The following is a 57,671-nucleotide window of genomic DNA, read 5'->3' on the forward strand; positions in this document are numbered from 1 at the left end:
GAAAATACTTCAACGAGAAGCCGGATATACGGACGCAAACCATTTTAGTCAAAACAGCATGTTTACTCTTGCAATAATGGGGGAGACCATATACAGGCCCTAGTTATGTGAGATTAAAAGGTAAGGCTCTGGTGGTTTTCAGAGCCTTTTTTATTTACATATAGAAACCGTCAAAAGCTAGTTTTAATTTTATCGCTTGTTTGTTGCTTTCTATTGCTTACTCGTTTTCAACTGACACTGAAAAAGCAATGGGGGCCATCTGCTTTTTAAAGTCTTCCAGTGCATCTAAAGGTAGCTCAACATTTATTACCACACTGCTTCCATAGTTACAGTTTGCAATTTTACCTTGAGCTTGCTCTACCAAGTGACGTACAAACTGCTCGTGTTTGAAATCGATGTCTACGCTAAGCGGTTCCAGCTTTATCTCTTGTCTTACCTCAAGAGCATCTATGGCTTGCTGTGCTGCAGCCGAGTAAGCCCTTACCAATCCCCCCGCACCTAATTTAATCCCGCCAAAATACCGCGTGACAATAATCATGATGTCGCCGATATCTTTGTGCTGGAGTACATTTAATATGGGTTTACCGGCAGTGCCGCTAGGCTCGCCGTCATCAGCCATCGCCGCGCTACTTGGCGAGTTAGGGTTGCCAAAAACATAAGCCCAGCAATGGTGTCTGGCGTCGGGATACCGTTGTTTCACACTATCTAAAAGCGCCATTGCACTTTCACGAGAATTTGCAAAGCCGGCACAAGCAATGAATTTGCTTTTCTTAATTTCGTACAGGGTTTCAACCTGTTTAGCTGGAACGGGATAAGTCATCAGCGCATTGTAAGCTAAGACAATTTTTTATTTAAGCCAAATAAGGTAAGCAGTGTGTTTTATCGCTCAATAAAACGAAATTTTAGACGACGATAGGCTCAGATAGAACGCAGTGGTCAAAAATACTACTATTTGGCGAATTATCTTGAAAGGTCGTATTTCGTTTACCGTTCTAGCGGGTGCTTATTTCTGGATTTGTAGTTAAGTATTTGAATTTAAATGACTTTATAAAGTTGGCGCAGTGATTGTAATAGTGAATATGAGTGTGGCCAAGGCGTAACGCCACAACAACGTAACTTCGTCCCAATAAGGAAATCATGCTATGAAATCACGTATTACTGCTATCGCTATTGTTGCTCTTACCTCTGTATTCACCGGAAGTGCTTTAGCTTCTGTAGAATTTAAGCCTACCGACGATTCGGTCACCTCTAACCTTTGCGTTGCTGCCGCTACCGGGAACAAGTGGAAGCTACATGAACAAATTAAAGAATCTGCGCTAGATAAAAAGTACGTAGCACAGGACATGACGTGTAACGGGCTATCGGTCGCTGCGTTTGTTGATCAATATGGCAAGAACGGGGATAGCATCAAGAAGTACCTGAATATTCAACAGCAGCAGATTGCTAGCGTGGTGCACGCAAAATAACCACCACAATTAAACGGTGCTAGGCTTGTACGTGTGCGTACGCGAAAAATCGTTTGTGTGAAAAAGCGGATTTAAAAAGGGCTGTTGATGATACAACAGCCCTTTTTACTAATTTAACATGACTGCTAGCGTAGAATACCTGATACAGTTTCAGATACATTCAATGCGCCTTTTTGAATTTCATCAATAATGCTTTGCACTTGCGCAATCTGTTGACTATTTTGGTCAACACTGTCTTTAACGCCTGCCATTTTCTTCGTGGATTTGTCAGCAAGCTTTCTGTTCTCCGCCACTACACTTTCAATTTCCACAGTCGAATCGCTGGTGCGTTGCGCTAGCTGCCTCACTTCATCTGCTACTACAGCAAATCCTCTACCTTGATCGCCTGCACGTGCAGCTTCAATAGCGGCATTTAGTGCTAAAAGGTTGGTTTGCTCAGCAATGCCACTAATCGTTGTCACAATGGTTTCAATTTTTAGCGATTGCTCACTCAGTTCGTGCATAAGTTGATTGGTTTGCTCAACTTCTAACATGGCTGTATTGAAAATCTCAACGCTTCGTTGAAGTGACGAGGCACCTTCATGGGCAATTTGAGACGTCTCTTCTGCCGTTGATACTGCGAGTTCCGCCGCCTGTGCGATTGCATTCTTTTCGTTAATTGCATCGGTAATGTTAGATGCAAATTTAATAACTTTTACTACTCGGCCCGAAGCATCAAACACGGGGTTGTACGTTGCTTCCAACCACAATGCGTTACCGTGTGAATCTACTCGCTCAAACTGGCCTGAAGAGAAATTACCGCGGGCAAGGCTATCCCAAAAATTAGGATTTTCTTGATAAAACTTATCGCGACAGAACATGCGATGGTGTTTACCTTGAATGTCGGCCAAACTGTATTTCACTGTTGCAGTAAAATTCTCATTTGCCGTGATAATTGTTCCATCAGGATGAAACTCAATTACCGCCATTGACTTGTTTAGTGCGTCAGTCACTGCTTTACTGGAAAAATAGGCATTTTCATGTTCAGTGATATCGTGGTAAATAGCATGAATTTCTGTAACACCATGCTTATTCACCGCTACGTAGCTTGCCTTAAGCCACTTCGTTTCACCTAACGCCGATTTTCTTGCAACCGTGTCGCTAAAGCTGCCGCCATTGAGCAAGTGCTGCCAAAACGATTTGTACTGTGACTCAGGTTCAACACCTTCAACGCGCATTGCCGCATGGGAAAACGATGTTGCGGTTGAATTTGGGTAATCCAAAATGGAAAGTAATATGGGAGAGGCAAATGTGCACTGTCCATCAGTGCTATAGATGGCATAGGCCATTGTGTTTTTGAACGCATCCAGCGTACCAAGCAAGCCTTGGCTCTCGTCCCTAAGAGCCGAAATGTCACTATTGTATCGAGAACTTGATACGAACATAACGTCTCCGAAAATTACAAGTATAATTAAGAATTAGTGCAGTCTATGTTAACTATATCTAACATTTATGTCGTTTAGACATTAGGCGAAGCCTAGGTTGAAGGCATTATCAATTAGGCTTAATTTATCTATAAGTGTTTGTTTTTATTGTTACAGTACGGTAACTATTTCCATCTAACAAGTAACATTCGAACTAATAAGACCACTCGATGCCATTAGAACGCTTTATCCCATTTCGCAAGCATGATGTTAGTAGATTGTGTGAAAATGTAATTGTGCAAGAGAGGACTCTTTTTCGTACGTTCTCAACGTTGCTCGTTAATCGCATTCACTATCAATATCATGAGCAACTTGAAGGTCTGAAAGATAGCTATAACGACTTTGATCCAAACAAAGACACCCGCGATCTTACACCTTCAAGTGAAGCTACGAGAAAGCAAAGCCAAAAGGCATTTTCGAATGCGTTCGCCAATCTATTAAACGCAGCCAATTTTGAAAAAGTCACAAACGAAGATTTAGAAGCAGCATTAAACGAAGAGTCGCTGTTTAAAGTGCGCCTTGCGGTAAGCTTCGATGACTTTGAAGATGTGGTGTTTTATCGACGGGGCGAGTCGGTAAAAACTGAAACGCTGCGTACTTTTTTCGGGTTGCGAAAAAAGCAGGTGTCATTTACCAACTATGACAAAGTGGCCGTTTATATCACTTTTAAAGATGAAGCCTACTTCAAAGAGAAAGGGCAAACGCCAGCCACCTTTAAACCTGGTTCCACCATAGTAAAGCTTTTCCAAAACGTACCTAAAGCAGACTTGGAGATGCTGTTTCCCAATAGCGAAGTCAAAATGCGTCCGCTAGATAAATTGATTATTAGTGCATCGGCAGCAATAGGCGGCACCGTGGTACTAGTGACTAAGTTAGGCGCGTCGTTACTTCTCATGGCATCTTTTCTGGCCTTTTGGCTTGGCTTTAAAGACAATGAAGTCGAATTGACTAAGCAAAGCCTAATCACTTTTGGTATTGGCATGGGTGTATTCGGCAGCTTTATCTTTAAGGAATGGACAAAGTTTAAAAACAGAAAAATCAGGTTTATGAAAGCCTTGTCTGACAACCTCTATTTTAAAAATTTAGACAATAATGCAGGCGTGTTTCATACGTTAATTGATGCAGCAGAGGAAGAGGACTGCAAAGAAGCTTTGTTGGCTTATACATTTTTACTGAAATGTAGTGAAGTGTCTGTAGAAGGTGGTGCTGCATTCTGCGCGGTGCGTGCAGAGCGCGAGATTGCCGCTGGTGGAATGTCATTAGCAACCCTCGATAGTGTAATAGAAAGTTACTTTTCAGAGGAGCTTGATTGTGCGCTCGATTTCGACGTTACTGACGCTATTAATAAGCTGGTGGACATGGAACTAGTCGAACAATACGGCGATATTTTTGTGGCGCGGGCGCTTAGCGATGCTGTGAAGATACTTGATGACTACTGGGATAATATTTATCAGTCTGTTTGATTGCCCCTTTAATATCGATAATAGTACGCCAAGGAATGAAAAGCCTAAGCGAAGCTTTCAAGCCTTATTGCTACTCATTACGCACGTGAATAGCGGAAGGTAAGCGCTGACAGTTTGAGTACTTATCCACTAAAATAACCTTCGTGTTGTGCTTGTTTAACTGTGTCTAAAAAGGCTTTTATTCTTAGCGATTGATGGGGGCGCTGTGGGTGCACAACAAACAGCTGACTGCTGCTTTTTATTGAAGGCACACTCGGTGTCGCCCCCGGCTTAATTTCTTCAAAAAGTGCGACCAATTCACCCGCCTTACTATGCTTTTTCGCCACATAGCTTGGCAGTCTTGCAATACCGCGGCCTTCCAGCACATGCTGAATGAGCGCTAGATTATCATTAAGTTTTAACCAGCCTTTAACCGCTGTACGCTTACCGTTTATGAGCCAGTTATCTTGGTCTGGGCCGCAAAAGCACTGGTGCGCATCTAAGTCGCTCAACACTTTGGGTGTGCCGGTTTGCTTAAGGTATTGCGGTGCTGCAACTATGGTGTGGCTATAAGTAAATAATGGCTTGGCCACCATATCTTGCGGCGGGTTGTTAGTAGAGCGAAACGCCAAGTCGAAATGACCTCGGTTTAAATCGTGCCTTTGATAGCTGGTATCTAAATGGAACGAAACATCAGGATGCTGCTGCGAGAAGGAAAAACACAGTTCGCTTAACAAGTAGTGCGCAAACATATTCGGCGCCGTAATGGCGATTATTCCTTCCAGTTGCGTTTGCTCACGTACTAAATTTTGCTCTAGCTCTACCACGCTGCGATTAATCTTCTGTGTATCGGCGTACACTTGTTTACCTTCGTTGGTAAGACTTACTTGGCGTGTTGAGCGCTGCAGCAACTTTACGCCTAACGCAAGTTCAAGCTCCCTTATTTGCTCCGACAGGTAGCCCCTCGAAATCTGCATTTTCTCTGCCGCAGCACCAAAGCTTAAGGTTTCTGCTACCGCACTAAACAGCATCAATCGCTCGACTTTTTTATGTGGTTTCATTGGCTTGTTACTTTTTATACAAGATTACATCGGAGATAAATATTCACAACATGCTCGAAAAACTGCGTCTCGAGCAATGTCACATCAGAAAATGTAGAGTTAGTGATTATATATGGAATACAGCTATTCGCTATAAAGAATAATGATTTCGCTATTGTGCGCTGAAAGGTGGTCACTGCAAGCGTAAACTTGCGCTATCCGAAAGGCCTTTATTAATTCTCTTTTTCGCGAGCGGTGCATATGAAAAACCTTCCTCTAAATCAGTACATTTCACACGCCAGTCAGCTGGTTTACGGCTGTATGGCTATTGGTGGAGAGTGGGACTTTAACCCATTAACCAAAGATCAAACCCAGCATGCGTTTGCGGCGGTCGATGCTGCGCTAGAAGCCGGTATTACCGTTTTCGATCATGCTGATATATACCGAATGGGTAAAGCAGAACAAGCATTTGGTGAAGTGTTAAAAGCACGCCCTAACTTACGGGAAGAGATAGTGCTTCAGTCTAAATGTGGGATTCGTTTTGAAGATGAACACGGGCCCAAACGTTACGATTTTTCGAAAGACTGGATTGTCACTTCTGTTGAAAACACGCTTTCGCGATTAAATACGGAATATCTCGACCTGCTTTTGCTGCACCGCCCAGACCCATTGATGGAAGAAGAGGAGGTTGCCGCTGCATTTGATGCCTTATTTGATAGCGGTAAGGTTAAGCACTTTGGCCTGTCGAATATGAGCGGCGTACAAATGCAGCATCTTAATCACTATATTAATCAGCCGCTTATTGCGAATCAGGTTGAGATGAGTCTTACTAACTTAGGCTTTGTGGATGAAGGTATTTATGTCGGTAACCCAGATGGACAGCATGTGAACTTTACAGCGGGTACACTTCAATACGCAAAGCAAAACAACATTCAAATGCAGTCGTGGGGGCCAGCAAGCCAGGGTAAATATACCGGAGCACCCGCCACGCTAACTGCGCAAGAAGAAGCGACTAAAAAACTCGTTGCGACCTTAGCGCAAAAATATGATGTAGCGACCGACGCAATCGTGTTGGCTTGGTTAATGCGCCACCCCAGCAACATTCAGCCAATTGTTGGTTCGGCAAACCCCAAGCGTATTAAAGCAAGTGCAGAAGCCGTTACAGTGACGCTTACTCGGGAAGACTGGTACGCATTGTACGTAAGTGCAAAAGGGGTGGAGTTACCATGATGGGTTCTATTTCTTTAGCGCAAGCTCAATCAATGATTACAGATAGCATTCATTGGGCGCAAGAAAACAATCAACACATTGCCGTTGCTGTTGTAGACAGTGTGGGTGAGCTCATCGCGTTCTCTCGTATGGCTCAACACAGACAAACCATTGTCATAAAACCACAAAATCTCTATAGTTGCTGTACGGTGCGTTGATCAACATCGACACTCCATAGCAGCAGCGCCATTGCGCCGAATGCGTTTCTCTATCTCCAATGCAACAAGCCTGGTTCACTTCTACATGAAAATATTGCATACATCTGACTGGCACTTAGGTCAGAGTTTTTTTACGAAAAGTCGCAAAAACGAACACGCCGCTTTCCTTAAATGGCTTCTTCAACAAGTAGAAGTGCATCAAATAGATGCGATTATTGTCGCGGGTGATGTGTTTGACACGGGCACGCCGCCTAGCTACGCCAGAGAGCTCTACCATGCGTTTATCGGTGAACTTCAGGGGATGCAGTGTACATTGGTGGTGCTGGGGGGAAATCACGATTCAGTATCGGTATTGAACGAAAGTAAGGCGCTACTGAAATACTTAAATAGCCACGTAATTGCCAGTACATACGGCGAATTGAGTGAACAAGTCATTACGCTTAACGATCGCAAGGGGCTGCCCAGTGCTGTACTGTGTGCCGTACCCTTTATTCGCCCACGTGATGTGCTTGTCAGTGAGGCAGGGCAAAGCGGCACCGAAAAGCGTCAAGCGCTTGGCGATGCGATAAAGCAGCATTATGGGGCGCTTTATAATGAAGCCTTGTCACTGCGCGCTTCAATTGAAGAAAAACAAGGAGAGGAGGGCAGTAAAAATAGCGCTGCTATTCCTATTATTGCTACAGGGCACTTAACCGCTTTAGGCGTGAGTCAGTCAGAAAGTGTACGCGATATCTACATTGGCACCCTTGAAGGCTTTGACGCCAAAGGGTTTCCGCCCGCCGATTACATTGCACTTGGGCATATTCACAGGCCACAAAAAGTGGCTAAAACCGAACACATTCGCTACTCAGGCTCGCCGATACCGCTAAGTTTTGACGAGCTGACTACACAAAAACAAGTGGTGCTAGTCGCGTTTGAATGTGAAAGCACAACGCCAACTATCTCAACGCTTCCGGTACCGCGCTTTCAGGCCATGGAAGTAATAAAAGGCGACTTAAAAGCGATTGAGGCGGCCATTAATAATAGCGATGCCATCGCGTTAGCTTCTCAAACAGATGATGCCGTTAGCGAAGTGGATAAAGCCCTTAGCGACGTTAATAAACCCCTTAGCGAGTTTAATAAAGCCATTAGCGAAATGAATAAAACCGTTAGCGCAACGGATAACACCATTAGTCCTCAAGGCCCAGTGTGGTTATGCATTGAAGTTGAAACAGAAGACTATCTGACTGATCTACAGCAGCGTATTCAGGGCTTGTTAGAAGGGAAAAACGCTGAGATTTTACAGTTGAAACGCAAGCGTAAGCGCACAGTAAATAGCTTAACGGAAAAGCAAAACGTCCAGCTTAGCGAACTATCGGTAAACGATGTATTTGAAGCGCGTTTGGCACTGGAGAGCATAGAAGATAATCCAACAAGTGAGTCGGCACAGAGCGGGTCGGTACCAACTGAGTCGGCAAAAGAACTCCTGCTAGATAACGACCAAACCACCGGAGCAATGCAAGAAGCCGGTTCAGAGAAAAGCGCTTCACGCTTAAACCGGATAAGGCAGTTATTCAATGAAGCAGTAGAGCAAGTGCACACCAATGATGAAGATGCTGAAGTACCAGTAGAGACCTCATTGGCAAACACGACAGACAACAAAGGCGAGTAATACTATGAGAATATTGACCCTACGCCTTAAAAATCTAAACGCCTTAAAAGGGGAGTGGAAGATAGATTTCACCCAGTCGCCGTTTATCGACAATGGCCTGTTTGCTATAACTGGCCCAACAGGGGCAGGTAAAACCACGCTACTTGATGCCATTTGTTTAGCGCTTTATCACCAAACCCCTCGCTTGGGGCCAATTTCAACGTCTAACAACGACATCATGACCCGCGGCACGGCGGAGTGTTTGGCGGAGGTTGAGTTTGATATTAAGGGGAAAGCATACCGTGCGTTTTGGAGTATGCGTCGGGCTAGAGGGAAAGTTGACGGTAACCTACAAAGTGCCGATGTTGAGCTGGCCGAAGTTGAAAGCGGCAAGGTATTGGCTACCCAGGTTAGGCCGAAAAGTGAAGAGATTGAAAAACTGACCGGCCTTAATTTTGCCCGCTTCACCAAGTCTATGATGTTGTCGCAAGGGGATTTTGCTGCGTTTTTAAATGCTAACGAGGCCGACCGAGCCGAGTTGCTTGAAGAGTTAACTGGCACTGAAATTTACGGGCAAATATCACAGGCAGTACATCAGCAATTTAGTGACGCTAAACAAAAGAAAAAAGAGTTTGCGATAAAGCTGGAAGGCGTAACCTTGCTTAGCGACGAGCAAATCACCCAGCTTGAAGAAGAGCAAGCACAAACCAAGAGCCAAGTCGCAACGTCTAACCAAACACTTGTTCAGTTACAAAATCAACAGCAGTGGCAACAAGCGTTTAACGCCAATGAGCTAACCATAAAAGAAGCCAGTGAAGCGCAGCAGAGCGCGAATAACGCCATCAATGAGGCGAAACATCAACTTGATCTTTTAACCCAAAGTGAGCCAGCTGAAAAGCTTCGCCTGCCATTCTTGCAAAGAAATGGGCTTCAGCAAGACGTAACTCGTTATAAAGAAAAGCTCGATGAGAAGGCGGCTCAGCTTCCCGATTTAAAGACGCAAAAGGCACAACGTAGTTCAGAAGTAACCCATGCCGAACAAGGGTTAGTTCTTACAAAGCAACAAAGCAGTGAGCTTGAAAAGCGCATAAATGAGCAGGTAGTTCCGCTAGATAACCAAATAGCGCAGCTCACTACTGAACAGCAAAGAGCAAGCGAAAACGCGGCACGTTTAAGGCAGTCAATAAACGCGTTAACGCTAAAGCGCACAGAAATCGAAAACGCTTCGGCAGATAACAAGACCAAGCTTGTTGAACTGGAAACCTACTTACATGAACATCACTCACTTAGCGGCATAGCGGAATTTATAAGTGGCTGGAGTGAAACGGCGCGCTATATTGAACATGATAAAAAGCAGTTAGAAACACTGACACAAAGCGTAAATAATCATCGTCAGGCGCTTTCATCCCTAGATGACGCTATCGCAGAAACAAATGAGTCGTTAAGCGCGTTAACGCAGACCTTCGATGACAAAAACGCGCAAGTAGCCAAGTGCGAAAAGGCACTTCAGGCCGAGCTATCTGACAAACCAAGTGATACTAATAGTGCTAATGCAACCAGCAAAGCAAGCCTTCAGCAAGAGCGCGATACCAAGCTCCATCATTGGGATAACGTGTTACAGATAGGGCATATTCAACAGCAATATTTGGCACTAGAGCAAGACAGAGTATCGCTGAGTGCGCAGAGAGAAGATTTAGCGAAGCAACTAGCACAGCAGCAATCTGACCGCCAAGCCTTGGTTGATGCTTACAAGCAAACTCGTAGTAATTTAAAAGACGTAGAGGCGCTGATCGCCCTGGATGCTGAAGTGGCGCACCTGCGCGCACAGTTAAAAAGTGGCGAACCGTGCCCTGTTTGTGGGGCTAACGAACACACCACGTCTAGCGTTGTTATTGATGTACCTGAAACTATCCAAAAGCGAGATAGCTTAAAGCAGCAGTTAGATGATATTGAGCAGCAAGGGGCGCAGGCAAAAGAAAGTGTTACGCACACTGAATTCACTCTTGTTCAGGTTAATAAGCAGCTAGAGCAGGCAAGCGGGCAACGAGATACGCTGCTAGAAAAGTGGCAGCAGATTTCAAGCGTACTTAGCGCTGATATATCGAGCTTTGAAAAGGTCGACATTAATACATCGCAAAGTGTCGCTCAATTTACCCAGCAGTTTAAAACTCGTCTTGATGATATTAGTGCCCAATTAACGCGTTTAGAAGAGTGCGAGCAAGCTCTAAATGCTGCATTGCAGGCTAAAAATGAAGGGCAACAGTTGCTACAAGCCAAACAGTCAGAACTTGCAGTTTCTCTGCAGCAGCGCGAAACCTTGGAAAAGCAATTTACCGAACGTAGTGCGGAGTTAGAGAATAAAACAAAAGAGGTTAACGATGGTATTTTAGCGCTCAGCGAGACTATGACGGCGCACGGTGCTGATATTCACAACCTGTCTATTGATGGAATTGCCACGTGGTTAAATGAAAAAGCCGAAGCGCTAAAAACTTATAAACACAATCATCAGCTACACGCCAAACTTAAAGATGAGTTGCAAGGGGTAAGTAGCACCTTGCTTGTGGTCAGTCGTGATATCGAAAGCGCTGAGAATCAGCTAAAGGATGTATCTGAAGAGCTTGTGCAGCTAGATAATAGTTTAAAGGCGCTGCGAGACTCGCGCACAACCGTATTTCCTGAAGGCAATATTCCTGAAACAAGGAATAAGGCAAGCGCTGCCCAAGAAATGGCTGAGCGAAACGTAAATGAATGCAAATCTCGCCTACAACAAACGGGCACTATATTGTCTCGTTTAGAGGCCGAAATTGCCCAGCTTAATGAGCAAATGCGCGAAAAAGAGCAATTACTTACAGAGGCAACAGAGCATTTTAACCGTCAGTTGGCGAGCAGCCCATTTGACGATGAGCAAGCGTTTAGTAATGCGCTTTTAGACGAAGATACCCGCAACACCTTGCTTGAACTGCAAAAGCGATTAGCTCAGCAAAAACAACAAGCGGACTTAAAGCTAGAAAACGCGCTAGCTACCGAACAATCGCTAAAAGCCCATGCTAATGCAGCACAGTGGCAGAGCGAGTTAGAAGAGCACGGTGCACAGTGGCTCGATTCGAAAATTACTCAGCAAGCTCAGCAGCGTGACACGCTGTTATCGTCTTTAGGGCAAATTGAACAGCAGCTAAGCGCTAACAATCAAGCCCGCGAAAGGCAGCAGCAGCTTGTGGATGAGATGGCCGCGTTTGAGGCCTATTACGATGATATTACTTACCTGCACTCGTTAATTGGTTCGGCCAGCGGCGACAAATTCAGACGTTTTGCCCAAGGACTTACTTTGGACAACTTGGTGCAGCTTGCAAATCAGCAGCTTGATAAATTACACGGTCGCTATCAGCTAATTCGAAAAGAAAATGAAGGGTTGGGTTTAAGTGTACTAGACACCTGGCAAGGTGACGTAGTGCGAGATACTAAAACCTTGTCTGGCGGAGAAAGTTTCTTAGTGAGCCTTGCGCTGGCGTTAGCTTTATCTGACCTGGTCAGTCACAAAACCAGTATCGATTCGCTGTTTTTGGATGAAGGCTTTGGCACCCTGGATGCTGAAACCTTAGATGTGGCGCTTGATGCCCTAGATAACTTAAATGCCAGCGGAAAAATGATTGGAGTGATAAGCCATATAGAAGCCATGAAGGAGCGTATTCCTACTCAGATTAAAGTGATTAAACGCAACGGTGTGGGCTTAAGTGCACTGGAAAAACCTTATGCGGTAGGGTGAACTCACCGCTTAGGAATTAGTAGCTAAAACGTTTACTTACAAGTATATGCGCGGTAAATGCTCGCAAGATCATGTTTTTATGGTACTTTATCGTTATTAAAAGTAGATATGGACATCATATTTAGTGAAACGATTTGCGATATTCCCTCTTTTGGCCTCTTTCTGTTCGTTTGGTAGTACCTTTCAGTGTGAAAGTGAGTTTGCATGGCTAAAAAGCACGTTTGAAAACAACGATGCCGGTTTTCAATATACCGTAGAGAATAAAGGGCTGGACCTTTATTCCGCCCACAATAGTGCGATTTTGGCGCGAGTACAAAGAGCGAAAAGCGAAGCGCAATGCCACACAGTGCTTAGCGACTGGCTTACATTTTTTCGCAAGGGGCATGTTGGTCTTGCGCTAAATACGAATGGCTCAGATGAAGCGGTACGCGAATCGGTAGTGCATGATTTCGACTTATCGGCATTTAAACAACATTTGAAAAGCCAACGTGACGAAACTCTTGAGGGTATTTGGCAATTCTCAAGCTATACGGTTGCGTTAAAAAAAGAAGGTAATGTCCATAAAGCTTATATCGTTGAAAGTACCAACCCTTCATGGAAGGCGGGACAAGTAAAGTTCATCGTTAACGACCCTGCGGACAACAATACTGCAAAAGTGACGTTTTTTATGGGCGATCACTCCGCCCGACAAATCGATACCATGACACTCTTGGGTAACAATGAAGTGGTGTTGGGCAATAGCTTTATCGTTATGTCGCGAGAGGAACCGCGACAAGAATCGTCGCCTGAAATAACACGCTATGTTCGCCTGCTTAGTACAAAGGCTCCGCTATTCGAAAAAATTTCAGAGAACACAGTATTAGTTCGCATACCGGCTTTCGATCATGCCTTCAAAAAAGACATCGACGCGGTTATCGCTAAGCACCTGGATACGATTTTAAAAACTGAAAACCTCATTATCGACATCCGAGGAAACGGTGGTGGTAGTGACGTAAGCTATGCGTCTTTGCTCCCTATTTTATACACCAACCCTATTCGCACTGTAGGCATGGAATACTTATCTACCGAGCTTAACAACTCTAGAATGCTTGGCTTTTTGCAAAACCCTCATTTTAGTGAAGAAGAAAAGCAGTGGGCCAAAGACGGGTACGACATTCTTCAGCAACATATCGGCAGCTACATCAATATTGAAGAAGACGTAACGGTGGAGACATTCGATAAAATTGAACCCTTGCCGAAGAGTATTGGCGTACTTGTTGATTCAAGTAATGGCAGCACCGCTGAGCAGTTCTTACTGGCGGCTAAACAAAGCAAAAAAGTAAAGTTGTTTGGGCAAACCACCGCAGGTGTACTCGATATTTCTAACATGTATCAAACTGATTCGCCGAGCGGTACTTTTACTTTGTACTACAGCCTGACTAAAAGTTTACGCATTCCGCATATGGCCATTGATGGGGTAGGCATTCAGCCAGACTATTATATTGATGGAGAACTTCCTCTTTACCAGTGGACGTCTTATACGCAAAAGATACTTGAAGGCATGTAAACCCTTATAAACGGCAAGCATACGGTTATTTGCGAGTAACTAAGACCAAACTGGTTCATTTGTCTGGGGTTTTCCATTATGGTGCGTCGTCAAAATAATAATGGACCAGCATTTATGGATTCAACGTCACGCCCGAGCCTGTTTCAGCGCTACATGAATGGCAGTTTGGTACTGCAAATTATCATTGGTATCGTATGTGGTATTGCGATAGCGAGTTTTTCACCTTCAGCTGCTCAATCAGCAGGGCTATTGGGTAACTTATTTGTAAAAGCCCTAAAAGCAATTGCTCCTTTATTGGTTTTTGTTTTGGTCATGGCATCCATTGCCAACCATAAGCAGAACGAGCAAACCTTTATCAAACCCGTGCTTGTGCTTTATTTGTTGGGCACACTACTGGCCGCGCTCACCGCCGTGTTGGCAAGCTTTGCTTTTCCTACAAGCTTAAGCTTAGTGACTTCAGAAGTTAGCCAAGCTGCGCCGAAAGGTGTATCGGAAGTCCTTACTACTTTGCTTTATAACATGGTAGATAATCCTGTAAACGCATTAGTAAATGGAAATTACATTGGTATTCTCACGTGGGCTGTAGGTCTAGGTTTAGGTCTACGTCATGCTAGCGAGGCAACAAAAGCGCTACTACAAAATATGGCAGATAGCGTAACAACCGTGGTGGGTTTTGTTATTAAACTCGCGCCCTTCGGTATTTTCGGCTTGGTAGCTAATACCATTGCTACAACGGGCTTTGAAGCATTGCTTGGCTACTCTCATTTATTAACGGTACTGATTGGCGCGATGCTATTTATCGCACTAGTGACCAACCCCTTATTAGTATTTCTGGCAACCAAAAAGAACCCTTATCCTTTGGTGTTCAAATGCCTGAAAGAAAGCGGTATTACGGCATTCTTCACCCGTAGTTCGGCGGCGAATATTCCGGTAAACATGGCGCTGTGTAAACGCTTAAAGCTTGATGAAGACACCTATTCGGTATCTATTCCGTTAGGCGCCACAATTAATATGGCTGGGGCTGCAATCACAATAACCGTGTTGACACTAGCTGCGGTTAATACCTTGGGAATTGCTGTAGATTTCCCTACTGCTGTATTGTTAAGCGTTATCGCTGCGGTATCAGCATGTGGAAGTTCAGGTGTTGCAGGTGGTTCGCTACTGCTTATTCCGCTTGCCTGTAGCCTGTTTAATATACCCAATGAAGTGGCTATGCAGGTGGTTGCGGTGGGCTTTATTGTTGGCGTACTGCAAGACTCTGCTGAAACAGCATTAAATAGCTCCACCGATGTCTTGTTTACCGCCGCTGCGTGTGAAAGGGCAGGCGGCAAGTAAACATAAAAGAGTCAAACGTTAAAGCGTTAACTCGTTAAGTGTGCGAGCTTATTGCATCTACTGCTTCAAAAATTAGCCGTGCAGCCAGCTTTGCTGTGCGGCTATCAATATCGTAATTGGGGTTCATTTCCGCAACGTCACACAGTTTCCATTGATACCCATAAGTACTTTGGTGCTGTGCTAAAAAGTGCAGCGTGTTGATAACAAGTGTGGGAGAAATTCCCAATGCACTGGGCGCGCTAACGCCAGGTGCTTGTGCTGCTGGAAATGCATCTAAACATACAGTGACGTAAAGCTCATCGATGTCTTTTAGCATTGGAGATAGTAGCTCATCTATTCGCTGCATACACAGTGATTCATCATTTAACGCCACATCGGTTAAATAGCGCGTGTTGGACGTATTGGCAAAGTTAAACAGCGCTGGTGTATTGGCTGCTTTCGATACGCCCAAACAAGCGTAATGAAACGGTGTATCGTGTAGCTGGCAGTGATCATACACTTGCCTGAACGGCGTACCTGAACTGGTGTTTGGTGAAGGCTTTCTTAAATCAAAATGGGCGTCGAAATTAATAATACCAATGCGGGACGTTTTCGACTTAGCATTGAAAACCCCTTGATAGCTACTCCATGCAATTTCATGTCCCCCTCCCAGCCCAATGACCAATCCATTATTTTGCTTGAGCGCATAACAAATGGCGTCGGCATATTGGGTTTGTGCCTGGGCTAAGTTCTCTTTAGCGGTAACATTCCCTAAATCAACCAATGCTGTGCTTGGCCAGTGCCAGGGCAAGTTTGCCAGTGCCTGGCGAATCGCATTTGGACCAGCAGAGGCACCTACACGGCCTTTGTTAAATGCCACACCCAAATCACTCTCAAAACCAACAAGGGTAACGGAGTTGGCTAATGAATTATCTTCGCCCACTTCAAGTTCGTTAACTTTTTGATGCCAACGTAGGCCCTCAATGCCATCTTCACTGTCTATTCTGCCTTGCCACTTAAACATGTTTACCTTCCTTAAACACCGCAATGGGGCGGTGGCCATTAATACAATAGGCGAGCTCAGCGGGCGTTTCGATATCCCACAGTGTTAAGTCAGCAAGCTTACCTGCTACAATAACACCTCGGTCGTGCAGCCCGAGTGCGCTAGCCGCGTGTGCAGTGGCGCCGCGTAGCGCTTCTTCTGGCGTAAGTTGAAACAGCACACACCCCATATTTATCGCGGTAAGGATTGAGGCTAACGGCGAACTACCTGGATTAAAGTCAGTGGCTAAGGCCATGGGCACATTGTGCGCCCTTAGAGCATCTACCGGCGGCTTTTGAACTTCACTTAGGTAATAAAATGCGCCCGGTAAAAGCACGGCAACCGTGCTACTTTGGGCAAGTAAGGGAATATCGCTGTCAGCTAAGTATTCGATGTGGTCTACCGACAGTGCGCCGTATTTAGCCGCTAAAACAGCACCTTTACTGTCGCTAAGCTGCTCTACATGAGCTTTAATGGGTAAGCCGTGCTGCTGTGCGCAGCTAAACACTCGTTCTGTTTGTGAAGTTGAAAAGCCAATAGTTTCACAAAATACATCAACGGCGTCAGCTAAGTTTTGCGAAGCAATGTGAGGAAGTGCCTCGTTGCAAATGAAATCGATATATCCTTCTGAGTCGTCAGCAAATTCATTGGGCAGGGCGTGAGCGCCTAAATAGGTAGTTTTAATACTCACAGGAAGATGCTGCTCAAGGGATTTAGCCACGCGTAACATGCGCACTTCAGTGTCTAAATCCAGCCCGTAACCTGATTTGACTTCAATGGTGGTAACACCTTCTTCGCACAATCGCTTTGCGCGTTTTATCGCAGTGTGAAGCAGGGTGTTTTCGTCAGAGCGTCGAGTTTTTTCAACCGTTCCTTTAATACCACCGCCGCGCTGCGCAATGTCTACATAACTTGCGCCTTGCAATCGCATTTCGAATTCTTCGGCGCGATTGCCGCCATACACTAGATGCGTATGACAATCGATGAAGCCAGGCAATAGCCACGGGTGTTTGGGCGTTGAACCTTCATTTTGGGGAATTAGGGTAGTGGCATCTATTGCGCTTTTGGCCTGCTCAAACACGTCGTCTAGTGAGTCATCGCAAGGAAGTAACGCAGCAATTTTGCCGTCTTTTATGGCAATGGCGTGTGGCGGTAATTCGCCATAGGACAACTCGTTGTCTTGCATAGACGCAATGCGAACATTGTAAATAAGCGTGTCGTACTGATAACCCATAACGTGCTCCACTCTAAGCCACCTCTTGTCTGGTTTTTCGTTTGATTGGTCGTCTAGTTCTTTGTCTGGCTTTTCCAGAATCTTTACTGAAACGCAGTGTAAATTTTCGAGTTCAGTGTACTTGTGCATACTTGTATATACAAGTATGCTGTTAGCATATTATTAACAATTTAGTTGTGAATGGCCACGATATGCAACCTCGGTACAGAGTAATTAAGACAGCAATTTTGGATGCCATCGAAAGTGGTGAGATGAAGCCGGGTAGCCAAGTGCCTTCAGAAAACCAACTTGCCCAGCAGCACGGTGTAAGCCGAATGACTGCGCGAAGAGCGTTAAGTGAAATGGTGGACGAGGGCATTTTAATGCGCAGCCAGGGGATAGGCACGTTTGTGTCAGATAGTCGCCCTATGAGCTCAATGCTTGAGATCAAAAGCATTCGCGATGAAATAGAGCAGCGGGGGCATAGATACACTAACGAGATATTGGTGTTGGAAACCTCGCCAGCCAGTGATGTTATTGCTCAACGACTGGGTATCGATGTGGGAGAGCCAGTATTTCATAGCATTATCGTACACTGCGAGAACAATCTACCCGTGCAGTATGAAGACAGGTGGGTTAACCCAGCGTGGATTAACGACTATTTAGATAAAGATTTTAAAGCTCAAACTGCAAACTTTTATTTGAATCAGGTCGCGCCCCTTTCACAAGCCGACCATAGCGTAGAAGCTGTGATTGTTGAAAAAGATATTGCACAAGCACTATTGATTAAGCCTAAAGAGCCGTGCCTGAAGATTACTCGACGAACCTTCTCTCGAGTGCCCAGCGCAATAACGAGTGATGAGAGCAATATTGGCGAGTCGTCAACGGCGAATGCCCAGTTAGGGAATGGCTTAAAGGCTACGTCAGATACATCCGTGAATAATAGTCCAAAAGCGAGTTCAAGCGCAGTGGTTAGCCACGCGGTGCTGTATCACCCAGGCAGTCGATACCGCTTGGGAGGACACTTGGAGTTCTAAGTGTCATCGCGCCAAAGGCGCTAGCAATTCACTATTTTCTAAAAAGATGACACTTCCTAATAAAAAACAAATCGGCAAACGTAAGAATATGCCTAGGAGAAGTTTATGAAACGCCTCGACCCTACAAGAGAAATACGTGCCCCAAGAGGCAGTACGCTAAATGCGAAGAGCTGGCAAACTGAAGCGCCGCTTCGCATGTTAATGAATAACCTGGATCCAGACGTTGCGGAGCATCCGCAAAACCTGGTGGTTTACGGCGGTATTGGGCGTGCGGCCCGTGACTGGGCGTCTTACGACAAAATTGTAGAAGTACTCAAGCGTTTAAATACTGATGAGACGTTGCTGGTTCAATCAGGCAAACCTGTTGGGGTATTTCCCACTCACGAAAATGCACCTCGTGTGTTAATTGCTAACTCTAACCTTGTACCGCATTGGGCAAATTGGGAGCACTTTAACGCTCTGGATAAAGAAGGTTTGATGATGTACGGGCAAATGACCGCAGGGTCATGGATATACATAGGCTCGCAAGGCATTGTCCAGGGGACTTATGAAACGTTTGTGAGCGTGGCCAAAACGCATTTTGAAGGAAGCGCTGAAGGACGCTGGATTTTGACTGGTGGCTTGGGCGGTATGGGCGGAGCGCAGCCTTTAGCTGCAACCATGGCTGGCTTTTCAATGGTAGCTGTGGAGGTGGATGAAACTCGCATAGATTTCAGAATTCGCACGGGCTATTTGGACAAAAAAGCGCATTCGTTAGAAGAAGCCATGCAACTCCTAGAAGAAGCCAAAGAAGCTGGGAAGCCTGTATCAATTGGCCTATTAGGCAATGCTGCTGAAGTCTTTCCCGATATGCTAGCGAACGGGATTATTCCCGATGTTGTAACCGATCAAACCAGTGCGCACGATCCGCTGAATGGCTATCTACCAGTGGGGTGGACACTAGATCAGGCTGAGGCGCAGCGTAAAAAAGACGAAGCGGGTGTTGTGAAAAGTGCTAAACAGTCGATGGCGCTGCAAGTTAAAGCAATGCTTGGTTTCCAACAAGCTGGCGCTGCTACTCTTGATTATGGCAACAACATTAGACAAATGGCGCTAGAAGAGGGTATTGAGCATGCGTTCGATTTCCCAGGTTTCGTTCCTGCCTATATACGACCGCTTTTTTGTCAGGGCATAGGGCCTTTTAGATGGGCTGCGCTGTCGGGCGATCCGGAAGATATCTATAAAACGGACGCGAAAGTTAAAGAGCTTATACCCGACAACCCCCATCTACATAACTGGCTAGATATGGCTAAAGAACGCATTCAATTCCAAGGCCTGCCCGCACGTATTTGCTGGGTGGGACTGGGTGAAAGACAAAAGCTGGGGCTTGCCTTTAATGAAATGGTTCGCAGTGGCGAGCTAAGCGCACCGGTGGTGATAGGACGGGATCATCTCGACTCTGGATCGGTAGCATCACCCAATAGAGAAACAGAGGCCATGCTCGATGGTTCAGATGCCGTATCAGACTGGCCGTTACTAAACGCCCTATTAAACACAGCGGGTGGCGCTACCTGGGTAAGCCTTCACCATGGCGGAGGTGTAGGAATGGGCTTTAGCCAACACTCGGGTGTAGTGATTGTTTGTGACGGTACGGACGAAGCGGCTGAGCGTATTGCTCGGGTGCTTCATAACGACCCTGCCACGGGCGTAATGCGTCATGCAGATGCAGGCTACGACATTGCAATAGACTGTGCTGCCAAGCACAACTTGGATCTTCCCATGGTCAATAGCGCGGCTAATAAACGAATCCCCGATGGAACAGGCACTCATTCAAGCTCGAACAAAAGCTTTGGCGGGGAGAAATAGTCATGTCGCATTCGTCTTTTTTTACTGAAAACGATGGTGTTAAGCAACTTAATCTTGTGCCAGGTACATTGACGTTGGATCAGTTACGGGAAGTACATCGAGGCCACGTTCATTTATCGTTAGATGAAAGTGCAGTACCCGCTATAAACGCCGCCGAGCAAGTAGTGCTGAATGTCATTAAAGAAAACCGGACTGTCTATGGCATCAATACCGGCTTTGGTTTATTGGCTAACACCCGTATTAATGTTGACGAGTTAGAGCTATTACAGCGCAGTATTGTGTTATCGCACGCGGCCGGTACAGGCGACTTTATGCAAGAAGATACTGTGCGCCTGCTCATGCTGTTAAAAATTAACTCATTGGCCCGTGGTTATTCTGGCATTCGCCTCAGCGTAATAGAAGCGCTCATTACCTTGTTTAATGCACAGATTTATCCCGCCATTCCTGAAAAAGGCTCGGTAGGCGCCAGCGGCGACTTAGCACCTTTAGCACACATGAGTGTGGTGCTGTTAGGGGAAGGGGAAGCTTTTTATAAAGGAGAGAGAATCAGTGCAGCCCAAGCCCTTGAAATAGCCGGCATGCAACCAATTGCGCTGGCACCCAAAGAAGGCTTAGCACTGTTAAACGGCACGCAAGCCTCGACAGCGTTTGCACTTCAGGGGTTGTTTTATACTGAAAATGCGCTTCATAGTGCTATTGGTATTGGTGCGCTTACTGTTGAGGCCGCGTTAGGTTCCCGCGTGCCGTTCGACGCGCGGATCCACGAAGTACGTGGCCACAAAAGCCAGAGCGATGTGGCGACTGCGTTTAGAACATTGCTAGACACCTCAGAGATTGGCCATTCACATCAACGGTGTGAAAAAGTACAAGACCCATACTCTCTGCGTTGCCAGCCACAGGTGATGGGAGCGTGTTTACAGCAAATGCGCTATGCCCAAGAGATTTTGGTGGTTGAAGCTAATGGAGTAAGCGACAACCCGTTGGTTTTTGTTGAAAATAATGATGACGCTGATACGCCAACTGGCGATATTCTATCTGGCGGAAACTTTCATGCGGAAACCGTGGCAATGGCGGCAGATATGCTGGCTATTGCACTATCTGAAATTGGCGCACTGTCGGAGCGTAGAATGTCGCTAATGATTGATACGCATTTAAGTGGTTTGCCACCGTTCCTAGTTGAAAATGGAGGGGTAAACTCGGGCTTCATGATTGCGCAGGTTACCTGTGCGGCGCTTGCTAGTGAAAATAAAACCCTGGCGCACCCCGCATCTATCGATTCGTTGCCTACGTCTGCGAACCAAGAAGACCACGTGTCTATGGCTACCTTCGCCGCGAGGCGTTTACGAGATATTTTCGATAACGTGGCAGGTATATTGGCCATTGAGTGGTTAGCGGCCTGCCAAGGGTTAGATTTTAGGAAGCCGTTTAAAACCAGCGAAAAGCTCCAAGTGTTGATGCAGCTACTAAGAGACCAAGTGCCGTTTTACGACAAAGACCGTTATTTTGCGCCAGACATTGAAAAGGCAAAGCAACTTATTAAGCAGCACGACCTTATGGATAAGACACAGTTAAACCTGTTAGGCTAAAATGATCACAGGCTCGGTATTTCGAGTAAACAAATAAAGATCATAAATAGAGTAGAGGTAGGAATGATATGAAAACAAATGGACGTTGGTTAAGTTCAAACGAGGCTCGTACTTCTATGAAAGGCACTTTCAAGAGCGGCACTTTTGTGAAAAGGACCGTGCTGGGGTTACTCGCCGCGTCGGTGTTTACGTTGGCAGGCTGTAGCGACAGCGAAGTGGGCGATGTGTCTCTTGGTCTTTTCACCACAAAAGACATTAAAATTGATGCACTTCAAGACCCCATAGTGACAGGTGTAACCTGCCATATTTCAAGTATTGAAGCGAACCTTGATTTGTCGGATCCATCAGACAGTTCAATCGCGTGCAGACAAACCGGCCCTATTACGGCTGAGATGTTAAACGCAATTGATAAGTCAGATTCAGGGGAAGTAATATTCAAAAAATCGAAGAGCGTGTTTTTCAAGAACATGAAGCTTCGAAGAATTTATGATGCCGACTCAAAAACACTGATTTACTTGTCTTACAGTACCAAAGAGACATCTGGCAGCTATAAACATAGTTTGTCTACGGTACCACTGTGGGAAACGCTAGCGTTTAAAAAGCCCGCGTAGACGCTAAAGCTTGCGCAGATGCTAAATCAAGAAAACGAAAATGCCCTCGAATGAGAGGGCATTTTTATGCTTTGTGCCAGCGTTCGTTACACTTAGTTCCCACCTTTATTGCGCACATTATGTTTAGCAGTAAAGCTTCGCTCTTTTGTGCTCCAGCATATCACTCACCCAAACCTTTAGAAAAAGCGAGTATAAACCAGCATGGCGTTAAGCGCGGTATCATCGTCTGTCAGCGGGCTATCGCTGATGCTATCGTCAAAGAAAGTTGCGCCAACGTCTAAACGGGTCATGCCGCCCAGAAACTGACGGGTCGAGATGGCAACGCGTACTTCCGTATTGAGCGCGCTATCGCCGTTATATGCACTTCGGAACGCTGTGGCTTCTTCAGGGCGTACGCCGTAGTAATAGTCGACGTAATTGCTGTCTTGGTAGTTTACGCCTATAGACGGCTCGATCATGAAGTTATTTATTCTAAACCTTTTCCCGATACGGGCGGACGCTTGGTAGCCATCAAACTTCCCTAGAATATCGGCATTGGTTGACAATGAATAAACCCAGCTACCCGTGTTGTAGTTAAGCCCAACTCCGGCCGCGTAGCTAAAATCTCTGTCGTCCATACCTGTAAATACAGCGCTGTCATCTTCTTCATAACCTGCAAATATCGGGACAAGCTGAGCGTCAAGAGTAAAGCCACTTTCGCGAAAAAGTTCATAGCCAATAAATGGTCCGTAAACGCGTAATTTTTCACCGGTGTAGCCGATAATAGGAATAGGAACAACGCGATTATCAAAGTCGGTATATACATCTTGCGATGCTGCGACGCCAAACCCCCACATCCAACCCTGAGGTTGTTGAGCGCCAGCTTGTTGTGCAAAAGCGGGAGTAGAACTAACACCTACGCAAGCTAGAGGTATTGCGCCAATAACGGTTTTTAAATTCATAGGTAAATTTCCTTTTTAATCAAGATACTGCTCTGCTGTGTTCTTCGATCATATTCGCTTGTGCCTATTGAGCTAAGCTGTACGTTTTGTTAGCTGTTTACCCTACATAAAATTCATTACAGACTAATGTTAGGGTTTTGAGCAAAAGTGAAAGGCTGCTTTACTGGCAAGAAAGCAAGTTATTCTGTGAAATCGGTGTGGTAAAGTGCATACAACAAGTTGTATTGAATAGTTTAGAGAAGCAGGTAACCCGTGAGTTACAAATATGTAGTGGGTATTGACGGTGGTGGCACCCGGTGCCGTGCATTGTTGCAAGATATTGATGGCAATACATTAGGTGAAGGGGCGGCAGGCCCTGCAAATATAATGACCAACTTCGAACAAGCAATGGGGTCGGTAATAGACGCAACGTTAGACGCAATAGACAGTGCTGCGTTGCCGATTACATGCGAAGAAGTGTTGCTAGCTGCTGGATTGGCAGGGGCGAATATTCCGCAAGCAAAGCAGTCTTTTTTGGCGTTAGACAACCCATTTGCCGATACCGTGGTAATAAGTGATTTACACGCCGCTTGTTTGGGCGCGCACGATAATCAGTCTGGAGCCCTTATTATTTGCGGTACTGGTTCAGCGGCAACCCGTTACGACAAGGGTGTATTTACTGACAAAGGTGGTTACGGCCTGCAAGTTGGCGATGATGCAAGTGGTGCGTGGTTGGGCTTATCAGCTATAAAGCATGTACTGCTTTCTTATGACGGCGTAGAGCCCGTTAGTGAACTAAAGAACCGAGTTTGTGAACACCTTAATTTAGCGTCACCTCAGCAATTAGTGACCTTGATGGCAAATTACAACGCTGCAGATTTTGGTGACATTGCCCCAGTGGTTATACAGGCTTATCGAGACCAGTGTGCCGCCGCGACCTCTCTTATTCGAAAGGGAGCAAATTATCTCAATCAGTTGGGTGAAGCATTGATTAATCAGGCTTCTACATTGCCGCTATGTTTAGTTGGTGGCCTTGCTGATGTTTACACGCCTTTACTTTCGCCTTCTATCTCTTCTAATTTAACAGCGCCGCTAAAAAGTGCTGAATATGGCGCTATCAGCTTTGCCAAAAGAGTAAAAAGCGAATGATAGAATCAATTACTGTCGAGCAGGTTTTAACGCCAAAAGGTTGGCTTGAAAACCAAACCATTACTGCTGATAGCGGCAAGATAGTCAGTATTAGCGATGCGACCTCAGCAGAGCTCAGTAGTATTTACAACGGAAAGCTCATTCCCGGTTATTTCGACACGCAAGTGAACGGCGGTGGTGGTGTGCTTTTTAACCATAGCCCTTCTGCCGCTATAGTAGAAACCATGGCGCTGGCTCATCTGCGTTTCGGCACAACCTCCATGTTGCCAACTATCATTACCGACAATGCATCTACAATGGCTCAGGCGGCCGATGCCATTGCGGAAGTAATGGCGGGCGGCCCAGAGTGCATTAAAGCGTTAATAAAAGGGATTCACTTTGAGGGGCCCTTTTTGAGCAAAGCAAAAAAGGGCGTGCACGAAGCACAATTTATAAGAACGCCTTCTGACGCAGAGCTTGCAACCTTATGTCGCAAAGATATTGGTAAAGTCTTACTTACTGTCGCACCAGAAACGGTGAGTACTAGCTTCATAAAAGAAATGGTTGCTGAAGGAGTTACGGTTGCAATTGGGCACACCAATGCCAGCTATGAGCAAGTTCAGGCGGCTATCGACGCGGGAGCTACAGGCTTTACGCATTTGTACAACGCTATGTCTGCATTAACCTCCCGGGAGCCAGGGGCCGTTGGTGCCGCGTTGCTTAATGACACCGTATATTGTGGTTTTATTATCGATCATCATCACTTACACCGCAAAAGTGCTGAGTTGGCATTAAACGTAAAAACTGCCAACCGCGCCATGTTGGTTACCGATGCCATGGCGCATGTGGGCAGTGATATTGAGCGTCTTCACTTTTTTAATACCGAGATCGTTAGGCATGGCGATAAACTTACTACGCCAGATGGCAAAACACTGGCTGGTTCGTGCTTAGATATGCATAGTGCAGTTTTGAATACGCACAATGATTGCGGTGTAACGTTAGAAGATGCGAGCAAAATGGCGAGTGCCACGCCGGCTCAATTTATGGGGCTAGAGAGTGACATAGGCAGCATTACCGAAGGTCAGCGCGCAGACTTTTTACTGCTTAATTCCGCCAATGCACTGACCCACGTTTTCAGTAATATGAGAATGGTCTTTTAGGTAGAAATTTAGTATTAACTTAAATGGCTTTGAAATAAGGAAGTGTTATGAAGTTTGTGACAAAGTTTACTGTTCTGTTAGCCGTATTAATGTTGGCTGCAGGGTGTGTTACGCAACGAGGTATGGATTCTGGCGAAAGCGATCCTTCTCAACCTAATAGCGAGGAAGCCACGCCAACTGAAAGCACAGAGCAAGAAGATGTGGTTCAAGATGGCGACAGCGTAAATGATGGAACCACGAAAGGCGAGTCGACTAAAGAGCCAGTTAGCAAGCCAGTTGCTCCACCAAAACAAAAAGTTGGCGTATTGGTTAGCGCTAAAAAGTTTCCCACTCACACGCATATCGGTACCACTAAATTTAACAATTTTACGAAAGAATATAGCTACGACTGGCAATTGAACAACACGCTGTATAACACATTCAAAAAAGCCATTGAGCAAAACAGTCGTTTCACTGCGGTGGATATCTCTTCTATGGTTGACGATGCAGGCGCCCTAGATTTTGTGATGGGTGAAGGAAATAACGGGGCGTTCAATGACAAACAAAACACGTTAAGAAAATCGTTGTTAGACAAAGGCATTGCCACTGTGATTATCGTTGAAGAAGCGCCGACGGTGGCTATTACCGAGTGCGGCACTTATGGATGTTCAGAGCATCAAAGCAAAGGGTTCGGACTGTTTACGCGTAGTTTTTTGGGTACCGATCACTATATTGCTTCGGCAAGCTTTAACGTTAGTATTGAGCGTTTAGACAAGCCAGTTGATATCTTAACGCTGCCAGTGTTTACCGAATTTCAAGACGATGCGCTAAAAAATGAGCGTGTTGAAGATTTCACACCGCCAGATAACTTTGATGAAATAACGGAACAAGAGTTAGCGCCAATTAAAAATACGATTGTTAACTACTTTGACCGCTTAGCGACAGCGGTTGGCAAGTATTTATCTGGTCAGTAAGCTTTTAATATACTGAAACAAAAAACGGGCACTTAAATAAGTGCCCGTTTTGTTATGTGGCTCACTTCATCTAATAATGAAGGCATCGATATATAATTACGCGTTTTCTTTATGCGCCAAAAACTCTTCGTAGTTTCCATCGAAGTGATTCAGTTTCTTGTCTTTAATTTCGATGATTTGCGTCGCCAGTGACGAAACGAATTCACGGTCGTGACTAACAAAAATAACAGTGCCATCAAACTTGTATAGCGCATTGTTCAAGGCTTCAATCGACTCCATGTCCATGTGGTTAGTGGGTTCATCCATTACTAAAACGTTGATGTCTTGAAGCATTAGCTTTCCGAACAGCAAACGGTTTTTCTCACCACCAGAACATACCTGCACGCGTTTGTTGAAGTCGTCAGACGTAAATAGCAAACGTCCTAACATACCTTTTATTTGCAGGTCATCGTGTTTGGGGCTGCGCCATTGGCTCATCCACTCAAACATAGTGATATCTTCGGCAAAGTATTTAGCGTTATCCTGCGGAATGTAACCAATCGCAGCGTTTTCAGCCCACTTATAGCTACCTGCGGTAGGTTCAATGTCATTAACCAAACACTTCAAAAGCGTGGTTTTGCCGGCCCCATTCTCACCAATAATCGCCAGGCGCTGACCTGCTTCTAATAGTAAGTTAGCGTTGTCGAATAGCGGAAGATCTGGGTAGCTATGGCCTAGCTCTTCAAGAGTAATAGCAAGTCGGTGAAGTTTCTTATGTTGGTTAAACACAATATAAGGCTTACGACGGCTTGACGCTTTTACCTCAGCTAATTCAATTTTCTCAAGACGGCGGGCACGCGAGGTGGCTTGTTTCGCTTTCGATGCGTTGGCAGAGAATCGCGCTACGAAGCTCTGTAGCTCTTCAATTTCCGCTGACTTCTTAGCATTCTCTGCATGAAGCTGTTCTTGAACGAGCATGGCAGCTTGAATGTAGTCGTCGTAGTTACCCGGATAAACGCGCAGTTCACCGTAGTCGATATCGGCCATGTGCGTGCATACAGAGTTTAGGAAGTGTCTGTCGTGCGAAATAATAAGCATGGTCGATTTACGTTTGTTCAGCTCTTCAGCTAGCCAACTGATGGTGTAGATATCCAAGTTGTTGGTTGGTTCGTCTAGAAGCAGAATGTCTGGCTCGGCAAATAACGCCTGCGCCAAAAGCACACGTACTTTTTTACCGGGCGCGACTTCTTTCATAAGACCAAAATGATAGCTTTCGTCGATGCCTGCAGAGTTTAAGATATCGCCAGCGCGTGCTTCGGCGGTGTAACCATCCATCTCGGCGAATTGGGTTTCCAAGTCCGCCACGCGCATGCCATCTTCTTCGCTCATTTCAGCCTTGCTGTAAATGGCGTCGCGCTCTTGTTTAACTTCCCATAATTCACGGTCACCCATGATAACGGTATCGACTACACTAAACTCTTCAAACGCAAACTGGTCCTGACTCAAGATACCTAGCTTTGTGCCTGGCGCCATAGAAACGTTGCCCGACGATGGAGTAAGTTTACCGCTTAGAATTTTCATAAAGGTAGACTTGCCACAACCGTTTGCGCCAATTAGGCCGTATCGGTTGCCGTTGCCGAATTTTGCGGAAATATTTTCAAATAATGGCTTAGAGCCAAACTGCATTGTGATATTTGCGGTGGTAATCAAAACAGGTATCCAGGGGTAAAACGATGAGAAGAGATAGTAGTGAAAGCGGTTGTCACTTCACTAATATATAAAAGCGCGCGCACTATAAGGAATTGAGGGCTACATGTCGAGGGAATTTTGAACAGTTTTTGCGCTGATACGCATTTCACCCAAACGCTAAAGAAAGTATTAACCCCGATACGGTCTTTTATAGCGTGTTTTTGTCAAAAATTGCACCTCAAACTTAACTCCGTATGGTATGAGGCGTGAAATAGGCGTTTCGAAACACCCGCTCATTCCACAGAGTGCCCCTTATGGTTTGTTGCTCTTTTTATATTAGTGGCAAGCAAATAATTCCAGCATAAAGAAAATATTACATAAAAGTCAGCGCGCGGTGATGCATCAATGCAGAATTAACGAACAAAGCTTTGAACAGCATTTTTCGTACAAAGGTCACTTAAATCGTTATTTTAAAGAGAAAAAATGAAACCTTGTCTATTATGAAAAAAAGCATTTTTAGTTGGTCTTAATCTTGCTGTGCTTATCTACTGAAAATAAACCGCAGAGCGCAAATGCGTCTGCTGAATCAGTGCGAAGTTTTATTTCACTCTAGTTTATCGTGAGTTAGGTAACGCAAAAGAAGAATAAAACTGGGCATTTTAAAGAGGGAAACATCATGAAATTGTTGAAAAAAATTGCGATTGGTTGCTTTTCGGCAACGGTTTTAATGTCAGGCAGCGTGCATGCAGAAGCAATTAGCTCAGATTCCGTAATGCAAACTCAAGCCGCTCACTACAATAAGCAGCAGCTAATTGACATGGTTAATCGTGCAGATGTGCAGAGTAAATTGGTTAGCTTAGGTGTAGATAGCAACCAAGCTATCGCCAGAATCAACGGCATGACCGACAGCGAAATTGCCCAATTAAATGATGAAATTAATCAAGCGCCAGCGGGTGGTGTTGTGGGCGCAGTGCTTACCGTACTTGCTATTATCGCAATTTTGGACCTGATTGGTGTAACTGACGTTTACCCATTTATTCGTCCAGTGAACAGCTAATTGGATGATCAATTCAGTTAAAAAGGCCTGCGCGTTAGCAGGTCTTTCGCTTCTATTTTTGCTTTCAGGCTGCCAGTCCACACCTCAAGCTGACAAGCTGCGGCAAGAGGGACTTGCCTCTTTACCTGAATCTCACACTATTCAATCTGTTCCGTTTTTTCCCCAAGAACAGTTTTATTGCGGGCCTACCACACTATCTGAAGTGTTTGGTTACTATGGTGAAAGCACCTCTCCAAATGACATTGCGCCTAAGTTATTCATTCCCAGTAAAGAAGGGAGTTTACAACTAGAAATGGTGAGCGCTACCCGACAATTTGGTTTTTTGCCATATTCTGACCGAGGGACTTTATCGTCAATTGTGTCGTTAGTTAAAGACGATATCCCAGTGATTGTTTTTCAAAATTTGTCCATCCAGTTGTTACCCCAATGGCACTACGCTGTTGTTATTGGGTTCGATAGTGATAAGGGAACGGTTACTTTACATACCGGCCTTACGCCTAATCACGAAATGTCGCTTGAGCTTTTTGAAAGAACGTGGGGAAGAGGAAATTACTGGTATTTGGCACCAGTTCCTCCTAATGTAACCTCGCCTGAGATGACACCGTTTACTTATGTAAGTGCGGCTTACGACATGCTTAAAGTGGGAGATAAAGCGCGTTCATTGGCGTTTTTGGAAACCGCGTCGCATACATGGCCAACTTACTGGTTAAGTTATTTCCTGATTGCCAATTATTACTTAGAGCAAAACGACATCCAAGCCGTGGCTTGGTTTAAGAAAGGCTATGAAGTGGGGCAGAACCAACATGTTTATGTTCACAACTACGTATTAGCTTTGCGCGAAAACAACATGCCCGAGAAGGCAAATACAATTCTAAAACAGGGGCTTGAACGCTTTCCCGATAACGAAGCGCTGTCAACATTGGCTGAAAAATAAACCTAAACTTTAAGAGTATTCGCATTTACGAAAACTTATCGTCTACTATTAACCTAGGAAGTAATTGTGAAAGTAGGCTATGCCAAAAATACTGAGCTCATCAACAATTTCGCACGAGAACGGAGTAGTCACCACTCGACTCTATGGCGCGTTTAATGAAAAAAGTGCGGAAGACTACAGCGATCGTCTTTTTAAACTAGTCATAGGACTGAATCAACGACCCTTTTCCCTTCTGGCAGATATTAGCCAAGTTGAAGGAGCAACTCCTGAGGCCTTCGACATACTCAAGCGTATTATAAAACGGCTCCCTGATATGGGATTAATCGCGAAAGCTTATGTTTATAAAGGACCTGTTATACGCGGAATAATGTTTCAGAGGATCCCCGAGCTCAAAAGTATGGATTATCTTTTTTTCACAGATATTGACGAAGCTTCTTCGTGGTTGTCTCGCGAATATGAACGCAAACTATCTCTGCTCTCTGATTCCTAATTAGCCTGTAATAAGTTAATAGCACAGTTAACTCTAGTGGGCAATTACCTATGTGGATTGGTATAACTGGTGCACCTTTTGCCTCTTCTTTCACGTACTAAGGTGTAGCTAAAATAAAAAGTGCCTACTCATATATGCAGGAGCCCCGTCAGCCGTGGACAGCACTCAACTTCTTGAAAACCAGCAGGCAATAGCAATAGCCGGATTAGTAGGCGTTGTTATTGTGCTCTTCATTGTTAAACGACTTATTTTGGTGCGTTTGAAAGCTAAAGCGCGCTCAGAAAACAGCAGTATGTCTGATATCTATCGCGTGCTTGTATTGTCGTTAAATGCTCCACTTAATTTGCTTATCTGGGTGATTTTCCTGCTGTTGGTTAAAAGTATTGTTTCAGTATTTCAGATAGAAGATGAAGGGGCGATTAAAGCGCTAACCATTGTTATCGAAGCTGGCCTCATCATTACTTTGTTTCTCTTCTTCGAGCGTTTTGTCACTTACTCGTTAAGTCGTTATCGCGACCAGTCAACCATAGTTAAAAATACCAGCGCAATTGCCGGTGGAGCAGTTAGAGCGCTTTTCGCTGTATTAGCAATTTTGATTATATTAAGCACCATGGGGGTGTCGGTAACACCCATTGTTGCATCGTTAGGCATTACTTCGCTCGCAGTAGCACTAGCGCTACAGCCAACGCTTGAAAACTTCTTCTCGGGTATTCAGTTGGTAATGGATAAGCCCATTCGTATAGGCGACTTCATAGAGCTGGATTCCGGAGAACAAGGTTTTGTAGAGAAAATAGGATGGCGCTCCACGTGGGTTAGAATGCTACCTAACAACATCGTGATCATGCCTAACAGTAAGTTGTCTAATTCAAAGTTGATTAACTACTACTACCCTGAACGCGAACTGTCGGTGCCTGTTGAAGTTGGCGTGCATTATAGCTCTGATTTAGAGCATGTTGAAAACGTATGTTTAGAGGTTGCCAATACTATTCTAGAGCAGCACGAGTTTGGTGTTGAAACTTATCAACCTTTTGTTCTGTTTCACACTTTCGACAATTCTAGTATCAACTTAACAGTGATGCTGAGAACCCGTGAATACTTTAACCGCTTCTTCATAAAGAGCGCCTTTATAAAAATGCTTAAAAAGCGTTTTGATGAAGAAGGGATTGTCATTCCATTTCCAATTACTGCGCTTAACCTAGAGCAGGAAGGTGCAGCTAGCCTGCCGGCAGCGCACGAACACATTAAGCCAAGAGACTAAATAGACTGGTTTGCGTAGCTCAATAAAAAAGCCACGTTGTGTAACGTGGCTTTGTTGCAAGTACGTTAACCCTTCAAAGGGGTTAGAAGGTGTAACGTGCAGATACGCCTAGTAGGTCAACATCATCAGCTATAACGTAAGTTGCGCCGAAAGAGAATTGTGATGTAAAGAAATAGTCTGCGCCAATTTCAAAAGCTGTTTCGTCGTCTTCAATGTCGATATAGCGGATAGCACCGCGAAGCTCAAATTGCTCTGACAGCATTGAACGAATACCGGCAGTAATGCCATAGCCATTGTCGTCAGCTTCAGCAGAAGCGAAGCTTGAATCTAGATCAATATCTACATACTCATACGTCAACTCACCAAAAAAGTCAGTTGTTGTAGTTAAACCATAGCGGTAACCAACCCCTGCAGAGATATAGTCAAGTTCACCGTCAACACCATATTTGTCTTCACTCAACTGACCATAACGACCTGTCAGGTATACATTTTCGTTAAGTGATTTGAAGCCTTGAATTTGAAAACCGGTAGGCTCGAAGTCGCCTGCGTCTTCAATATCTGCTTGTACGTATCCAGCTTTAACGAAGTCATATGAAGGCGAAGCTGCGAAAGCATTTAAAGAAAGCGCGCCAAAGATACTGGCGAGAATAGTACGTTTCATTGTTTCTAATATCCTTTTAACAATAATTACTCCCAACCACTTCGGGAGCCTCATCATTATGGGGATGGATTTTAGAAATCAAATGGGCAACACGACTCGATTTTCACTATTCAACACCTTAAATGATGTACGTTTTATCAATACAACGGCATTGCCGTACAAGAGCTTAATTAATTCCTCTTCAGTGTTGTACAGATGAGGATACTTGCAACGCTTAAGCCGCAAGAGGACAAACAAAAAGAAATGATAGGTTCTAGGGTAATTAAGGTCACCGCGTAAGCGCCTATTGCTGCCCCTGTTAGGTGAAAAAAGCCGGTTAGCGCCGCTAAAAAACCTGCGGATTTATCAGAGTAGCCAAGCATGATAGTTACGCTGCAGGGCATTGCGATGCCAATAAAAAAGAAGGTGATATAGCAATAAGTCAAAATACCCATTAACCCTTTTATTGCGAAGGGGGAAATAAGTAACCAAAAAAGCACTGAAAGCACAGCGATAAACAAGCTTGAATACTTGAATTTAAACAATGGTGAAACAGAGGCTAGCCGAATATTGATTATGCTTCCCACCACAAAAGACAGCGTGGCTAGAAGCGAATATATCGAGAACACAGTTTTGGTGAGTCCGAATTGCTGCATTATCATTGACGGCGAGATGGTAATGAAGCTAAACACAATGCCATAAAGTAGTCCGCTGGCCATACCCACTGAGACGATTTTCATCATTGTGTTTTTAATAAGCGCTAAAGTATCGCTAAAGACGTTCTCTGAGGTTGTCGGCATATACTGTTTGAGGGTGGTGGAAACTGAAAGCAGTAAAAGTAAGGCGAATACTCCCATTACTAGTACAAAATAAAAGATAGATAAAACGCCGAAGGACTCGCCAATTAGTGTACCTACTAGTGGCGCTATTGCTGGCGCGATAGCGAATGCAATGTTGATAAATGAAAGTGAAACATTCAGCTGCTTTTTGCTAAATATCTGACGTGACAGTCCGCGCGATACTGAAACGCCAACCCCACCGCCTAAGCCTTGAATGACTCTTCCTACAAGAAAGGTATTTTCTTCGGTGGCAAGTGCCACCATAAGCGTACCGGCGATGAATACTAAGACTCCGTACAGTAGAAACTTTTGTTTGTTTAGGTAGTCGCAGGCGACACCAGACACTAACTGAGAAAGTGAGAACGCGATAAGAAAGACGGCCACGCTTTTTTCAATTATTCCCACATAGCTGTCGTATATAGCAGCCAAATCAAAAAAGAAGGGGCTATAAATACTGGTAGAGAGTTGGCCGAGAATAGACAAAATGGTGAAGGTTACCGTCAGCGAATAAAACGTATGGCGTGACATGGTGTGCTTCATCTAAGGGGAACCAAACTATGGGTAAAGAGACAGTGCAGTTAGGCTACAGATTTGGTGTTACAGTTTTAATAAAGACGCTTTTTTTAAGTTTGAGAAAACTGATAACGTGATGATATAAGCGAGTGGTGATTGGTAACTCTAGAAAAAATGGTGGCCCCACCCTGACTTGAACAGGGGGCAGCTTTAATAGCATAAAAGAGATAAAACAATAGAGGGAGTTTCTGACTCCCTCGAATATCAGCGAGTTTGTAGTAGCTCAGCCTGCTTCACTACTGAATTCTGAGATTCTACAGCTCTATCAATAACACGGCTATATACCTTTTTCTTTTTAGACGAGTCGGCGTTGCGAACGAACTCAGACAGGCTGGAGTTGTACTTTGTTGTCTGGCCGTTTTTTAATCTGGCAAACATCATTATTCTCCCATTTTATTGCCCAATTAATGAGCGGGCAGCGATTGCATCAGGGTAGTAAGCGTCTCGCGAGTAAATTTATGCTTAACATGATTTTCTACAGCCTGAATGTTGGCGTGGTACATACGAGTGCCCCCTCGTTGTCCTTTAACGATAGATCTATTTTTATCTGACCACCAAATTGCTGCTTTAGTTACCAAATAAGGATTGTATGATGAAACTCGAATTGATTCTTACCAGTTCTGAACTAAACTTGACTGTAGTAGTATAAAGTAGGATTTTATCCTTACTGAATTTCATCTATTGGAGGTAAATTATGGCAATGGTAAAGAAAAGTATCACAGTAACGGATCAACAAGAACAATGGATGCAAGCTCAACTAGCAACTGGTAATTATGCTAGTGACAGTGAATTATTGCGAGATTTGATCAGAAAAGAGCAAGTACGAGCAGCCGAGATTGAAGCTATTCGTTTGAAGTTAATTGAAGCAGAGCAAAGCGGTTTTGTTGAAAGGTCACCGAGTGAAATGCTAGCTAGCTTTAAAGAAGAAGCACGAAATAATGGGAAACTATAAACTCAGTGCAGCAGCTGAGTCTGATTTAAAGCGTATTTGGTTTCGTGGTCTTGATGAATTTGGCGAAGCGCAAGCTGACGCATATTATTATAAACTTTTAGAACGCTTTGAGCAGTTAGCAAATCAGCCTTACATTGCACCTGCTGTTGATGATATCAGACTAGGATATCGTCGAGCAGTTTGTGGAGTTGATGGTATCTACTATCGCATTCATGGTGATTATATTGAAATAATGCGGGTGCTAGGAAGGCAAGATGCTCAACTCAACCTGTAATGAGTTTTCAATGAGATAAAAATGAGCAATAGTTTTTTATCAGATGGGCTCTTAAAAATTGATAACCAGCTTCGGTTGCTCGCTGATGAAAAAGAGTCATTCTTACGACAAGCTTTACATTATTGAAGTGTCTACAAGTGGCTTTGGTAGCCATGATGAAGTCTGGTAAAAAATGGTGGCCCCACCCTGACTTGAACAGGGGACCTGCCGATTATGAGTCGGATGCTCTAACCAACTGAGCTATGGGGCCATTTTGAGATGTGCTGTGCAGTTTTTTATTGCAATTTGCTATGCATAACAACCACAAGCGAGCGCAAGTATAAGCAGTTTTATTTGCCTTGTCACGCCTCGCTGGTGGCTTTGTGATTTGTTTGCTTTATTTTTGTTCACTAAGCTGTAGTTTATGTGCCTTGTTTGGCAATTTTACACGTCGCCACCCAAGAGCTAATGCCAAGCCTAACATGCTAAACAGAGTCGTAGAACCGCCTCCACCAGAGCTATTTGAATTAGTATCTGTTGGCAAGTTCACTACACTTTCGTTTACGGTAACAGTAACGGTGTCGCTGGTGCTAACTCCAAACTCATCCGTTGCAGTTAACGAAAAGGTTAAATTGCTTTGAGATGATGGGGCGGTAAAAGACATGGTTAATGTATCTGCATTTCTGATGGTAACCGTGTCGCCGGCGGTTTGCGTCCATTCTACGCTTGTTAACGCGCCTTCGGGGTCTTGGGCGCTTCCCGTTAATTCAACGCTGGCTCTTACATCGGTTTCAACATCTGTTCCTGCGTTTACCACAGGGGCTTGATTGCTCTCATCGTCTTTTATCGTAATCAGCGTTTCTACCACACCACCTAGAAGATTTGTGTCTTGTGCAGAAAGCACTAAACGAAACTGTTCGTTGTCTTCTTCGATACTATCGTTGATAAGCGTAATATTGACGGTCTTCGAACTGGTATCGCCGTCGCTCCAAGTTAGCGTGCCGCTTTGGCTGACAAAGTCTTCATCGCTCACTGCTGTACCGCTTTCCAGTGAATAGTTCACACTTACTTCGCCTTCACTTCCGCCTTGGCGAACAATGTTTAACGCAAGTTCAGAGTCGGTCTCTAAAATAGTGCGTTCGCCAGTGCTTAATTCAACTTTCCCTTGCTGGGCAGTACCGTTAATGGTGACTTGAGCATAGCCGCTACCAGAGGCGATGCCTCCTCCTTGCGGGTTAAATAATCTGACGAAAAATACTTCATTGCTTTCAGTATTTTCATTAGCACTGATGCTTAACGTGATGTTTTTAGCCTGTGATTCATCCGCTCCCCAACTGAGTTCTCCAGACGCTAACATTACATCGCTGCTGGTGGCTGAACCCGCTATTACTTCATACGCAACTGTCATAGCCCCGGTACCTGTCTTATTAACAGGAAGGCTTAAGGTTGTATCAGCATCCGTTTCATAATTAGCCTGAGATAAGGCCGCAACTGTTGTTGCGCTTAACGTATTATCTTTTAATACGAACAAACCGCGCTGAATATCACTAACCAAAATATTACCGCTAGGTAGAAACGGGTACACGCCCCACGCCCCATTAAAGTTGGTGCTGTTAAAAGCTGGGTAGGTATCGAAAAAGCCTGCTTCTAAAGGCGCGGTAGGATCTGAAATGTCTAGTACCGTTAAGCCACGCTCATAGTTAGACATATAGTAGCGGTTACCTCTTACGTAGCCGTTGTGATCGATAGTGCCATTGTCACTGGTCCAAATGCTGGCAAGCACAGGTGTTGTGAGTGATGAAATATTAAAAATCATAACCCGGGTATTTAAGCTGAAGTTTCGCTCGTCCAACTCATCGTGAACAAAGGCATATTGCTTGTCTTCACTAAACCAACCGCTATGGGTGTAGGCAACCTCGTTATAACTAATACTACTTAGTTCAGAGGTACTATTTGTATTCGTGTGATCCCAAAGGCGCATTGCATCTTCATTGAAGTCAAGCATAACCGTACATCCATCAGCCGTAGCATTCACACAGTCAGTTTGCGCTCTTGCGTCGGTAACGCGCATAGATGACGCATCATGCGTATAGTCGGCACGTGTGAGACCGCTAGGTATGTAAGACGCGGTTGGTGTTTGAGGTGAGGTTAGCGTATATGAACGAAAGGCTCCGCCGTTACTATCCTGGCCAACCAAATGCAGCTGAGGCGCAGCGTCATTTAACGGTGTGTTTAGCGTGTAATCTACGTTCGAGATGTAGATATTGTGTGCACGGTTATCGTCGTTAATCCGCTTCGTTAAGCTAATACCATTAGGGAGGTCGTTAAGGTCAATGATGGTAAAACCTTCGGTTACGCTATCGGCACTGGCATAGGCATACGCTTTAAAACGCCCCGCAGCGCTATCGAAATACTGATAGACCTTAATGTCGCGCCATGTCGTACTTTGACCGGTAATTTCACCAACTACTACCGGCGCTGTTGGCTCGGTTACATCTACAACGGCAATGCTGGCCTGCATGCCAACAATGGCATATTCTCTGCGGTTGTTTAAATCGACGTGCCCCCAAATATCGTTGGTACTATTTGATACCGACGACAATACGTTAACAGGTACGTTAGAGAGTAGATCGATATTGCTGCATGGGAAGTCGGCAGCCGTTCCATCTGTGCAAGCTTCATTTGCACTGACTTCGGTACTAAGGACCATGTGCGATGATGCCTGTGCTTGAAGGGAAGAAGCGGCTTTTCCGTCAGTTATACTGTCGAACCCTTTTTCATAAAGGGCTTCTGATAAATAGGTAGGCACATTAACTAGTGTAGTTTTGTGCAAGGCAGGCTTCTGTGCCTGGTAATGATCTTCACGAGAAAAGCCTCCTAATACGGGTAAAAGACTGTCGTTTAGAACTTGTGCATGCTGAGCGTTGTCGAAATAATATTGGCCTTCAGCAACAAGAATTTTGTCGCCTTTATTGGCCTGTCGCGCGGCATAGCTCAACGTTTTACAGGGCCTGAAACGGTTGTCACACTTGCCCGCGTCCACGCCGTCTTCGGCAACAAAACGCGCTTTGTCATGGTCTGTGTGCGCTTGTGCACCTTGACTCACAAATGCTAAAAGCAGCACTATTAGCGTTAATGGGAATGCATTCATCTTGTCGTCCGCGCAAGTGTGTAATTAGAAAAAGGTAGTTTGTATAAAAAACTACCAGATATCCAAAGGAAGTACATACGTAAATGAAAATGCCTTTTCGCATGAGTGTCATGCCTTCGTTACTCTTTGCGGCGCTAGTGTCGTTAACCGGCTGTGATGTCATTAACCTCAAAGGAAGAGAGCCTGGTGAAATCCCGTTTAAGTTGGTGGGAGTCGATACGGGGGCATGTCCAATGATCATGAGTATTGGACAACAGCGGTGGAATATAGACTACTTCGGTTTTTACCTTAGCAAGCCAGAAGTGCGCATTGATGGGAAGTGGCAGCGGGTTAAGTTTAAACAAACCCAATGGCAGACGCCGAATATAGCATTGTTAAAGTTTCACAATAAGTGCAACAACCCTGATGATGCCAATAGCAAAATTGTATTAGATGTGTCGGAAGAGCTTTTAAAGCTGTCCACAAACTTGCGCTTCACTATGGGTCTTCCCTTCGACGATAATCACGCTAACCCGCTTACACAGCCTTCGCCATTGAATGACAGTACAATGTTTTGGAGCTGGCAAAACGGTCATAAGTTTTTGCGACTGGATGTGTCTAAAGGCTCAGAGGAAACACGCAAATGGTCTTATCATTTAGGTAGCGTGGGTTGCGATTCTGAATCAGCAGTCAGGCCACCTGAAAAATCGTGTGCTTTCACAAACCGGGTGGAGTTTATTCTGCCGATGACCCAGCTTGATACTGATTTAGATTTGGAAGTATCGGTGTCTAACATTGTCGCGCAAGTTGATATAAACGAAGCGCCAAGTTGTATGTTCGAGTCTCCTGAAACTGAGCCCTGTAAAAAGCTCATTCAGAATTTAGTACATAGGCCTTGGATTAAGTGGCAGTAGCGGCACGTTTAATTTGCACTAGAAGGCGAGCTCTGCTCGCTTCCAAGGCGGCAATTATCGCTCTTGTCGCAATGATTTTAGGAGCGTGCAGTAAATCGCCCACACCTTACATTTGGAATTTGCCTCACAATATTCCACCGCCTCCCGTTCCCGCAGACAATCCTGTGACCGAAGAAAGCGTAATTTTGGGAGAGAAGCTTTTCTTTGATAAGGGCTTAAGTGCTAACAATACGGTTTCATGCAGCAGCTGCCATGAACCAGAGCATGCTTTCTCTGAACCTAAGACGGTTTCAGTAGGCGCGAACGGAGACGCGCTAAACCGTAACGCATTAGCGCTAGTAAACGTGGCTTATAATGCATCCTTCACTTGGGCGCATAACAATTTAGAAAGTATAGAAAAGCAGCTGATGATCCCGCTTTTTAATGAACATCCTGTGGAAATGGGCGTTACGGGAAATGAAAAGCGTATATTAAAGCGCTTTGAGGGCAGCGAATATCGAGCGCTTTTTCAAGCGGCTTATGGTGATGATACACCCAATTTAAACAATATTGTAAAGGCGCTTGCTAGCTACGTAAGAAGTTTAGTGTCGTTTAATAGTGCTTTTGATAACTACGCTTACGCTCAAGATGACGATGCACTAACCGCCCAGCAGCTTGAAGGTTTGAATCTGTTTTTTTCAGAGCGCACTGAGTGCTTTCACTGCCACGGAGGTCTGAACTTTACTCAATCGTCTAAGCATAGTTTTCAACCTTTTGCGGCTCAGCCTTTCCACAACACTGGCCTGTATAATGAAGATGGGAAGGGCAGTTATCCGGAATCGGACATGGGGCTTTACAGCGTTACTCACAATAAACAAGACATGGGGAAGTTTAGAGCACCTACTTTGCGCAATATAGCCCTTACTGCGCCCTACATGCATGATGGCAGTATTGCCACCCTTGATGAAGTCATTGAGTTTTATGCTCGTGGGGGAAATCTGGCTGAAAGCCCTAACCCTTACCGTAGTCCGTTCATAAAAGGCTTTATGATTTCTGAAGACGAAAAGGCGGCGTTGGTTGCATTTTTGCGCAGTTTAACCGACGAGCAATTTGTAAAAACACACACTACACGCAAAAATTAGCGATTTATTGCTCATTTTGTGTAATTTATGTTTATACTTTGCACACATATATCAACCAAATGCTTATGTGCTGATTGTTAACATCGTGATAAACTCAATCACTTACATTCTTTGTTAATAACTATAAAGCAGGTGAGCGGTCGCGGAGATGAGAATGACTGAAAAACCCTTCATTACAAGTGGTCGAAATACCATCATTCATAAAATAAGAAAATTAGATCTATTGGTGATCAATGGTGATGAACATCCGCCAATTCTTGTTACTTATAAAGGTATTAAGCAGTACGAAGGCAAAGTGCCTGAAAACAAGCGCGATGCCAAGATGATGGACATGGAACTAGTAGATGTAACTACTAGCGATGTGTTTGGCGACGAAAAAACATTATTGTTCGTACAAACCCTAAATGGGAAAGAGTATAAAATCGATTACTCTAAAATTGGGACGAGCATGTTTATTAAGATTCACCAAGACAGTATTTTCTAAAACTCACCTTACCCCATATTGGGGTAGATGTGTTTTTAATTAATGGGGTTAGGCAATCTGGCCCCAGTTATCTGCCTTGAGTGAATTGAACCCTCCAATTACCCTTCCTTTTCCTTTAAGCTGTACGTAACGCTTTTTGAAAATGTTAAACCGGCAGATGTCCACTGGCGTGACTTCCGATGCATTTACTCCACTTACAACACCTGCAGTCTCCAACCCCTCAGCAATTAACTCTGAACAGAACCAGCTATTAAAGTCTTCTTGATTGTAGCTTATGCTGCCGAACAGGGGATGTTCATCAATCGCGTCCACTGCTGAGCCGAATAGCTGTAGCACGTCGTAAGGTTTCCCGTCTTGTTCAAACATGAAGTTAAAGAAGTCTCGCTTATTTTGCTCAAAGATACTTCTTGACGCGCTAGACAAGGGCAGCCACCAAATATCACCGTCATAAGATGCTACTCGCTCGCTTAGTCTATTGGTCATTACCCCTCGCTTTCCTTTATACGATGTTGCTTCCATGACTTGATTAAAATATCGATTAGAATCTTCATCGCGCATCTTCGTTTGCATAACTATTGCCACATGCGTTACCGCAGAGCGTGTCGTGAGTTTGGTCCAACGAGAAAATAAGCTATTGCCGCCAAATGCGATGATGTCACCAGGCTGCATATGCTCTCTAATAAGGTGATATTGTTGCTGCTCTAACATGGCTCTTCCTTGAATACGTGTTAAAAAATTAGATTGTTGTCTGCACCGCTAGGCGGGCAAGAGTATTTGCTTATGATTTTCCACTTTGCAATGTATGCATTTATAAGAATGTTGCAAAGTGTGTGTTAAGTACGACTAATAACAGTTTAGACCGATTATTAAACCTTAGCTTTTGTGTACTTGTCGCAACGTCTCAAATAGCGGTGCTTTAACGTTTTTATAGCGTGAATTTTACAAAGTTTCACTAATTTAATGGTGCGGGGACAAAAGAGGTAGTCACCGCGTTGCCGAATATTATCAGAGGAACTTGTTATGTTTATGTCACGCCGTGTTACCCAACTTGCTTTACTAGGAATAACCTTGTCGCTTACTGCAACAGTAGCGAATGCCGCCCCGTATCCCAAGCATGTAGAAAAAAACTTAATTGCAGTGTGTGAAGCGGTAAAAAGCGATAGCCGTTTGCGATTGCATCGCGCCGTGAAAGCGACGGGTTTTAAAATGCGATATATCCATGAAGGATTAGTGTGCAACGGGCAAGACATGCTTACTTTTGCACTTACTCATAATGCATCTAAAAACGCACAACTGATTGCTCGTCGCATTAATGCTAGCCCTAGTGTACTAACAGCAAAACGCTAATGAAGAGTTTTCTACCCTGGCGATTGGGCTATGCAGCTTATAGCCCCTTTTTCGCTTATTTTTACTTTTCGCTGTCTACATCCCATCACTTATTAAGACTGGGATAGATAACACTGACAGCTATTACTGCTTGCACTTGCAAGGGATCGCAGATGATCGCACTGGTTTTTTTACACTCTGTTTCTATGCAAAACTCACTTTGCGAAATGCTAAAAAAGCTAGACGTATTCAGTCACGTTTATGGCGCGCAATCTGTAGGCCATTGTCTTGCGTTAGCAGAGAAATATCCTCAGTCCATCGGTTTCTATTCAGTCTCTCAGTCAAGTCGAAACCTTGCATCACGGTATTGGCTTGCAGTAGGAAATAAAGACGAAGAAGCGCTGTTAGCCTTTTCTCATAACGCGTCAGGATTTGTTAAATCACCACTTGAAGAACCCCAAGTATTAAACGCTATAGAGCATGTCAAAACCAAGTACCATTTTTATGAACGGGACTTTCAATTCAATATGCTGGTAAAGGGACTTTGTGAACAATATGGGGTGTCTGAACCTGCGCTTCTAGCTACATTGCGCCAGCAATTGAACAAAAGTGCTCAGCCAAATGTTGTTGGGATACGCGCTGAAAACGGGTGGTGTTGCTTAAATCCAGCAGAGATTAAATGGATTGAAGCTGCAGGAGACTACATGTGTGTTCAAACGCTCTCAGAAAGCTACGTTGTCCGCACCACCTTGTGTGAATTACTTAAGCGTTTGGGAGAGCAGAATTTTAAACGCTGTAACCGCTCTGTGGCGGTCAATGCAAAACATATCGCGCACCTGGAGCAAAAACTCAATCAGCAGCGAGTTGTCATGCAAGGTGGCGAAGCGTTCAAGATTACTCACAAATATTACTATCAGTTTTGGCTGACAGACTGAACGTCAAACTGAGTTTCAGTGCAACATTCTACTATACGACCATGGTACTGCTGGTGGTCTAACTCGCTTATCGTTACACTTACTCACTGAATTTTGGGAATAAGTACTAGGACCTGCAAGGCCTAATAAGGAGCGATAGTGCGAGATGTAAGAAACATGATAGTGGGCGCAGTTTTAGTGTTTGCTGCTTATTATCTTGGGCTAGTTGTCGTTAGTGTGAGTGCCCTTCCTATTCCAGGGCCATTAATGGGCTTATTCCTTTTACTCGCGATGCTTTTTCTTTTTCCTCAGCTTGAGGTTCACACGGCGCGCTTTGTTACTTTTCCCTTGAAGCATATGTCCTTACTGTTTATTCCAGCCGTACTTGGCGTATCTATTTATTGGGCTGACATTCAGTCCAATGCACTTGCCATTGCTATCGCGATTATTGTAACGACCTCGATAAGTTTAGGGATAACCGCTTGGTTTTCGCAGCAATTGTTTAACAGCAAAAGCGGCAGCGGCTCAGATGTGGCAAGCAAGGGTGGAAAGCAAGAATGAAGGAGGCTCTACATCAAGCATTTAGCTTAACGGGGTTATTGTGGCTTAGCGTTTCAATAATTGGCTACATTATTGCTCTTTGGGTAAACAAAAAATGCAAAGGTCACCCGCTAGCGCATCCCATTGTCGTTACCGCGCTGATTGTGTCAGCTGGCCTTTATTTAACTGAAACAGGGGTTACTGAGTATCAACAGGCGGCTTCTTTGTTGCATTGGTTGCTAGGGCCTATCACTGTGGCATTAGCACTACCCATTTACAGACAATGGCAAAAGCTAAAGCACTACGGCTGGCGGTTAATGGCGAGTATTGCTTTTGGTGGCATACTCGCGCCTTTCACCGCGTGGCTTACTTTGTTTGCACTAGATGCACCGCGTGCAATACAAATTACCATGTTAGCTAAATCAATCACCACGCCCCTTGCTATGGAGTCGAGTGCGCAGGTTGGCGGCATTCCCGCATTGGCTGCCGTTTTTGTCATTGTGACGGGTGTAGTTGGAGCCATTGTGGCTACTGGTGTGTTTGCGGTCCTCAATGTACAAAATCGACAGGCGCAAGGTATTGCTATGGGCACGGTGGCCCACGCAATTGGTACAGCCAAAGCTATTCAAATGGGGGAAGACGTGGCGGCGATGGCGACTCTGGGCCTTTGTGTAAATGGTATATTTACTGCGTTGGCACTACCTGTCATTTTTGGTTTCTTTGTTTGAGAGCTTTTCTCGTAACTTGGCGTTTTATCTATTCGTTGTGATTTAGCCTGACCAGACCTGCAATCACCCGCCTTGACTAAAAGGTGCACAAGCTGCTGTAAAAACGCATAGCAAAGAATCAAAGCGCCGTGATGTTTGTAAGTAAAAACGTGCTGGCAATATTCCCCAAAAGTGCTATTTCTTAGTGAGGTGTTTCGTATCACTATATACATGGTATCTATTCAAACAAAAAGTGACCGGGTTACAGCGAAGTGTAAGTTAACTCAAATCGTTACTTCAGTTCACAGTAGTTGTGCCGATACAATTGAAATTGCTAGAAAATACCGGCGGTAGCTGGTTTCAAAAGCTAGGTGGTAAAAGAACTTAATGTTTTCTGTACTCGTATGTGACGACTCGTTAGTTGCGCGCAAGCAAGTGGCTAAATGCCTTCCTCAAGATTGGGAAGTGGCCGTACATTTTGCGAAGAATGGTCAAGATGCTCTATCGGCTCTCGCTGAAGGAAAGGGCGATCTTCTATTGCTCGATCTCAATATGCCCGTTTTAGATGGGTACGGCACATTAGAAGCAATTCAGAAACAGGGTCTTAAAACCAAAGTTATTGTTGTGTCTGGTGATATTCAGCCTGAAGCTCATGAAAGAGTGACATCGCTTGGCGCTTTGGACTTTATTAGAAAGCCGGTGGATCCTAAGAAGCTGGCCGAGGTACTAGATAAATTCAACATTCTTCATGTTGAAGAGGAAGAGCCGGAAGAAGTTTCACCGCTAGACCCTGAAATCCGCGATTGTTACCAAGAAATCACTAACATAGCCATGGGGCAAGCGGGGGATCATTTAGCCCGCACCATGAACGTGTTTGTTGAACTGCCTATTCCCAACGTTAATTTAATTGAAGTGTCTGAACTTCACATGATGCTTTCTGATATTGAGAGCCATGAGCAAGTTACTGCGGTATGCCAAGGCTTCTTAGGGCCAGGTGTTAGTGGTGAGGCGTTGTGTATTTTGAGCGACTCAAGCTTTGACGACGTGGCTAAAATACTCAATGTAGAAGGCGAAGTTGACGACCAGCTTCAGTTAGAGCTGCTTATGGATGCTGCGAGTATTTTGATTGGCACCTGTTTAACAGGGCTGGCCCATCAAATGGACATTAACTTTAGCCAAGGTCACCCCATTGTACTTGGTCAACATCGTGCCATCACTGAAATTATCAGCATGAACCAAATAAAGTGGAAGCGAACGTTGGCGATTGAGCTTAGCTATGGCTTGGAAGGCTACAATGTTCAGTGTGATTTGATTTTGTTGTTCACGGAAGAGTCTATGAAAATGATGAATTCTAAACTCGCCCACTTGTTGGAGGATTTTTAATGAGCCAGCATTTAGATGAGTTACAAGAATTTCACTGGATGATGGACATGCTGCAAACGGTAGACGTTGGCATTGTCGTACTAGACCGCAACTTCACAGTACAAGTGTGGAACGGTTTTATGGAAAGTCACAGTGGGCTTTTGCCGAGTGAAGTAAGAGACAAAACGTTATTTTCGTTATTTCCCGCAATCAAACAAGACTGGTTTATTAAGAAAGCTAAGCCCGTTTTCGACCTAAAAACCCGTGCCTTTATGACATGGGAACAACGCCCTTATTTGTTCAAGTTTCCAAACTACCGGCCGATTACAGGTAGTGAGTCATTCATGTACCAAAACATCACACTTTCTCCTCTTACCTCTGCGACGGGCAAGGTGGATTTTATCAGTATGATGATTTACGACATGACTGATGTAGCGGTAGGTAAAAAGCAGCTAGAAGCGCTACAAGTAACGGTGTCTGAAGCGCAAGAAGCAAGCTCACAATCAGATAGAGCAAAGAAAACCTTCTTATAACCGCTACGTGTAACCCGTGAGAGTATATTTTTTTTCTTGCGGTTCTATCTACATCAAGTTTTTACTCGCACTGAGCATAGAACAGCGGCACAGAGTGCGATGGGAGTACGTATGCAATCAAGTTCGTCTTCATTTTCAAGCTACCTTCCTCGCACCGTAATACGCGGGCTTGCAGTTATTGGTGGTGCTTTCATTCTAGCAGCCTGCGGTGGTGGCGGAGGCGGAGATGGTGACTCTAGTGGTGGGGGATCTGGCAATGGCAACTTAGTTGTTAATGCAGGCGCTAACGCTACCGTAACGGAAGGCGTGACCTATTCACTAAGTGCACAAGTGAGTGGTGGTGATGGCACGTATACGTACAACTGGAGCGCGTCTCCATCGCTGACCATTACACATGAAGACACCAGCGCTTCTGAAGCGAGTTTCGTTGCGCCGTTAGTTAATAGCGCCACTGAATACACGCTTACCGTCTCGGTAAACGATCAAAGCGGTAATACGGCTAGTGACTTCACGGTAATTACTGTTGCGCCGGTAAACATAGCGCCGGAAGCAAGTATTGATGTGCCTGCGTGGGAAGGTCTGCCAGCGAATACTTTCCCAGGCGGCGTTGAAATTATTTTTGATGGCACGGGAAGCAGCGATACTGACTCATCTACGTCCGATGGCGAAATTGCCGATTATGTTTGGTCTCAAACCAGCGGCACTAACGTTATTACGGGAGTGGAAACGAACCTTTCTACCTTAACAATTACTACGCCTATCGCTAACGAGTCTCAGGAACTCACTTTTCAACTTGAAGTAACTGATAGCGAAGGTGCAACCGACGTAGACACAGTGACAATCTCAGTGCAGTCTGAAACCGAGACACTGCCTGTGGTTGATGCAGGCTTCTCGCAAGGCGTTTTCAGTGGTGAGGTGGTTATTTTGGATGGTGAAGCAAGCACCAGTATTCCCAGTGCTTTACCGCTTACTTATTCTTGGGAGCGCAGTAACAACGTTACATCTAACAATGGGGCAAACACGGGAGTGGCAGCTCGCCCGGTAGATGACAACGATGCACTATCTACGTTTGCTATTGCCCCTTCCGTATCCACCGCGACTGTGGTGGCCTATACACTTACTGTAACAGACGCTAACAACAACAGTGTTGAAGACACCATTAATGTTAGAATACGCCCCATGCCGACGCCGCTATTGAACGACACGGGATTTTTGCAGCAAGCTACCAATAATGCGTTAACAGAGGCGCAGCAAAATGATTTTCCTGGCCAAGACGGACAACGCGGAGCTGATATTATTGAACAGAATGGCTTAATTGAAAAAGCTGGGCGTGGTAAAGCCGGCTTCGACTTTACCCGTCTAAATGCCAATGGCGACGAACAAGACGCCAGCGCAGATACGTGGTCGTGCGTTCGTGACAATGTGACAGGATTGGTGTGGGAAGTTAAAACTGACGATGGCGCATTTCAAGATAAAGACTACACCTATTCTTGGTACAGCGAAGAGGTAAATGGCGGTTTTGAGGGCGACCAGACAGGTGCGAATGCAACGTGCTTATTAACCAACTGTAATACCTCTGCATATGTACAGGCAGTTAACGCACAGGGGTTGTGTGGTTTTTACGACTGGCGGCTACCTACTCACCATGAACTCTTTTCGTTAATGCATTTAGGCATTGCCGACGACGTGGCCATTGATGAAGATTACTTCCCTAACACCGGTACAGTCTCTACCGAGCCCCTATGGTATTGGACCTCAGTGCCAAGTGCTGATGGGGTAAACAGTGATGATGCACAAAATGCATGGGCATTGGATTTTGATTCAGGTGTCGATAACTTTCTTAATAAGTCATCAGCGGCGCGTGTTCGTCTTGTAAGAGCAGGGAGATAGTCATGAGCAATAAAGTTAATAAATCCGCTCAACGCGTACTGAAAAGCGCAGTGCTAACTACACTCAAAATAGTTGCGGCCTCGACGTTGCTTGCTAGTGCATCGCTTTCAGCTTTCGCTCAAGAGTGCTTGTCTGATGGACTAGAAACCACGCCCAACGATAATTTTGAAGCAGTGACTACCAGTACTTTGTTGGATATCACCACAGATTTAGTATGGAGACGATGTTCCGAAGGGCAAACTTGGGACGGCTCAACATGCAGTGGTGAAGCGGTGAAGTATACGTGGCAGCAGGCGCTACAACTTGCGCAGCAGGCGAGTAACGAAGACCTGCTAGGATGGCGCTTGCCCAACGTTAAAGAGTTGGCCACCTTAACGGAACGCGACTGCGTACGCCCGGCGATTAATAGCTCGCTTTTCCCAGCTACGCCTCCGGATGATTTTTGGACTTCTACCCCTTCGGCAGATGATCCAGACAGAGCCTGGGTTGTTGCATTCTTTAATGCGAGCCATTCGATTAAAGAGAAAGACCGTTTCATTTACGTACGACTGGTGCGCACCTACACCAACGAATAGGTGTAGATAAAGATCTACACCGCTTCGTATTAGTCTTTCGTCTAGTATCTGATGCTTAGACTTTTTATCAACAAAGCACGCTCTATAATGCGTGCTTTGTTTTTTTTGGTTTGAACGTTAATTATAAAGAAAATCGACACTCTTGCTTAGAGCCTGTTGACCTTTGGTGAATAACAAAAGTCTACAGGCCCTACTATCAAGCTGCGTTTTGAGTAGATTGCTAATATCGACATGTTCAACCTGATTTTTAGCACGTTAGACTCATGATGGCTTTTTATTTCCCAGTAAGCTAGCCACAATGTTGGTATGAAAATGATATCGAGCCTTAAGGCTGCCCTTTTTACAATTTGTTTATTCGCTGGACTTAGCACATCGGCGCAGGCTGAATATACCTGTAATATCGATTTTGCTTACGGTATTGCCGTTAATAACGAACAGCTTCGCGTAATGGATAAAACCCGCACCGTAGTTCAGATTAATGACCAAAACCAGCTATTTGTAGGTGGACGTTGGCAAACCTTGAATGAGCAAGAACGGCAGTGGCTAGAAGAGTATTCTTCAGGGTTACACTATGTAGTACCAAAAATGATTATTTTGGCCACCGAAGGTGTAGATTTAGCTATTGATACCATTGAGCATGTTTACCTAGGCTTAGTAGGCAGTGATCACGACAGCTACGAGCGTTTGAATGCTGCTATGAAGCGTGTTCAAAACCGCGTGAAAGATAAATTCAGGCATGCCAGTAATCATTATTTTATCGGCCCTGGATCACTGGAAAGCGTTGATGAATTCGTGGATAGTGAAATTGAAGCACAGCTTGAGGAAGCAATTTCTACCTCAGTTGGCGGTATATTATCGGCAATCAGTGGTATCAACACTGGAAGCGGCGAGGTTAACCAAGAGAAAGTAGCGGAAATTACTCGTCAGCTTAACAATGTGGGCGAGCATCTTGATGTGGGTGATAAAGCCACCACTTTACGTAAAAAGGCAGAGTGGTTTTGTGAAAAGCTCAAACGCTTAGACGTAGCGGAAGAGAACCTTCGAGCAAGTGTGCCTGCTTTCAAGCCTTACAATATCATTACGCGACATGATAAGAGTGAAAACTAGCTGAAATAAGTAATACGTGTACTAATCCTGGTTAAAGACTGATTAAGACAGAAAAACCTGCGTGAGCAGGCTTTTTTGATCTAGCTTTTCGGTTAATTCAAAACGGCAAGATTATACGAAACACGACAGCAGAGAGTTGAGATATCTACGTCCTTTAGCAGTTACCTGCCAGTGACTATCTGAAATAGAAAGTAGCCCTTGGTGATGAGCATCAGACAGTGCGCGTTTAACGTCATCCGTTAACTCAGTACCTGTGAAGTCACTAAAATCACTCATCGGGCAAGGCTCAACTAAACGAAACCTATTCATAAAAAACTCAAACGGCAGGTCGTCTGCACTAACCAGCGTTTGCGTATCTAAATACGGTCGGCTCATTTCCATGTAGCCTCTTGGATGCTTCACTTTAACGGTACGATGAATAGTGCCATTAGCGGCATCGGTAATCTTTCCGTGGGCACCACAGCCAATGCCTAAATAGTCGCCAAAGCGCCAGTAATTAAGGTTATGGCGGCATTGATGCCCTGCTTTGGCGTAGCCTGAAATCTCGTACTGGTGATAGCCTGCACGCTCTAAAAGGATGTGGCCTTTTTCCTGTATTTCCCACAGAATGTCGTCGTCAGGTAACTCTGGTGGCTTTGAATAGAAAGGCGTGTTTGGCTCGATGGTAAGCTGGTACCACGACAAGTGGTAAGGCGTGAGCTCAATACCTTGTTTCAAATCTGCCATGGCATTCTCTACGCTTTGCTCAGGTAGACCATGCATGAGATCTAAATTAAACGTGGGTAGCCCTGCGCTGTGTGCTTGTTTTACCGCATTTTCAGCTTGGCTTTCATTGTGAATACGGCCTAGCACTTTTAAATGCTTAGGCTGGAAACTCTGAATGCCCACCGATATTCGGTTTACGCCTGCCTGATAAAAGCCCGCAAACTTACCTGCCTCAACGGTACCAGGGTTCGCTTCCATGGTGATTTCAGCAGTGTCGCTCAAGTTAACGCGCTGTTTGACGCCTTTTAAGATGTCAGCCATGGCCTCGCTTGAAAACAAACTGGGCGTGCCACCGCCTATAAAGATTGTCTCAACAGGGCGGTCGCCAATACGTTTGGCATCAATGGCTAAGTCGTCCAGCAAGTGCGCCACATATTCTTTTTCGGGTAAATCAGATTTAAGCCCGTGAGAGTTAAAATCACAGTACGGACACTTTTGAACACACCAAGGAATGTGAATATAAAGGCTAAGCGGTGGATTACGCAAAAGTCGCTCTCATATTATCAAGCAAAATCGCTAGGGCGTTGCCGCGATGGCTAATGCGGTTCTTCTCGGCTTTCTCCAATTCTGCTGCAGTGCAGCCATGAGTTGGCACGTGAAATACCGGGTCGTAACCAAAACCGTCGTTACCAGAGCGAGCATTTAAAATTTCACCTTGCCACTTGCCTTGACTAACTAATGGCACTGGGTCGTCAGCATGGCGCATAAACACTAATGTACAGAAGAAATGCGCTTTACGCTGGGTTTCGCCATCTAGGGCAGCTAATAGCTTGTCGATATTGGTGTCATCAGTTGCATCAGCGCCAGCATAGCGGGCTGAATAAATACCGGGTGCACCGCCAAGGGCGTCAACCACTAAGCCTGAGTCGTCAGCAATAGCAGGAAGGCCTGTTACTTGTGCCGCATGACGCGCTTTAATAATGGCATTTTCAACGAATGTTGTACCTGTTTCAGGCACATCAGATACACTTAATTCTTTTTGCGCCACAACGTCTACACCGTAATCTGCAAACAAAGACGCGAACTCACGTACCTTGCCTTGATTACCTGTGGCTAGAACAATTTTTTCTGGGAATTTCATTGTGCCAGACTCCTCATTTTTTCTTTGCTCCTGAAATAAGCTCGAACACATTCATCGGGTTACTTTAGGTTATTCAGGACGAAGGTTGGGAGTGGTTTGAGCAAACCCTCTGCCGCAGGGATGCGGCAGTGGAGCGCACATGGATGTGTTTATCGCGTGTCTGCGAAAGCCACTCCCAACCTTCGGCCATCGCATCACTCACCCTCTACGTGCTCGAGTTTTACTTTTTCTTTTTAGGCTTAGCTTTTGCCTTGGCTTTGTCTTTGGCCTTCACTTTCTTCTTTTTGGGGCCAATCTTAGGCGTTTTGTTTTTAGGGCGTAGCTCGTCAATAACGCGAGCTTTAAGTGGTTCGCCCATGTATCGTGCGGTTTTGGCTACCATGTCAAAATCGTGGGCCTCAACCAAAGATATTGCAGTACCTTTGGCGCCAGCGCGGCCGGTTCTGCCAATGCGGTGCACGTAAACGTCGGCTTTGCGCGGCATGTCGAAGTTAATAACATGGCTCACGTTAGGCACATCAATACCACGGGCAGCAACATCCGTTGCCAGCAAGATAGGTACTTCACCATTTTTGAAACGGGCTAGCGCTGCAATACGTTTGTCTTGTGGCATTTCACCCTGTAGCCAGCACACTGGAATGTCTTTCGAGGCTAAGAAGTCCTTTAGCATTTGCAGGCGTTCGCGGGTTTTCACAAACACAACCGCTGACGTCGTCGTTTCTTGCTTCAAAATATTCACCAGCAACGCTTGCTTGTGATTCATGTCGTCAGCAAGGTGATACCACTGATGAATTTTGTTTTTTTCTTTGCGCGACGGGTTCGCTTCAATCACTTCAGGATTGTTAAGGATGTCATGAGCGAAGGTCTTAACGCCTTTGCCTTCAAGCGTTGCAGAGAACAATAGATTTTGCTTGCGCCAGCGCGCTTCGGCAGCAATTTGGTTAACTACCGTTGAGAAACCCATATCCAACATGCGGTCAGCTTCGTCAAGGATCAAGCACTCGATATCACGGCAATCTGCGGCTTCTTTTTCGATATGCTCAAGCAAACGACCTGGCGTGGCCACAAGAATATCGAGATTCTTGCTTAAGGTTTCTTTATCGGTACCGTAGTTAATACCACCGGTTATTACCCCGCACACAATTTGCGTATGTTTGGTGATAGCAACCGCTTGTTCGTAAACCTGTAGCGCTAACTCGCGGGTAGGCGTAAGGATCAAAATACGTGTAGCACCAGGCTGCCTGCGCGGATAATCAAGTAAAAACTGGCATGCAGGCAATAAGAAAGCGGCTGTTTTACCCGTACCTGTAGGAGCAGAGGCCAAGATATCTCGCCCATCCATCGCATGCGGGATAACCAGTTCTTGAATGCTAGTTGGGGTTTCAAACCCCATATCGGCAGCTGCGTGACACAGTGCTTCGTCTAATTCGAGTTCTTCGAAAGTCATAGTATAAAAAACGCTCTAAATGAATGGGGCGTATTGTAGCATTGCTATACCAAAACATTGAGAAAAACTGGCGTTAAATTCGCACACCGTAGGTAAACTTTCACCAAAACGAAAAAGTCGACTTACGTAATGGCCTTTAGGGTATAGAACTATTCAGTTGTCAAAGCAATGGCAGCAAGCTTTGCTTGGTTAAGTGCGTCTTTTATTTCAGGGCCTTTAACGCCCGTGGCAATGATATCTTGCACGTTCACTTGGTTGGCGGCTGATAATGCATTTTCGATGCGCTTTTGTTTCTCTTGCCAATCTACGCCCTTGTTATGAGCATAAGGCGCAAAAGCGCTAAGTAATAATGTGAAACGTTCCCCTCTTCGCCACGCATCACAGCCATTGAACAAGGCAAGTAAATCGGCGGGTGAGTTCTGCGCGTTCAAAAGAAAGCCTTTGAATTTACAGGCAAGGCTGACGATTTCACTAACTTGGTTTTGCACTTTGAGCCGACTGCATAACAGTTTCGCTTCTTCCTCATTGAGGTGAGTGAGCAGGGCAGTAAACCTTGTTATCAGCCTAGCGGTTTCTGAATCATTGCTTTCAGGTAATGGGGTTTCTAAACCCGCGTCTTCAACAAGGCTCTCGTTTTCAACCTTTTCTAGGTCTACCGCCGTTTTTAACGTTTCAAGAGCAGTATCTATGTTTCTTTCAAGCTCAGTAAACCAGTCATTGAGGCCATGGGCTTGGTTTAATACAGTGAAAAAAACATGCGGTGTTTTCTCTAAAAGACTGCGCTTTGTTTCTTGCCATACCCGCTCTGCACTTAGCGTGCTTAGCTCGCCGCTTTGCGCCATAGACTGCATAAGAGCCATGGTTTCAGTAGCGATAGTAAACCCCAAATAAGCATAGCGGGTGGCAAACCGAGCAACGCGAAATACGCGTAAAGGGTCTTCACTAAAGGCTTCAGATACGTGGCGAAGTAGGCGGTTTTCTAAATCTTTTTTACCACCATAGGGGTCGATAAGGTTTCCAAGGTTGTCTTGCGCTATCGCGTTAACGGTAAGGTCTCTGCGTAACAAATCTTCTTCTAACGTGACCGAGCTTGACGCATCGCATACAAAACCGGTGTAACCTTTTCCTGACTTACGTTCTGTACGTGCAAGTGCGTATTCTTCCTGTGTTTTAGGGTGTAAAAAAACAGGGAAGTCTTTGCCTACTTGGGTAAAACCCTGGCTGAGCATTTCTTCTGGCGTGGCGCCCACCACGACATAGTCGCGTTCAACAACTTTTCTGTTTAACAGTGCGTCACGCACTGCGCCACCAACGAGATATACTTGCATGCTTTTCCAACGATTTTTTAGTCAGTAATACTTTTTAGATTGGGAATACATCGACTTTTGACGTGTATCGAAAATCAACCTTCCCAAGGTAACAGAGGCGCAGTATAGCAATGTTACAAATAAAATTCGTAGCCACATCGTTATGCGCTTTCACTTCAAGGTTGCGTCTGGTAGTTTAATCGTCGTTAAAAATTAAAACAGATAGGCGCTTCAGCAACCATGTATTTGAACTACTTCGGGTTAAATGACAATCCTTTTTCGATTGCGCCTAACCCCGATTATTTGTATATGAGCCCAAGGCACAAAGAGGCTTTGGCCCATTTGACCTTTGGCCTCAGAGAAAGCGGTGGTTTTGTAATGCTCACCGGAGAAGTGGGCACGGGAAAAACAACGGTATCGAGAAAACTGTTGCAGCAGCTACCCAATAATACGCAGGTAGCCATGATTTTGAATCCTACCTTATCCGCCCTTGAGCTATTAGCAACGGTTTGTGATGAGCTAGGCTTGGCTTATACACCTGAAAAAGCAAGCCTTAAGTACTTCACCGATTTGATTTTGTCTAAGTTAGCAGAGAATCATCAGTCAGGCATGAATACGGTACTAATGGTTGATGAAGCGCAGCATCTGTTGCCCGAAGTACTAGAACAACTTCGTTTATTGACCAACCTAGAAACGAATCGTGAAAAACTGTTAAAGGTAGTATTGATAGGTCAGCCTGAATTACAGCAGTTGTTAAAGCGTAATGAATTACGTCAGCTGGCTCAACGCATTACCGCTCGTTATCATTTGCTGCCCTTAACTGCGCCAGAAGTCAGTGCATATATAGCACACCGCTTAAGCGTAGCCGAAGGTGATATCAGCATTTTCAGTAAGTCTACATTGCGCGCGGTGCATCAAATTACTGGTGGGATCCCAAGGGTAATTAATTTGCTGTGCGATCGGGCGTTAACCTTATCTTTTACTAAGCAGCATGCGGTTGTGCAAAAGCCTATATTCTTGGCCGCGGCAGAGCAAATTCTTGGTGAAGATGTCGTCAGTCAGCGCGTGCAAAGTCAGCGTAAATGGTATCTCGCATCGGCGTTTGTTTTGGCTATCATATTCGGCTACGGGTTAGGGAGTTTGTATGTCTAATATCGTTGCCATTGACCATTTAAAACCCGGTATGGTGATTGTTCAAATTACCAAGCAAAATGGGCCAGTTAAAATTAGAAAGTCGGGTTTAGTGACAAGCGATGCTATGGTGCAGGGCTTGTCTGAAATGGGCGTGCAAGAGGTAGAAATAGACCCTGAGCAAACCGTGGAAATAGCGCCGACAGTTCATCATAGAACTCAGACCCAAGCTTTGCTTCGGGGCGAGCACGACACTACCGCCAAATTTGATAAATCCCTTAACGAGCAGTTTAATCGAAGCTTGTTTTTACCCACAGTAGAAGGGCTTCCGTCAGCATGGAAGCTTTACACCAAGCAAGTTGCGCTTTTTGCCGTCGTTATTCTTGGTGGTTTATGCATTGGCTTTTCCGCCGCTACGGCAAAACGCTGGTGGCCAATGCTAACTGCACCCGCTTCTGTACCAGTGGCAGACTCTGAAAGCTCAGTTTCACAGGTTGAAGCAAGCGGAAACGCTTCAGCGCTTACGACCACGCAAAGTAGTAATGAAGCACCAGGCACTTCAAGCAACAAAAGTGAACAGGTATCTTCAAACACTCAGAAAAGTGGGCAAAGCGCAGGTTTAAATGAAACTGCTAACACGGCGGTAAATGCAAACATGAGTAACGGCGGTGCAGCTCAGCAAGGCACGCAATCGAACGCTATGGTAAATAACCAGTCTGTTGGCAACTTAGCTGCAACGGAAAATACTGATTTAGGTGCAGTTCCAAATACAAACCCAAACACAACAGGTACTCAGAATCGCTACAATAACGACGTCTCCCAACGTTCTGGCGCCGAGCCAAGTAGTGGATATGAGCGTAGCTCTTCAATGGATACAAGACAAACTGAGACTTCAGGGAATTATGAAGGGAAAGTATTAAATGAAGCTGCGTCTCAATCTGACGTATCCGTGTCACCAGAGCTCATGGCCCGTTTTAATGCTGCCGTTGAAGCGCTAGACTCAAAGGCACAAGATAATACACCCGCTGAAGAGCAAACAAGGGTGACGGTTAAAGACGAACTACCCCGTGTAGATCAGTTACCCGTTCGCTTGTTAACACGACTTCCTACCATGAACTTTAGCGCGCATATGTATGCGTCTCGTCCTGCCGATAGGTGGGTGAGAGTCAATGGCCGTCAAATAGGTGAGGGCGACTGGATTGCTGATAGAGTGCAAATCGTCAATATTGAAGCGCAACGTGTGGTGCTTGCTTTCGAAGATGAGATTTTTACTATGGCAGCATTAACCGATTGGTAATTGCTATCTGTTAGTTCCAAAAAACACTAACAAGAAATACAAAAAAGGCCCTTTGAAAAGGGCCTTTTCGCTGTTTAAACTGTGTTTTCTACAGCGGCATCTGATTGATGAAAACGTCTTTAAAGAATTTTGGTAAGTTCAAACTAAACTCTTCGGGGCGAACGCCTGACACAATCTCATCGTCGTACTGACTTAAATCAACGCGTTTCACTTCATTGAAATGCTGCGACGTCACGCTGTAAAAGGCCATAACGTGAGGGCTTACGGGGTCTTTAGGGTTGATTTTGCTAACAATACCTAATTTACCGCTCTTTAACCTCACTAAGGAGCCAACAGGGTGCACGCCAATACAATGGATAAATTGTTTTACCAATTCTTGGTCTAAGTTCTCTGTCGCAGTTAGTCGCTTTAGCGCCTGAGTAGGCGTGATACTGTTTTTGTGCGTACGATTAGATGTCATGGCATCGTATGCATCCACAATGGCAGCAATGCGCGCGAACTCTGAGATTTCGTCACCAACCAATCCTCTCGGGTAGCCGCTTCCATCAACGCGCTCGTGATGCTCTTCAATGATGCGTAGCGATAGGTCAGAAATATCGCCACACTGTTCAACTAGGTCTGCACCAATTTCAACGTGGGTTTTCATCACTTCCCAATCATCACTGGAAAATTCGCCTGTGTTATTGCGAATTTCATCTGGCAGGGAAGACATGCCGATATCCATCAATAGGGCACCTAAACTCACTTGCTCTGTGGTATCTCTGTCATAGCCAAGAAACTCACAGAAAAT

52 protein-coding genes and 1 tRNA gene (1 of these 53 running past the window's edge) are annotated in these 57,671 nt (G+C 44.9%); 35 read left to right on the forward strand and 18 right to left on the reverse strand.

Annotated elements, in window-relative coordinates:
* Positions 1–217 precede the first annotated feature (217 nt).
* Complete coding sequence (locus F0261_RS10355; RefSeq protein ID WP_014978454.1) at positions 218–820, reverse strand: YigZ family protein; 603 nt, start codon at positions 818–820, stop codon at positions 218–220.
* Between the two features lie 322 nt (positions 821–1,142).
* On the opposite strand from F0261_RS10355, the gene F0261_RS10360 reads away from it, so the two are divergent.
* On the forward strand, positions 1,143–1,466 hold the full coding sequence (locus F0261_RS10360) for a DUF3718 domain-containing protein (RefSeq protein WP_014978455.1): 324 nt from the start codon (positions 1,143–1,145) through the stop codon (positions 1,464–1,466).
* Positions 1,467–1,591: 125 nt separating this feature from the next.
* On the opposite strand, the gene F0261_RS20110 is transcribed toward F0261_RS10360, so the two are convergent.
* Entirely contained in the window at positions 1,592–2,890 is a 1,299-nt protein-coding gene (locus F0261_RS20110; protein ID WP_171337908.1) for a PAS domain-containing methyl-accepting chemotaxis protein, read from the reverse strand.
* Between the two features lie 209 nt (positions 2,891–3,099).
* Between F0261_RS20110 and F0261_RS10370 the strand changes: the two genes are divergently transcribed.
* Positions 3,100–4,392 carry a TMEM143 family protein gene (locus F0261_RS10370; RefSeq protein WP_171337909.1) on the forward strand — a complete coding sequence of 431 codons (1,293 nt, stop codon included), beginning with the start codon at positions 3,100–3,102 and terminating at the stop codon, positions 4,390–4,392.
* 122 nt (positions 4,393–4,514) lie between these two features.
* Here F0261_RS10370 and F0261_RS10375 read toward each other — a convergent pair whose 3' ends face one another.
* Positions 4,515–5,432 (reverse strand): LysR family transcriptional regulator, encoded by a 918-nt coding sequence (locus tag F0261_RS10375; protein ID WP_014978458.1) that lies wholly within the window; start codon positions 5,430–5,432, stop codon positions 4,515–4,517.
* A 240-nt stretch (positions 5,433–5,672) separates the two neighbouring features.
* On the opposite strand from F0261_RS10375, the gene F0261_RS10380 reads away from it, so the two are divergent.
* The 6 genes from F0261_RS10380 to sstT all read left to right on the forward strand — a co-directional run bounded on the left by F0261_RS10380 (position 5,673) and on the right by sstT (position 15,112).
* Complete coding sequence (locus F0261_RS10380) at positions 5,673–6,641, forward strand: aldo/keto reductase family oxidoreductase (protein WP_014978459.1); 969 nt, start codon at positions 5,673–5,675, stop codon at positions 6,639–6,641.
* A complete protein-coding gene (locus F0261_RS10385) occupies positions 6,638–6,838 on the forward strand; it encodes a heme-binding protein (RefSeq protein WP_014978460.1) in 201 nt (66 codons plus the stop codon). The genes F0261_RS10380 and F0261_RS10385 overlap by 4 nt, the downstream gene beginning before the upstream one ends.
* An 85-nt stretch (positions 6,839–6,923) precedes the next feature.
* The gene (gene sbcD, locus F0261_RS10390; RefSeq protein WP_014978461.1) at positions 6,924–8,489 is read left to right on the forward strand and encodes an exonuclease subunit SbcD; all 1,566 of its coding nucleotides are present in this window, start codon (positions 6,924–6,926) and stop codon (positions 8,487–8,489) included.
* Between the two features lie 4 nt (positions 8,490–8,493).
* Entirely contained in the window at positions 8,494–12,231 is a 3,738-nt protein-coding gene (locus F0261_RS10395; protein WP_171337910.1) for an AAA family ATPase, read from the forward strand.
* Positions 12,232–12,355: 124 nt separating this feature from the next.
* Positions 12,356–13,777 carry a S41 family peptidase gene (locus F0261_RS10400; protein WP_171337911.1) on the forward strand — a complete coding sequence of 474 codons (1,422 nt, stop codon included), beginning with the start codon at positions 12,356–12,358 and terminating at the stop codon, positions 13,775–13,777.
* Between the two features lie 114 nt (positions 13,778–13,891).
* A complete protein-coding gene (sstT, locus tag F0261_RS10405; RefSeq protein ID WP_171337912.1) occupies positions 13,892–15,112 on the forward strand; it encodes a serine/threonine transporter SstT in 1,221 nt (406 codons plus the stop codon).
* Positions 15,113–15,146: 34 nt separating this feature from the next.
* On the opposite strand, the gene hutG is transcribed toward sstT, so the two are convergent.
* Together hutG and hutI are read right to left on the reverse strand one after the other, a co-directional pair.
* Positions 15,147–16,115 (reverse strand): formimidoylglutamase, encoded by a 969-nt coding sequence (gene hutG, locus F0261_RS10410; protein ID WP_171337913.1) that lies wholly within the window; start codon positions 16,113–16,115, stop codon positions 15,147–15,149.
* Positions 16,108–17,367: an imidazolonepropionase gene (gene hutI, locus F0261_RS10415; protein WP_171337950.1), complete on the reverse strand. Its 1,260-nt coding sequence runs from the start codon at positions 17,365–17,367 to the stop codon at positions 16,108–16,110. Before hutI ends, hutG begins: the two co-directional genes overlap by 8 nt.
* 191 nt (positions 17,368–17,558) lie before the next feature.
* On the opposite strand from hutI, the gene F0261_RS10420 reads away from it, so the two are divergent.
* The 4 genes from F0261_RS10420 to F0261_RS10435 all read left to right on the forward strand — a co-directional run bounded on the left by F0261_RS10420 (position 17,559) and on the right by F0261_RS10435 (position 22,425).
* A complete protein-coding gene (locus tag F0261_RS10420; protein ID WP_171337914.1) occupies positions 17,559–18,383 on the forward strand; it encodes a UTRA domain-containing protein in 825 nt (274 codons plus the stop codon).
* A gap of 105 nt (positions 18,384–18,488) precedes the next feature.
* A complete protein-coding gene (gene hutU, locus F0261_RS10425) occupies positions 18,489–20,228 on the forward strand; it encodes a urocanate hydratase (protein WP_171337915.1) in 1,740 nt (579 codons plus the stop codon).
* 2 nt (positions 20,229–20,230) lie between these two features.
* A complete protein-coding gene (gene hutH / locus F0261_RS10430; RefSeq protein WP_171337916.1) occupies positions 20,231–21,814 on the forward strand; it encodes a histidine ammonia-lyase in 1,584 nt (527 codons plus the stop codon).
* Between the two features lie 116 nt (positions 21,815–21,930).
* Positions 21,931–22,425 carry a CreA family protein gene (locus F0261_RS10435; RefSeq protein ID WP_216600780.1) on the forward strand — a complete coding sequence of 165 codons (495 nt, stop codon included), beginning with the start codon at positions 21,931–21,933 and terminating at the stop codon, positions 22,423–22,425.
* 176 nt (positions 22,426–22,601) lie between these two features.
* Here F0261_RS10435 and F0261_RS10440 read toward each other — a convergent pair whose 3' ends face one another.
* Entirely contained in the window at positions 22,602–23,366 is a 765-nt protein-coding gene (locus F0261_RS10440) for a MipA/OmpV family protein (RefSeq protein ID WP_171337917.1), read from the reverse strand.
* A gap of 252 nt (positions 23,367–23,618) precedes the next feature.
* Here F0261_RS10440 and F0261_RS10445 point away from each other — a divergent pair, with 252 nt between their 5' ends.
* From F0261_RS10445 to F0261_RS10455, 3 genes are read left to right on the forward strand one after another with little or no spacing between them, the layout of a single operon-like run.
* Complete coding sequence (locus tag F0261_RS10445; protein WP_171337918.1) at positions 23,619–24,494, forward strand: BadF/BadG/BcrA/BcrD ATPase family protein; 876 nt, start codon at positions 23,619–23,621, stop codon at positions 24,492–24,494.
* On the forward strand, positions 24,491–25,633 hold the full coding sequence (gene nagA, locus F0261_RS10450; protein WP_171337919.1) for an N-acetylglucosamine-6-phosphate deacetylase: 1,143 nt from the start codon (positions 24,491–24,493) through the stop codon (positions 25,631–25,633). The genes F0261_RS10445 and nagA overlap by 4 nt, the downstream gene beginning before the upstream one ends.
* A gap of 47 nt (positions 25,634–25,680) precedes the next feature.
* Positions 25,681–26,586 (forward strand): hypothetical protein, encoded by a 906-nt coding sequence (locus F0261_RS10455; RefSeq protein ID WP_171337920.1) that lies wholly within the window; start codon positions 25,681–25,683, stop codon positions 26,584–26,586.
* A 96-nt stretch (positions 26,587–26,682) separates the two neighbouring features.
* Here the strand turns inward: F0261_RS10455 and F0261_RS10460 are convergent, their stop codons facing one another.
* Positions 26,683–28,275, reverse strand: coding sequence for an ABC-F family ATPase (locus F0261_RS10460; RefSeq protein ID WP_014951404.1), 1,593 nt, complete (start codon positions 28,273–28,275; stop codon positions 26,683–26,685).
* A 655-nt stretch (positions 28,276–28,930) separates the two neighbouring features.
* Here F0261_RS10460 and F0261_RS10465 point away from each other — a divergent pair.
* From F0261_RS10465 to F0261_RS10480, 4 genes are all read left to right on the forward strand, one after another.
* Entirely contained in the window at positions 28,931–29,311 is a 381-nt protein-coding gene (locus F0261_RS10465) for a PA2779 family protein (RefSeq protein WP_014978476.1), read from the forward strand.
* Between the two features lie 4 nt (positions 29,312–29,315).
* On the forward strand, positions 29,316–30,245 hold the full coding sequence (locus tag F0261_RS10470; protein ID WP_171337921.1) for a PA2778 family cysteine peptidase: 930 nt from the start codon (positions 29,316–29,318) through the stop codon (positions 30,243–30,245).
* 79 nt (positions 30,246–30,324) lie between these two features.
* The gene (locus F0261_RS10475) at positions 30,325–30,735 is read left to right on the forward strand and encodes a hypothetical protein (RefSeq protein ID WP_014978478.1); all 411 of its coding nucleotides are present in this window, start codon (positions 30,325–30,327) and stop codon (positions 30,733–30,735) included.
* A gap of 154 nt (positions 30,736–30,889) precedes the next feature.
* On the forward strand, positions 30,890–31,993 hold the full coding sequence (locus F0261_RS10480; RefSeq protein ID WP_171337922.1) for a mechanosensitive ion channel domain-containing protein: 1,104 nt from the start codon (positions 30,890–30,892) through the stop codon (positions 31,991–31,993).
* A gap of 82 nt (positions 31,994–32,075) precedes the next feature.
* Here F0261_RS10480 and F0261_RS10485 read toward each other — a convergent pair whose 3' ends face one another.
* The 3 genes from F0261_RS10485 to F0261_RS10495 all read right to left on the reverse strand — a co-directional run bounded on the left by F0261_RS10485 (position 32,076) and on the right by F0261_RS10495 (position 34,426).
* The gene (locus tag F0261_RS10485; RefSeq protein ID WP_171337923.1) at positions 32,076–32,654 is read right to left on the reverse strand and encodes an outer membrane beta-barrel protein; all 579 of its coding nucleotides are present in this window, start codon (positions 32,652–32,654) and stop codon (positions 32,076–32,078) included.
* 170 nt (positions 32,655–32,824) lie between these two features.
* Entirely contained in the window at positions 32,825–34,000 is a 1,176-nt protein-coding gene (locus tag F0261_RS10490; RefSeq protein WP_253819403.1) for an MFS transporter, read from the reverse strand.
* A 249-nt stretch (positions 34,001–34,249) separates the two neighbouring features.
* Positions 34,250–34,426 (reverse strand): hypothetical protein, encoded by a 177-nt coding sequence (locus F0261_RS10495; RefSeq protein ID WP_156086002.1) that lies wholly within the window; start codon positions 34,424–34,426, stop codon positions 34,250–34,252.
* Positions 34,427–34,739: 313 nt separating this feature from the next.
* Between F0261_RS10495 and F0261_RS10500 the strand changes: the two genes are divergently transcribed.
* A complete protein-coding gene (locus F0261_RS10500; protein ID WP_061484850.1) occupies positions 34,740–34,997 on the forward strand; it encodes a type II toxin-antitoxin system ParD family antitoxin in 258 nt (85 codons plus the stop codon).
* Positions 34,984–35,271, forward strand: a complete 288-nt coding sequence (locus F0261_RS10505; protein ID WP_171337925.1) for a type II toxin-antitoxin system RelE/ParE family toxin — start codon at positions 34,984–34,986, stop codon at positions 35,269–35,271. The genes F0261_RS10500 and F0261_RS10505 overlap by 14 nt, the downstream gene beginning before the upstream one ends.
* 173 nt (positions 35,272–35,444) lie before the next feature.
* Here the strand turns inward: F0261_RS10505 and F0261_RS10510 are convergent.
* Both F0261_RS10510 and F0261_RS10515 read right to left on the reverse strand, forming a co-directional pair.
* Positions 35,445–35,521 (reverse strand) — tRNA-Ile (locus F0261_RS10510).
* A gap of 126 nt (positions 35,522–35,647) precedes the next feature.
* Positions 35,648–38,401 carry a choice-of-anchor B family protein gene (locus tag F0261_RS10515; protein ID WP_171337926.1) on the reverse strand — a complete coding sequence of 918 codons (2,754 nt, stop codon included), beginning with the start codon at positions 38,399–38,401 and terminating at the stop codon, positions 35,648–35,650.
* Positions 38,402–38,484: 83 nt separating this feature from the next.
* Here F0261_RS10515 and F0261_RS10520 point away from each other — a divergent pair, with 83 nt between their 5' ends.
* The 3 genes from F0261_RS10520 (at position 38,485) to F0261_RS10530 (ending at position 40,899) form a co-directional block, all read left to right on the forward strand.
* Positions 38,485–39,294: an MbnP family copper-binding protein gene (locus tag F0261_RS10520; protein WP_014948461.1), complete on the forward strand. Its 810-nt coding sequence runs from the start codon at positions 38,485–38,487 to the stop codon at positions 39,292–39,294.
* Complete coding sequence (locus F0261_RS10525; RefSeq protein ID WP_367613862.1) at positions 39,285–40,415, forward strand: MbnH family di-heme enzyme; 1,131 nt, start codon at positions 39,285–39,287, stop codon at positions 40,413–40,415. Before F0261_RS10520 ends, F0261_RS10525 begins: the two co-directional genes overlap by 10 nt.
* Positions 40,416–40,569: 154 nt before the next feature.
* Positions 40,570–40,899, forward strand: coding sequence for a hypothetical protein (locus tag F0261_RS10530; RefSeq protein ID WP_014948463.1), 330 nt, complete (start codon positions 40,570–40,572; stop codon positions 40,897–40,899).
* A gap of 48 nt (positions 40,900–40,947) precedes the next feature.
* Here the strand turns inward: F0261_RS10530 and F0261_RS10535 are convergent, their stop codons facing one another.
* A complete protein-coding gene (locus F0261_RS10535; protein ID WP_014975806.1) occupies positions 40,948–41,607 on the reverse strand; it encodes a hypothetical protein in 660 nt (219 codons plus the stop codon).
* 312 nt (positions 41,608–41,919) lie between these two features.
* On the opposite strand from F0261_RS10535, the gene F0261_RS10540 reads away from it, so the two are divergent.
* The 9 genes from F0261_RS10540 (at position 41,920) to F0261_RS10580 (ending at position 49,853) form a co-directional block, all read left to right on the forward strand.
* Positions 41,920–42,246 (forward strand): DUF3718 domain-containing protein, encoded by a 327-nt coding sequence (locus F0261_RS10540; protein ID WP_014948465.1) that lies wholly within the window; start codon positions 41,920–41,922, stop codon positions 42,244–42,246.
* Between the two features lie 152 nt (positions 42,247–42,398).
* The gene (locus F0261_RS10545) at positions 42,399–43,160 is read left to right on the forward strand and encodes a LytTR family DNA-binding domain-containing protein (RefSeq protein WP_049585940.1); all 762 of its coding nucleotides are present in this window, start codon (positions 42,399–42,401) and stop codon (positions 43,158–43,160) included.
* Positions 43,161–43,298: 138 nt separating this feature from the next.
* Positions 43,299–43,700: a CidA/LrgA family protein gene (locus F0261_RS10550; protein WP_049585941.1), complete on the forward strand. Its 402-nt coding sequence runs from the start codon at positions 43,299–43,301 to the stop codon at positions 43,698–43,700.
* Positions 43,697–44,407 (forward strand): LrgB family protein, encoded by a 711-nt coding sequence (locus F0261_RS10555; RefSeq protein ID WP_014978487.1) that lies wholly within the window; start codon positions 43,697–43,699, stop codon positions 44,405–44,407. The genes F0261_RS10550 and F0261_RS10555 overlap by 4 nt, the downstream gene beginning before the upstream one ends.
* Positions 44,408–44,773: 366 nt before the next feature.
* Complete coding sequence (locus F0261_RS10560; RefSeq protein WP_014975809.1) at positions 44,774–45,769, forward strand: response regulator; 996 nt, start codon at positions 44,774–44,776, stop codon at positions 45,767–45,769.
* The gene (locus F0261_RS10565) at positions 45,769–46,281 is read left to right on the forward strand and encodes a PAS domain-containing protein (protein WP_014948470.1); all 513 of its coding nucleotides are present in this window, start codon (positions 45,769–45,771) and stop codon (positions 46,279–46,281) included. Before F0261_RS10560 ends, F0261_RS10565 begins: the two co-directional genes overlap by 1 nt.
* A 111-nt stretch (positions 46,282–46,392) precedes the next feature.
* Complete coding sequence (locus tag F0261_RS10570; protein ID WP_171337927.1) at positions 46,393–48,171, forward strand: DUF1566 domain-containing protein; 1,779 nt, start codon at positions 46,393–46,395, stop codon at positions 48,169–48,171.
* 2 nt (positions 48,172–48,173) lie between these two features.
* Positions 48,174–48,746: a DUF1566 domain-containing protein gene (locus F0261_RS10575; protein ID WP_171337928.1), complete on the forward strand. Its 573-nt coding sequence runs from the start codon at positions 48,174–48,176 to the stop codon at positions 48,744–48,746.
* Positions 48,747–49,058: 312 nt separating this feature from the next.
* Positions 49,059–49,853: a YggN family protein gene (locus tag F0261_RS10580; protein WP_014975812.1), complete on the forward strand. Its 795-nt coding sequence runs from the start codon at positions 49,059–49,061 to the stop codon at positions 49,851–49,853.
* A gap of 111 nt (positions 49,854–49,964) precedes the next feature.
* On the opposite strand, the gene hemW is transcribed toward F0261_RS10580, so the two are convergent.
* The 4 genes from hemW to F0261_RS10600 all read right to left on the reverse strand — a co-directional run bounded on the left by hemW (position 49,965) and on the right by F0261_RS10600 (position 54,474).
* Complete coding sequence (hemW, locus tag F0261_RS10585) at positions 49,965–51,104, reverse strand: radical SAM family heme chaperone HemW (protein ID WP_171337929.1); 1,140 nt, start codon at positions 51,102–51,104, stop codon at positions 49,965–49,967.
* On the reverse strand, positions 51,097–51,699 hold the full coding sequence (locus F0261_RS10590; protein WP_171337930.1) for an XTP/dITP diphosphatase: 603 nt from the start codon (positions 51,697–51,699) through the stop codon (positions 51,097–51,099). Before F0261_RS10590 ends, hemW begins: the two co-directional genes overlap by 8 nt.
* 220 nt (positions 51,700–51,919) lie before the next feature.
* The gene (gene srmB / locus F0261_RS10595; protein ID WP_171337931.1) at positions 51,920–53,146 is read right to left on the reverse strand and encodes an ATP-dependent RNA helicase SrmB; all 1,227 of its coding nucleotides are present in this window, start codon (positions 53,144–53,146) and stop codon (positions 51,920–51,922) included.
* 149 nt (positions 53,147–53,295) lie between these two features.
* Positions 53,296–54,474: a CCA tRNA nucleotidyltransferase gene (locus tag F0261_RS10600; RefSeq protein WP_171337932.1), complete on the reverse strand. Its 1,179-nt coding sequence runs from the start codon at positions 54,472–54,474 to the stop codon at positions 53,296–53,298.
* A gap of 219 nt (positions 54,475–54,693) precedes the next feature.
* Between F0261_RS10600 and F0261_RS10605 the strand changes: the two genes are divergently transcribed.
* Both F0261_RS10605 and F0261_RS10610 read left to right on the forward strand, forming a co-directional pair.
* Entirely contained in the window at positions 54,694–55,605 is a 912-nt protein-coding gene (locus tag F0261_RS10605; RefSeq protein ID WP_171337933.1) for an ExeA family protein, read from the forward strand.
* Positions 55,598–56,881, forward strand: a complete 1,284-nt coding sequence (locus F0261_RS10610; RefSeq protein ID WP_171337934.1) for a general secretion pathway protein GspB — start codon at positions 55,598–55,600, stop codon at positions 56,879–56,881. Before F0261_RS10605 ends, F0261_RS10610 begins: the two co-directional genes overlap by 8 nt.
* Before the next feature lie 88 nt (positions 56,882–56,969).
* Here F0261_RS10610 and F0261_RS10615 read toward each other — a convergent pair whose 3' ends face one another.
* Positions 56,970–57,671, reverse strand: the 3' portion of a protein-coding gene (locus F0261_RS10615; protein ID WP_171337935.1) for an HD-GYP domain-containing protein. The gene runs 495 nt beyond the window's last position; the window shows 702 of its 1,197 coding nt (coding positions 496–1,197); its start codon lies beyond the right edge, outside the window; its stop codon occupies positions 56,970–56,972.

This window comes from Alteromonas sp. 07-89-2 (assembly GCF_013113925.1).
Taxonomy (GTDB): domain Bacteria; phylum Pseudomonadota; class Gammaproteobacteria; order Enterobacterales; family Alteromonadaceae; genus Alteromonas; species Alteromonas macleodii.

Bases quoted from the DNA above. Each gene is read 5' to 3' on its own strand.
- F0261_RS10355 (WP_014978454.1), bottom strand. From the start codon at position 820: ATGACTTATCCCGTTCCAGCTAAACAGGTTGAAACCCTGTACGAAATT.
- F0261_RS10360 (WP_014978455.1), top strand. From the start codon at position 1,143: ATGAAATCACGTATTACTGCTATCGCTATTGTTGCTCTTACCTCTGTA.
- F0261_RS20110 (WP_171337908.1), bottom strand. From the start codon at position 2,890: ATGTTCGTATCAAGTTCTCGATACAATAGTGACATTTCGGCTCTTAGG.
- F0261_RS10370 (WP_171337909.1), top strand. From the start codon at position 3,100: ATGCCATTAGAACGCTTTATCCCATTTCGCAAGCATGATGTTAGTAGA.
- F0261_RS10375 (WP_014978458.1), bottom strand. From the start codon at position 5,432: ATGAAACCACATAAAAAAGTCGAGCGATTGATGCTGTTTAGTGCGGTA.
- F0261_RS10380 (WP_014978459.1), top strand. From the start codon at position 5,673: ATGAAAAACCTTCCTCTAAATCAGTACATTTCACACGCCAGTCAGCTG.
- F0261_RS10385 (WP_014978460.1), top strand. From the start codon at position 6,638: ATGATGGGTTCTATTTCTTTAGCGCAAGCTCAATCAATGATTACAGAT.
- sbcD (WP_014978461.1), top strand. From the start codon at position 6,924: ATGAAAATATTGCATACATCTGACTGGCACTTAGGTCAGAGTTTTTTT.
- F0261_RS10395 (WP_171337910.1), top strand. From the start codon at position 8,494: ATGAGAATATTGACCCTACGCCTTAAAAATCTAAACGCCTTAAAAGGG.
- sstT (WP_171337912.1), top strand. From the start codon at position 13,892: ATGGATTCAACGTCACGCCCGAGCCTGTTTCAGCGCTACATGAATGGC.
- hutG (WP_171337913.1), bottom strand. From the start codon at position 16,115: ATGTTTAAGTGGCAAGGCAGAATAGACAGTGAAGATGGCATTGAGGGC.
- hutI (WP_171337950.1), bottom strand. From the start codon at position 17,367: ATGGGTTATCAGTACGACACGCTTATTTACAATGTTCGCATTGCGTCT.
- F0261_RS10420 (WP_171337914.1), top strand. From the start codon at position 17,559: ATGCAACCTCGGTACAGAGTAATTAAGACAGCAATTTTGGATGCCATC.
- hutU (WP_171337915.1), top strand. From the start codon at position 18,489: ATGAAACGCCTCGACCCTACAAGAGAAATACGTGCCCCAAGAGGCAGT.
- hutH (WP_171337916.1), top strand. From the start codon at position 20,231: ATGTCGCATTCGTCTTTTTTTACTGAAAACGATGGTGTTAAGCAACTT.
- F0261_RS10435 (WP_216600780.1), top strand. From the start codon at position 21,931: ATGAAAGGCACTTTCAAGAGCGGCACTTTTGTGAAAAGGACCGTGCTG.
- F0261_RS10440 (WP_171337917.1), bottom strand. From the start codon at position 23,366: ATGAATTTAAAAACCGTTATTGGCGCAATACCTCTAGCTTGCGTAGGT.
- nagA (WP_171337919.1), top strand. From the start codon at position 24,491: ATGATAGAATCAATTACTGTCGAGCAGGTTTTAACGCCAAAAGGTTGG.
- F0261_RS10455 (WP_171337920.1), top strand. From the start codon at position 25,681: ATGAAGTTTGTGACAAAGTTTACTGTTCTGTTAGCCGTATTAATGTTG.
- F0261_RS10465 (WP_014978476.1), top strand. From the start codon at position 28,931: ATGAAATTGTTGAAAAAAATTGCGATTGGTTGCTTTTCGGCAACGGTT.
- F0261_RS10470 (WP_171337921.1), top strand. From the start codon at position 29,316: ATGATCAATTCAGTTAAAAAGGCCTGCGCGTTAGCAGGTCTTTCGCTT.
- F0261_RS10475 (WP_014978478.1), top strand. From the start codon at position 30,325: ATGCCAAAAATACTGAGCTCATCAACAATTTCGCACGAGAACGGAGTA.
- F0261_RS10485 (WP_171337923.1), bottom strand. From the start codon at position 32,654: ATGAAACGTACTATTCTCGCCAGTATCTTTGGCGCGCTTTCTTTAAAT.
- F0261_RS10490 (WP_253819403.1), bottom strand. From the start codon at position 34,000: ATGTCACGCCATACGTTTTATTCGCTGACGGTAACCTTCACCATTTTG.
- F0261_RS10495 (WP_156086002.1), bottom strand. From the start codon at position 34,426: ATGATGTTTGCCAGATTAAAAAACGGCCAGACAACAAAGTACAACTCC.
- F0261_RS10500 (WP_061484850.1), top strand. From the start codon at position 34,740: ATGGCAATGGTAAAGAAAAGTATCACAGTAACGGATCAACAAGAACAA.
- F0261_RS10505 (WP_171337925.1), top strand. From the start codon at position 34,984: ATGGGAAACTATAAACTCAGTGCAGCAGCTGAGTCTGATTTAAAGCGT.
- F0261_RS10515 (WP_171337926.1), bottom strand. From the start codon at position 38,401: ATGAATGCATTCCCATTAACGCTAATAGTGCTGCTTTTAGCATTTGTG.
- F0261_RS10520 (WP_014948461.1), top strand. From the start codon at position 38,485: ATGAAAATGCCTTTTCGCATGAGTGTCATGCCTTCGTTACTCTTTGCG.
- F0261_RS10530 (WP_014948463.1), top strand. From the start codon at position 40,570: ATGACTGAAAAACCCTTCATTACAAGTGGTCGAAATACCATCATTCAT.
- F0261_RS10535 (WP_014975806.1), bottom strand. From the start codon at position 41,607: ATGTTAGAGCAGCAACAATATCACCTTATTAGAGAGCATATGCAGCCT.
- F0261_RS10540 (WP_014948465.1), top strand. From the start codon at position 41,920: ATGTTTATGTCACGCCGTGTTACCCAACTTGCTTTACTAGGAATAACC.
- F0261_RS10545 (WP_049585940.1), top strand. From the start codon at position 42,399: ATGATCGCACTGGTTTTTTTACACTCTGTTTCTATGCAAAACTCACTT.
- F0261_RS10555 (WP_014978487.1), top strand. From the start codon at position 43,697: ATGAAGGAGGCTCTACATCAAGCATTTAGCTTAACGGGGTTATTGTGG.
- F0261_RS10560 (WP_014975809.1), top strand. From the start codon at position 44,774: ATGTTTTCTGTACTCGTATGTGACGACTCGTTAGTTGCGCGCAAGCAA.
- F0261_RS10565 (WP_014948470.1), top strand. From the start codon at position 45,769: ATGAGCCAGCATTTAGATGAGTTACAAGAATTTCACTGGATGATGGAC.
- F0261_RS10570 (WP_171337927.1), top strand. From the start codon at position 46,393: ATGCAATCAAGTTCGTCTTCATTTTCAAGCTACCTTCCTCGCACCGTA.
- F0261_RS10575 (WP_171337928.1), top strand. From the start codon at position 48,174: ATGAGCAATAAAGTTAATAAATCCGCTCAACGCGTACTGAAAAGCGCA.
- F0261_RS10580 (WP_014975812.1), top strand. From the start codon at position 49,059: ATGATATCGAGCCTTAAGGCTGCCCTTTTTACAATTTGTTTATTCGCT.
- F0261_RS10590 (WP_171337930.1), bottom strand. From the start codon at position 51,699: ATGAAATTCCCAGAAAAAATTGTTCTAGCCACAGGTAATCAAGGCAAG.
- srmB (WP_171337931.1), bottom strand. From the start codon at position 53,146: ATGACTTTCGAAGAACTCGAATTAGACGAAGCACTGTGTCACGCAGCT.
- F0261_RS10600 (WP_171337932.1), bottom strand. From the start codon at position 54,474: ATGCAAGTATATCTCGTTGGTGGCGCAGTGCGTGACGCACTGTTAAAC.
- F0261_RS10605 (WP_171337933.1), top strand. From the start codon at position 54,694: ATGTATTTGAACTACTTCGGGTTAAATGACAATCCTTTTTCGATTGCG.
- F0261_RS10610 (WP_171337934.1), top strand. From the start codon at position 55,598: ATGTCTAATATCGTTGCCATTGACCATTTAAAACCCGGTATGGTGATT.